Origin of the sequence: Paraburkholderia gardini (assembly GCF_907164545.1) — a bacterium.
Classification (GTDB): Bacteria; Pseudomonadota; Gammaproteobacteria; order Burkholderiales; family Burkholderiaceae; genus Paraburkholderia; species Paraburkholderia gardini.
In genome coordinates this window covers 57,672-113,959 of sequence record NZ_CAJQZB010000012.1, presented here as the reverse complement: position 1 = coordinate 113,959, position 56,288 = coordinate 57,672, and the positions used below count along the sequence as shown (strand labels likewise).

General features: G+C 63.5%; 53 protein-coding genes and 1 riboswitch (2 of these 54 cut by a window edge). Of the genes, 29 read left to right on the top strand and 24 right to left on the bottom strand.

Annotation, left to right across the window (positions count from 1 at the left end):
• The 4 genes from tolR to ydfG form a co-directional block, all read right to left on the bottom strand.
• Positions 1 to 349, bottom strand: partial view of a protein TolR gene (tolR, locus tag LPA37_RS11350; protein ID WP_228974959.1) — the 5' portion only. 101 nt of this gene lie to the left of the window's left edge; the window shows 349 of its 450 coding nt (coding positions 1-349); the start codon lies at positions 347 to 349; its stop codon lies off the left edge, out of view.
• A 10-nt stretch (positions 350 to 359) separates the two neighbouring features.
• Positions 360 to 1,037: a protein TolQ gene (gene tolQ, locus LPA37_RS11345; RefSeq protein ID WP_228974957.1), complete on the bottom strand. Its 678-nt coding sequence runs from the start codon at positions 1,035 to 1,037 to the stop codon at positions 360 to 362.
• Between the two features lie 153 nt (positions 1,038 to 1,190).
• Positions 1,191 to 1,664, bottom strand: coding sequence for a tol-pal system-associated acyl-CoA thioesterase (gene ybgC / locus LPA37_RS11340; protein WP_229012582.1), 474 nt, complete (start codon positions 1,662 to 1,664; stop codon positions 1,191 to 1,193).
• A gap of 57 nt (positions 1,665 to 1,721) precedes the next feature.
• Positions 1,722 to 2,468, bottom strand: a complete 747-nt coding sequence (ydfG, locus tag LPA37_RS11335; protein ID WP_228974954.1) for a bifunctional NADP-dependent 3-hydroxy acid dehydrogenase/3-hydroxypropionate dehydrogenase YdfG — start codon at positions 2,466 to 2,468, stop codon at positions 1,722 to 1,724.
• Between the two features lie 339 nt (positions 2,469 to 2,807).
• Positions 2,808 to 2,908, top strand: a riboswitch (ZMP/ZTP riboswitch).
• Between the two features lie 175 nt (positions 2,909 to 3,083).
• Between ydfG and glyA the strand changes: the two genes are divergently transcribed.
• From glyA to LPA37_RS11300, 7 genes are all read left to right on the top strand, one after another.
• A complete protein-coding gene (gene glyA, locus LPA37_RS11330; RefSeq protein ID WP_228974953.1) occupies positions 3,084 to 4,331 on the top strand; it encodes a serine hydroxymethyltransferase in 1,248 nt (415 codons plus the stop codon).
• A gap of 6 nt (positions 4,332 to 4,337) precedes the next feature.
• Complete coding sequence (gene nrdR / locus LPA37_RS11325; protein ID WP_090532310.1) at positions 4,338 to 4,832, top strand: transcriptional regulator NrdR; 495 nt, start codon at positions 4,338 to 4,340, stop codon at positions 4,830 to 4,832.
• A 157-nt stretch (positions 4,833 to 4,989) separates the two neighbouring features.
• Positions 4,990 to 5,550: a GspH/FimT family pseudopilin gene (locus tag LPA37_RS11320; protein WP_229012581.1), complete on the top strand. Its 561-nt coding sequence runs from the start codon at positions 4,990 to 4,992 to the stop codon at positions 5,548 to 5,550.
• Positions 5,547 to 5,978 carry a type IV pilus modification PilV family protein gene (locus LPA37_RS11315; protein WP_324251703.1) on the top strand — a complete coding sequence of 144 codons (432 nt, stop codon included), beginning with the start codon at positions 5,547 to 5,549 and terminating at the stop codon, positions 5,976 to 5,978. Before LPA37_RS11320 ends, LPA37_RS11315 begins: the two co-directional genes overlap by 4 nt.
• The gene (locus tag LPA37_RS11310; protein ID WP_229012580.1) at positions 5,975 to 6,778 is read left to right on the top strand and encodes a PilW family protein; all 804 of its coding nucleotides are present in this window, start codon (positions 5,975 to 5,977) and stop codon (positions 6,776 to 6,778) included. The genes LPA37_RS11315 and LPA37_RS11310 overlap by 4 nt, the downstream gene beginning before the upstream one ends.
• A complete protein-coding gene (locus tag LPA37_RS11305; protein WP_229012579.1) occupies positions 6,775 to 7,308 on the top strand; it encodes a pilus assembly PilX family protein in 534 nt (177 codons plus the stop codon). The genes LPA37_RS11310 and LPA37_RS11305 overlap by 4 nt, the downstream gene beginning before the upstream one ends.
• 17 nt (positions 7,309 to 7,325) lie before the next feature.
• A complete protein-coding gene (locus tag LPA37_RS11300; RefSeq protein WP_228974939.1) occupies positions 7,326 to 7,754 on the top strand; it encodes a type IV pilin protein in 429 nt (142 codons plus the stop codon).
• 97 nt (positions 7,755 to 7,851) lie between these two features.
• On the opposite strand, the gene LPA37_RS11295 is transcribed toward LPA37_RS11300, so the two are convergent.
• The 3 genes from LPA37_RS11295 to LPA37_RS11285 all read right to left on the bottom strand — a co-directional run bounded on the left by LPA37_RS11295 (position 7,852) and on the right by LPA37_RS11285 (position 9,249).
• Positions 7,852 to 8,340, bottom strand: coding sequence for a DUF3318 domain-containing protein (locus LPA37_RS11295; RefSeq protein WP_228974938.1), 489 nt, complete (start codon positions 8,338 to 8,340; stop codon positions 7,852 to 7,854).
• A 93-nt stretch (positions 8,341 to 8,433) separates the two neighbouring features.
• Positions 8,434 to 8,820: a phage holin family protein gene (locus LPA37_RS11290; protein ID WP_228974936.1), complete on the bottom strand. Its 387-nt coding sequence runs from the start codon at positions 8,818 to 8,820 to the stop codon at positions 8,434 to 8,436.
• A 126-nt stretch (positions 8,821 to 8,946) separates the two neighbouring features.
• Entirely contained in the window at positions 8,947 to 9,249 is a 303-nt protein-coding gene (locus LPA37_RS11285; protein WP_228974935.1) for a DUF883 family protein, read from the bottom strand.
• Positions 9,250 to 9,603: 354 nt separating this feature from the next.
• Between LPA37_RS11285 and LPA37_RS11280 the strand changes: the two genes are divergently transcribed.
• The gene (locus LPA37_RS11280) at positions 9,604 to 10,242 is read left to right on the top strand and encodes a peroxiredoxin (protein ID WP_228974933.1); all 639 of its coding nucleotides are present in this window, start codon (positions 9,604 to 9,606) and stop codon (positions 10,240 to 10,242) included.
• A 116-nt stretch (positions 10,243 to 10,358) separates the two neighbouring features.
• Here the strand turns inward: LPA37_RS11280 and LPA37_RS11275 are convergent, their stop codons facing one another.
• Complete coding sequence (locus LPA37_RS11275) at positions 10,359 to 11,549, bottom strand: acyl-CoA dehydrogenase (RefSeq protein WP_229012578.1); 1,191 nt, start codon at positions 11,547 to 11,549, stop codon at positions 10,359 to 10,361.
• An 84-nt stretch (positions 11,550 to 11,633) separates the two neighbouring features.
• On the opposite strand from LPA37_RS11275, the gene LPA37_RS11270 reads away from it, so the two are divergent.
• On the top strand, positions 11,634 to 12,419 hold the full coding sequence (locus tag LPA37_RS11270) for an IclR family transcriptional regulator (RefSeq protein ID WP_229012577.1): 786 nt from the start codon (positions 11,634 to 11,636) through the stop codon (positions 12,417 to 12,419).
• Positions 12,420 to 12,470: 51 nt separating this feature from the next.
• Here the strand turns inward: LPA37_RS11270 and LPA37_RS11265 are convergent, their stop codons facing one another.
• A complete protein-coding gene (locus LPA37_RS11265) occupies positions 12,471 to 13,286 on the bottom strand; it encodes an EAL domain-containing protein (RefSeq protein WP_228974924.1) in 816 nt (271 codons plus the stop codon).
• Positions 13,287 to 13,498: 212 nt separating this feature from the next.
• Here LPA37_RS11265 and hmgA point away from each other — a divergent pair, with 212 nt between their 5' ends.
• Together hmgA and fahA are read left to right on the top strand one after the other, a co-directional pair.
• Positions 13,499 to 14,821, top strand: a complete 1,323-nt coding sequence (gene hmgA, locus LPA37_RS11260) for a homogentisate 1,2-dioxygenase (protein ID WP_229012576.1) — start codon at positions 13,499 to 13,501, stop codon at positions 14,819 to 14,821.
• Positions 14,818 to 16,128 (top strand): fumarylacetoacetase, encoded by a 1,311-nt coding sequence (gene fahA, locus LPA37_RS11255; protein WP_228974918.1) that lies wholly within the window; start codon positions 14,818 to 14,820, stop codon positions 16,126 to 16,128. The genes hmgA and fahA overlap by 4 nt, the downstream gene beginning before the upstream one ends.
• Positions 16,129 to 16,224: 96 nt before the next feature.
• Here fahA and LPA37_RS11250 read toward each other — a convergent pair whose 3' ends face one another.
• Positions 16,225 to 17,406, bottom strand: coding sequence for an MFS transporter (locus tag LPA37_RS11250; RefSeq protein WP_228974914.1), 1,182 nt, complete (start codon positions 17,404 to 17,406; stop codon positions 16,225 to 16,227).
• A 210-nt stretch (positions 17,407 to 17,616) separates the two neighbouring features.
• Positions 17,617 to 18,411, bottom strand: a complete 795-nt coding sequence (locus tag LPA37_RS11245) for a crotonase/enoyl-CoA hydratase family protein (protein WP_228974912.1) — start codon at positions 18,409 to 18,411, stop codon at positions 17,617 to 17,619.
• A 198-nt stretch (positions 18,412 to 18,609) separates the two neighbouring features.
• Here LPA37_RS11245 and LPA37_RS11240 point away from each other — a divergent pair, with 198 nt between their 5' ends.
• A complete protein-coding gene (locus LPA37_RS11240) occupies positions 18,610 to 19,182 on the top strand; it encodes a plasmid fertility inhibition factor family protein (protein ID WP_229012575.1) in 573 nt (190 codons plus the stop codon).
• Here LPA37_RS11240 and LPA37_RS11235 read toward each other — a convergent pair.
• Complete coding sequence (locus tag LPA37_RS11235; protein WP_228974908.1) at positions 19,179 to 20,183, bottom strand: 2-hydroxyacid dehydrogenase; 1,005 nt, start codon at positions 20,181 to 20,183, stop codon at positions 19,179 to 19,181. The two genes, LPA37_RS11240 and LPA37_RS11235, sit on opposite strands and share 4 nt — an antisense overlap.
• A gap of 701 nt (positions 20,184 to 20,884) precedes the next feature.
• Between LPA37_RS11235 and aspT (LPA37_RS11230) the strand changes: the two genes are divergently transcribed.
• From aspT (LPA37_RS11230) to LPA37_RS11215, 4 genes are all read left to right on the top strand, one after another.
• A complete protein-coding gene (aspT, locus tag LPA37_RS11230; protein ID WP_228974906.1) occupies positions 20,885 to 22,567 on the top strand; it encodes an aspartate-alanine antiporter in 1,683 nt (560 codons plus the stop codon).
• Positions 22,568 to 22,775: 208 nt separating this feature from the next.
• Positions 22,776 to 24,461: an aspartate-alanine antiporter gene (gene aspT / locus LPA37_RS11225; RefSeq protein WP_229012574.1), complete on the top strand. Its 1,686-nt coding sequence runs from the start codon at positions 22,776 to 22,778 to the stop codon at positions 24,459 to 24,461.
• Between the two features lie 165 nt (positions 24,462 to 24,626).
• Positions 24,627 to 26,279, top strand: coding sequence for a bifunctional aspartate transaminase/aspartate 4-decarboxylase (locus LPA37_RS11220; RefSeq protein WP_229012573.1), 1,653 nt, complete (start codon positions 24,627 to 24,629; stop codon positions 26,277 to 26,279).
• Between the two features lie 514 nt (positions 26,280 to 26,793).
• A complete protein-coding gene (locus LPA37_RS11215) occupies positions 26,794 to 28,014 on the top strand; it encodes a pyridoxal-phosphate-dependent aminotransferase family protein (protein ID WP_228974899.1) in 1,221 nt (406 codons plus the stop codon).
• Positions 28,015 to 28,098: 84 nt separating this feature from the next.
• Here the strand turns inward: LPA37_RS11215 and LPA37_RS11210 are convergent, their stop codons facing one another.
• A complete protein-coding gene (locus LPA37_RS11210; RefSeq protein WP_229012572.1) occupies positions 28,099 to 29,310 on the bottom strand; it encodes an MFS transporter in 1,212 nt (403 codons plus the stop codon).
• Positions 29,311 to 29,696: 386 nt separating this feature from the next.
• Here LPA37_RS11210 and xdhA point away from each other — a divergent pair, with 386 nt between their 5' ends.
• From xdhA to xdhC, 3 genes are read left to right on the top strand one after another with little or no spacing between them, the layout of a single operon-like run.
• Positions 29,697 to 31,208, top strand: a complete 1,512-nt coding sequence (xdhA, locus tag LPA37_RS11205) for a xanthine dehydrogenase small subunit (protein ID WP_229012571.1) — start codon at positions 29,697 to 29,699, stop codon at positions 31,206 to 31,208.
• A 25-nt stretch (positions 31,209 to 31,233) separates the two neighbouring features.
• Entirely contained in the window at positions 31,234 to 33,615 is a 2,382-nt protein-coding gene (gene xdhB / locus LPA37_RS11200) for a xanthine dehydrogenase molybdopterin binding subunit (protein WP_229012570.1), read from the top strand.
• A gap of 11 nt (positions 33,616 to 33,626) precedes the next feature.
• Positions 33,627 to 34,256, top strand: a complete 630-nt coding sequence (xdhC, locus tag LPA37_RS11195) for a xanthine dehydrogenase accessory protein XdhC (protein ID WP_228974890.1) — start codon at positions 33,627 to 33,629, stop codon at positions 34,254 to 34,256.
• A gap of 85 nt (positions 34,257 to 34,341) precedes the next feature.
• Here xdhC and LPA37_RS11190 read toward each other — a convergent pair whose 3' ends face one another.
• The 3 genes from LPA37_RS11190 to LPA37_RS11180 form a co-directional block, all read right to left on the bottom strand.
• Positions 34,342 to 35,298: a LysR substrate-binding domain-containing protein gene (locus tag LPA37_RS11190; RefSeq protein WP_228974889.1), complete on the bottom strand. Its 957-nt coding sequence runs from the start codon at positions 35,296 to 35,298 to the stop codon at positions 34,342 to 34,344.
• Positions 35,299 to 35,497: 199 nt separating this feature from the next.
• The gene (locus LPA37_RS11185) at positions 35,498 to 36,145 is read right to left on the bottom strand and encodes a 2-hydroxychromene-2-carboxylate isomerase (RefSeq protein ID WP_228974887.1); all 648 of its coding nucleotides are present in this window, start codon (positions 36,143 to 36,145) and stop codon (positions 35,498 to 35,500) included.
• A gap of 184 nt (positions 36,146 to 36,329) precedes the next feature.
• Positions 36,330 to 37,805, bottom strand: coding sequence for a TAXI family TRAP transporter solute-binding subunit (locus tag LPA37_RS11180; protein WP_229012569.1), 1,476 nt, complete (start codon positions 37,803 to 37,805; stop codon positions 36,330 to 36,332).
• A gap of 544 nt (positions 37,806 to 38,349) precedes the next feature.
• Here LPA37_RS11180 and LPA37_RS11175 point away from each other — a divergent pair.
• Both LPA37_RS11175 and LPA37_RS11170 read left to right on the top strand, forming a co-directional pair.
• Complete coding sequence (locus tag LPA37_RS11175) at positions 38,350 to 38,697, top strand: BON domain-containing protein (RefSeq protein ID WP_228974881.1); 348 nt, start codon at positions 38,350 to 38,352, stop codon at positions 38,695 to 38,697.
• A gap of 100 nt (positions 38,698 to 38,797) precedes the next feature.
• Complete coding sequence (locus tag LPA37_RS11170) at positions 38,798 to 39,046, top strand: hypothetical protein (protein ID WP_228974879.1); 249 nt, start codon at positions 38,798 to 38,800, stop codon at positions 39,044 to 39,046.
• A gap of 43 nt (positions 39,047 to 39,089) precedes the next feature.
• Here LPA37_RS11170 and LPA37_RS11165 read toward each other — a convergent pair whose 3' ends face one another.
• Together LPA37_RS11165 and LPA37_RS11160 are read right to left on the bottom strand one after the other, a co-directional pair.
• Positions 39,090 to 39,878, bottom strand: coding sequence for a sulfite exporter TauE/SafE family protein (locus LPA37_RS11165; protein WP_228974877.1), 789 nt, complete (start codon positions 39,876 to 39,878; stop codon positions 39,090 to 39,092).
• A gap of 291 nt (positions 39,879 to 40,169) precedes the next feature.
• On the bottom strand, positions 40,170 to 40,862 hold the full coding sequence (locus LPA37_RS11160; protein WP_229012568.1) for an NnrU family protein: 693 nt from the start codon (positions 40,860 to 40,862) through the stop codon (positions 40,170 to 40,172).
• 392 nt (positions 40,863 to 41,254) lie between these two features.
• On the opposite strand from LPA37_RS11160, the gene LPA37_RS11155 reads away from it, so the two are divergent.
• Positions 41,255 to 42,712, top strand: a complete 1,458-nt coding sequence (locus LPA37_RS11155; RefSeq protein ID WP_228974873.1) for an NCS1 family nucleobase:cation symporter-1 — start codon at positions 41,255 to 41,257, stop codon at positions 42,710 to 42,712.
• Between the two features lie 42 nt (positions 42,713 to 42,754).
• Here the strand turns inward: LPA37_RS11155 and LPA37_RS11150 are convergent, their stop codons facing one another.
• Positions 42,755 to 43,213: a hypothetical protein gene (locus tag LPA37_RS11150; protein ID WP_228974871.1), complete on the bottom strand. Its 459-nt coding sequence runs from the start codon at positions 43,211 to 43,213 to the stop codon at positions 42,755 to 42,757.
• Between the two features lie 557 nt (positions 43,214 to 43,770).
• Between LPA37_RS11150 and LPA37_RS11145 the strand changes: the two genes are divergently transcribed.
• Complete coding sequence (locus tag LPA37_RS11145) at positions 43,771 to 44,349, top strand: acetate uptake transporter (protein WP_229012567.1); 579 nt, start codon at positions 43,771 to 43,773, stop codon at positions 44,347 to 44,349.
• An 81-nt stretch (positions 44,350 to 44,430) separates the two neighbouring features.
• Positions 44,431 to 46,371, top strand: coding sequence for an acetate--CoA ligase (gene acs, locus LPA37_RS11140; RefSeq protein ID WP_228974869.1), 1,941 nt, complete (start codon positions 44,431 to 44,433; stop codon positions 46,369 to 46,371).
• Positions 46,372 to 46,452: 81 nt separating this feature from the next.
• Here the strand turns inward: acs and LPA37_RS11135 are convergent, their stop codons facing one another.
• The 3 genes from LPA37_RS11135 to LPA37_RS11125 form a co-directional block, all read right to left on the bottom strand.
• Positions 46,453 to 47,670 carry a tellurite resistance/C4-dicarboxylate transporter family protein gene (locus LPA37_RS11135; RefSeq protein ID WP_229012566.1) on the bottom strand — a complete coding sequence of 406 codons (1,218 nt, stop codon included), beginning with the start codon at positions 47,668 to 47,670 and terminating at the stop codon, positions 46,453 to 46,455.
• 64 nt (positions 47,671 to 47,734) lie between these two features.
• A complete protein-coding gene (locus tag LPA37_RS11130; protein ID WP_228974864.1) occupies positions 47,735 to 48,046 on the bottom strand; it encodes a high-potential iron-sulfur protein in 312 nt (103 codons plus the stop codon).
• Positions 48,047 to 48,440: 394 nt separating this feature from the next.
• Entirely contained in the window at positions 48,441 to 49,334 is an 894-nt protein-coding gene (locus LPA37_RS11125) for an SDR family oxidoreductase (RefSeq protein ID WP_229012565.1), read from the bottom strand.
• Positions 49,335 to 49,436: 102 nt separating this feature from the next.
• Between LPA37_RS11125 and LPA37_RS11120 the strand changes: the two genes are divergently transcribed.
• Complete coding sequence (locus LPA37_RS11120; protein ID WP_228974860.1) at positions 49,437 to 50,276, top strand: helix-turn-helix transcriptional regulator; 840 nt, start codon at positions 49,437 to 49,439, stop codon at positions 50,274 to 50,276.
• A 239-nt stretch (positions 50,277 to 50,515) separates the two neighbouring features.
• Here LPA37_RS11120 and LPA37_RS11115 read toward each other — a convergent pair whose 3' ends face one another.
• Positions 50,516 to 50,914 carry an RcnB family protein gene (locus LPA37_RS11115; protein WP_228974858.1) on the bottom strand — a complete coding sequence of 133 codons (399 nt, stop codon included), beginning with the start codon at positions 50,912 to 50,914 and terminating at the stop codon, positions 50,516 to 50,518.
• A gap of 303 nt (positions 50,915 to 51,217) precedes the next feature.
• Here LPA37_RS11115 and rarD point away from each other — a divergent pair, with 303 nt between their 5' ends.
• Entirely contained in the window at positions 51,218 to 52,099 is an 882-nt protein-coding gene (gene rarD / locus LPA37_RS11110; protein ID WP_229012564.1) for an EamA family transporter RarD, read from the top strand.
• A gap of 135 nt (positions 52,100 to 52,234) precedes the next feature.
• On the opposite strand, the gene LPA37_RS11105 is transcribed toward rarD, so the two are convergent.
• Entirely contained in the window at positions 52,235 to 52,375 is a 141-nt protein-coding gene (locus tag LPA37_RS11105; RefSeq protein ID WP_176954112.1) for a hypothetical protein, read from the bottom strand.
• A 321-nt stretch (positions 52,376 to 52,696) separates the two neighbouring features.
• On the opposite strand from LPA37_RS11105, the gene LPA37_RS11100 reads away from it, so the two are divergent.
• From LPA37_RS11100 to LPA37_RS11090, 3 genes are all read left to right on the top strand, one after another.
• Positions 52,697 to 54,076, top strand: a complete 1,380-nt coding sequence (locus tag LPA37_RS11100) for a GH1 family beta-glucosidase (RefSeq protein ID WP_407672512.1) — start codon at positions 52,697 to 52,699, stop codon at positions 54,074 to 54,076.
• A gap of 66 nt (positions 54,077 to 54,142) precedes the next feature.
• Positions 54,143 to 55,393, top strand: coding sequence for an ABC transporter substrate-binding protein (locus LPA37_RS11095; protein WP_228974849.1), 1,251 nt, complete (start codon positions 54,143 to 54,145; stop codon positions 55,391 to 55,393).
• 8 nt (positions 55,394 to 55,401) lie between these two features.
• Positions 55,402 to 56,288, top strand: partial view of a carbohydrate ABC transporter permease gene (locus LPA37_RS11090; protein WP_229012563.1) — the 5' portion only. Its footprint extends 22 nt past the window's final position; only the first 887 of its 909 coding nucleotides appear in the window; it begins with the start codon at positions 55,402 to 55,404; its stop codon lies off the right edge, out of view.

Sequence of the window (56,288 nt, the reverse complement as noted above, 5' to 3'; positions counted from 1 at the left end):
CGATCACGACCGGCTGGTCGGGATGCGTCTGCGCACGGTCGGTGATGAAGCCGTTCAGGTCCGCTCTCGTCATGTCTTCCTGCTGCTGCGTGCCCGCGTCGTCCTTGTACTTGACGCTCATGTTGCCGTCGGCGCGAATGTTGACGATCACGGGCGGTGTCTGCTGCTGCGGCGCGGCGCCGCCGACGGTCGGCAGATTGACGATCGATGGCGCGACGAGCGGCGCGGTCACCATGAAAATCACGAGCAACACAAGCATCACATCGATGTACGGCACGACGTTGATGTCCGCCATCGCGCGGCGCGAACGGCTGCCGCGCATGCTGCTGGAACGGGAGGAACCGGCCATCGTGGACTCCTTAGTGCGCCTGGCGCTGCAGGATGTTCGAGAACTCTTCGATGAAGGTTTCGAAGCGGATCGCGAGGCGGTCGATGTCGTGTGCGTAGCGGTTGTACGCGACCACGGCCGGAATGGCGGCGAAGAGGCCGATGGCGGTGGCCGTCAGCGCTTCGGCGATGCCTGGCGCGACGTTGGCGAGCGTGGCCTGCTGCACGTTCGCGAGACCGCGGAACGCATTCATGATCCCCCACACCGTGCCGAAGAGACCAATATATGGGCTGACCGAGCCAACCGAAGCGAGGAACGCGAGATTCGCTTCGAGCACGTCCATCTCACGCTGGAAGGCTGCCCGCATTGCACGGCGGGCGCCGTCGAGGATCGCCCCCGAATCGTTGAGGCGCTTTTCCTTGCCCTTCAGAAATTCGCGCATGCCCGACTCGAAAATGCGTTCGAGCGCACCAATCGTATGACGGTTGTTCGCGGCGCTTTGATACAGCGCCTGCAGGTCGCCGCCCGACCAGAAATCGCGTTCAAAGCGCTCGGTCTGCACGCGCGCACGGCGAATCGCAAACCACTTGCGGAAGATGAAAGTCCACGACATCAGCGACAGCAGCAGCAATAGCGCCATCACTGCCTGCGCCAGCAGGCTCGCGTTAAGAACGAGGGAAATGATCGACAGATCTTGTGTAGTGTTCATATAGGTTCGCTGTAACGTCCCGGAAGGGGCGTCCGGCTGAAGGGCTTATCGAAGCTTTCCGTCGGGAAACGGAAAACATCAGCTAGGCGCTGGCCGAACCATGCTTTGTGTTGCCTGATCGATACGAGTTCACTGGCACCCAGACAACGGTGCTCAGACCCCCGCGGTTGACACGCTGGCTCCGGCTGGACCGCGCCGCAGCGCGGCAAGCACAGAGGGAGGAATAGCAGTTGGCCTGATCGAGGTGCGCTCGACGCAGCCAACCCGGATGCTCCCCGCAGCAAGCAGCGTTCCTTCTCGCCATGCTTCCTGCGCAAAGTCGACCGATGCCCGGCCAAGCCGCTCGATCCGGCTGACGACGGTGATCATGTCGTCGAGACGGGCCGGTGCGCGATAGTCGAGCGCGGTGCTGCGCACGATGAAGATCGCGCCGGTTTCGTCCGCGAGCCGGGTCTGGTCCACGCCGCACGCGCGCAGCCATTCGGTACGCGCCCGCTCAAATAACTTCAGGTAATTCGCGTAAAAAACAATGCCGCCGGCGTCGGTATCTTCGTAGTACACCCGGATCGGCCAGGTGAAGCCGATTTCCGTGCCGGGCTGACTGGTAGACATATCCATGGCGCGCATTTTACCGGAACGCGCGTCGCTATCCCGATTTTCGGTGCGCGTTCCGCCTGGTATCTGTTAGCCGCGATGGATGCTAAGGCCCGCAAACGTCTGCGCCACGGGCATCAGTTCGATCGTGTTGATGTTGACGTGCGCGGGGCGCGTCGCGATCCAGTAGATCGAATCGGCGATGTCTTCGGCGGTCAGCGGCTGCACGTTCTGATAGATGTTGGCCGCCTTTTCGTCGTCGCCGCGAAAACGCACGTTCGAGAATTCGGTCCCGCCGCACAGGCCCGGCTCGATGTCCGTCACGCGGATCGCGGTGCCGGCCAGATCGGAGCGCAGGTTCAGGCTGAACTGACGCACGAAGGCCTTGGTCGCGCCGTAGACGTTGCCACCCGGATACGGCCACCTGCCCGCGACCGAGCCCAGGTTGAACACATGGCCGCGATTGCGCTCGACCATGCCTGGCAGCAGTGCCCGGGTCACCTGCACGAGGCCCGTGCAGTTTGTGTCGATCATCGTGGTCCAGTCGTCGAGTTCCGCGCGCTGGGCCGGTTCGAGGCCGAGCGCGAGGCCCGCGTTGTTGACGAGCACGTCGACGGCGGCGAATTCCGCCGGCAGCGAGGCGGGTGCGGCTTCGACGGCCGCCCGGTCGCGTACGTCGAGTTCGAACGGAAGAAGCGCGTCGCCGAGTTCGCCGGCGAGTGCGTCGAGGCGGTCCTTGCGGCGCGCGGTGGCGACCACCTTGTGGCCGCCCTTGACGAAGGCCCGGGCGATGGCGGCGCCAAACCCTGCGGACGCCCCTGTGACGAAGACGATCATTGCTGCTCCCTGGTCGGTGGAGAAAAATAAGGTGCCAAGCCTACTTCCAATGCGGCGCTGCGGCAAGGGAAGACCCTGACTGTCTGGGGCGAGTGTCGTGACCGCGGCTGGTGCCCCGGGTTCGCGTGGGTAGCTGGCGGCGATTTTACGAAGCCCGTGCCTCCGGAGCTGATGCCCCTGGCCCCCGGCCCGATGTCATGCTCGAAGCGCTGTGTGGCGCGACTTGCATGACTTGCCCGCCCGGATAGCTTCTGCCCGCAAAACAACGCTGCGAGGTACGCTCCGGCGGGGCCTGTAGCGTGGTTGCCTATTCGATGCGCTTCAAATAAACTAACGCGCTCACCCCTGCGTGACTGGCGATAGAACCCTCGGGGTTCAAGGTGGAACAACCCACCGTGAAGCGCAGGGTGCCGTTTTTGCCGTTCGCCTGGGCAGCCGTGATCCGCGCGCGATATTTTGCGCCGCCGGTGGCTGCCTTGCCTCGCGTGTACGGTACATCTCCATCCGCCACGTCAAGGCTGGCCCAGCCGCCAGCAGCGCCGCATACCCGCTACGCCTTCTGCACACAATTCGGCGCACGATCCGGTCAACCTGAACACATTTAACGGAAACCGTATGTTTGACAGAGCCAAAAGCACCATCGCCAACGTCGATCCCGAACTCTGGAAGGTGATCGAACAGGAAAACCGCCGTCAGGAAGACCATATCGAACTGATCGCGTCCGAAAACTACACGAGCCCCGCCGTGATGGCCGCGCAGGGTTCGCAACTCACGAACAAGTACGCGGAAGGTTATCCGGGCAAGCGCTACTACGGTGGCTGCGAGTACGTCGATATCGCGGAACAGCTGGCGATCGACCGTGTGAAGCAGCTGTTCGGCGCCGAAGCCGCGAACGTGCAGCCGAACTCGGGCTCGCAGGCAAACCAGGGCGTGTTTTTCGCGATGCTGAAGCCGGGCGACACGATCATGGGCATGAGCCTCGCTCACGGCGGTCACCTGACGCACGGCTCGCCGGTCAACATGTCGGGCAAGTGGTTCAACGTCGTGAGCTACGGCCTGAACGAAGCCGAAGACATCGACTACGACGCGGCTGAAAAGCTTGCCCAGGAACACAAGCCGAAGCTGATCATCGCCGGCGCGTCGGCTTTCGCGCTGCGCATCGACTTCGAACGCCTGTCGAAGATCGCGAAGTCGGTGGGTGCGTATTTCATGGTCGACATGGCGCACTACGCGGGTCTGGTGGCCGCGGGCGTGTATCCGAACCCGGTGCCGCACTCCGATTTTGTCACGACGACCACGCACAAGAGCCTGCGCGGCCCGCGCGGCGGTGTGATCCTGATGAAGGCCGAGTTCGAGAAGCAGATCAATTCGGCAATCTTCCCGGGAATTCAGGGCGGACCGCTGATGCACGTGATCGCCGGCAAGGCCGTGGCGTTCAAGGAAGCGCTGTCGCCGGAATTCCGGGAATACCAGCAAAAGGTGGTGGACAACGCACGCGTGCTGGCGGAAACGCTCGTGAAGCGAGGCCTGCGCATCGTGTCGGGCCGCACCGAAAGCCACGTGATGCTGGTCGACCTGCGCGCGAAGAACATCACCGGCAAGGCTGCGGAAGCGGCGCTCGGCGCAGCGCACATCACGGTCAACAAGAACGCCATTCCGAACGATCCGGAAAAGCCGTTCGTCACGAGCGGTGTGCGTCTTGGCTCGCCGGCCATGACGACTCGCGGCTTCGGTGAGAAGGAAGCGGAACTGGTGGGCAACCTGATCGCCGACGTGCTCGACAACCCGGAAGATGCCGCCACGATCGAACGCGTGCGCGCACAGGTCGCCGGGTTGACGAAGCGTTTCCCGGTGTACGGCTAACCAGCCATGCGCTGCCCCTTCTGCCGGCATGACGACACACAGGTGGTTGATTCGCGTGTGTCCGAAGATGGCGCCGCGATTCGCCGGCGCCGGCGCTGCCCGGCCTGCGACAAACGTTTCACGACGTATGAGCGGGTCGAGCTGGCGTTGCCTTCGGTTGTCAAGAAGGATGGCAGCCGCACTGAATTCGATCGCCGCAAGATTGTCGCGAGCATGCAACTGGCGCTGCGCAAGCGCCCGGTTGCCGCCGATGCAATCGATGCGGCGGCTTCGCGTATCGAATACCAGCTGCTTGGCAGCGGTGAGCGCGAAGTTCGCAGCGAGCGCCTGGGCGAACTCGTGATGAACGAGTTGCGCGAGCTCGATACGATCGCCTATGTCCGCTTCGCCTCCGTCTACCGGCGCTTCGAGGACGTCTCCGAATTCGAGGACGTGATCGAGGAATTCCGGCGCATGGCCGCGCCTCCTGCCGCGCCTGGCAAGCCCACCCGCAAGCGCTAGTTCTTCGCGCATCCGCATTTCCTTCCCCTTGAGTCGCTGTCACGCCTGAATTCTGGCGTGTGAATGCGCGCGTCCGCTACCTGGCCATCCGGCCGATTGTAGGCGTTCGAGGTGCCCGGTAAATTGTCTGCATTCTTCGAATCATTCAGGGATGCAGATGAAAATGAACGCCTTTCCGGTTCCACATGGTGATGGATTCACGCTGGTCGAAACGCTTGTTGTTATCGCGCTGCTCACGGTACTTGCCGTACTGGCAACACCGTCGTTTTTTGCGTGGCGCGTGCGTGATCAGGTCGACGCGCGTGCGAAAGCACTCGTTTCGACGCTGGCGTTTGCCCGTGGGGAAGCGCTCAGGCGGAGCGCGCGCGTAACCGTGTGCCGGATCGACAGCGCGCTTCACTGTCTTGCGGCCGGCAAGCCATGTCCGGCCGGCACCGCTGACTGGTCGTGTGGATGGGCGGTGATGTTGGAACGGGCGGGCCGGTCGTCACTGTTGCGCATGCAGCCGGATCTCGCGGCGGTCAGTGTGACGGGAACGTTGACCGATGTGGCGTTCACGCCGCCGGCCGGTCAGGTTATCGGCAGTTTTCGCAGCTTCGAGTTTGCACCGCGTTCGCCTTCGGCGGCCACCCGCGGCGACCGGTGGCGACGCTGTGTGCGAATCGCGGCCGGTGGCCGCGCGCGCGTGATCGAAGGCGCTTGCGGGGCGTCGTCATGAAAATGTGCCGTCATGGAAACTGTTCGGGCAGCACTCTGCTGGAGGTGATGGTGGCTGTGGCCGTGACCGCGGTCACGGCACTTGGGCTGGTCTCTACGCAGCTATGGATGACGCATCACGCCGGCGCGACGACCACGCGCGAGCGCGCGGCATTCGTGGCTGACTCGCTGGTGGAGGCATTTCGGGTATCGCCGGCAACTGGAACGGATTCGGTCGTCTGGAAGACCCGGGTTGCGAGCATGGTGCCAAAGGGCGACACGTCGGTCGTCGCGCAGGCGGGCGGCCTGGCGACGGCACGTGTGACGTGGGCCGCCGTGCGGGAAGCGCGGGACGTCGCGCCGGGCAACCTGGTCGATCCGCCAGATTTTTGCGGGGACGCCGCGTTGCCGGCCGGAACCGCGTGCGTTGCGATTGCGTTTGCGAAATGACGCGTCGCCGATACTTTACGCGCGGTCATACTCTGCTCGAAGTGATGATCGCGACGGTACTCGGACTCGTGATCACCGCTGGTTCCGTAGCGCTCTACCGGTCGCAGCGAGCGGCTTTCGTGAGCGCCAGCGACGCCGCTCACATCGAGGAAACCGGCATCGGCGCGTTGACGCTGCTTGGACAGCAGATCCAGATGGCCGGATTCACGTCCGCCGACGCCGCATCGCCCGCTTCGGCGAATGCGTCTGCTGCGCTCTTTGGCTGTTCCGGCGCGCGGCCCACTGGCCCCGATGACGTCCCGGGCTGCGAGGCGCTGGCGAGCCATTCGGACGGCATCGTTATCCGCTATTCCGGCGACATCGTGTCGACGTGGCCTTCGTCCACCGGCCAGCCCACGGACTGTCTCGGTCAGACCGTCAGTGGCGCTGCCGCGGGCGCACCGGTCGTGAACCGGTTCTACGCGAAGACCAGTGCTTCGACTGGCGAACCGGAACTGTATTGCGAAGGCAACGGCAAGGCGGGCTATGGACAGCCGGTGTTCGAGGGCGTCGAGCGACTGCGCATCCAGTACTGGCTTGCAAACGCGCAGCAACCGTTCGACGCGTCGGCGCTTGCGCCGGACCAGTGGGCCCGGGTCGTGGCAGTCGACCTGTGTGTTCTGGTGCGCGGGGCGTCGCGTGGGCAGCGCGTAGGCTATGTCGATTGCGATGGCGTGTCGGGCACCGGCAGCGACACGCGCGCGAGACAGGCGTTCTGGCGACGGGTCGCGGTTCGCAATGGTCCGGCTGTTCAGTCATGACGCGAGCCATTCCACCGCGGCCCGTAACCGAAGCCACCGGCCTCGGTGGACGCACGCGAGGTGCCGCGTTGCCGGTCGTACTGCTGATTACGTCGATGATGCTGGCGACGTCCGCAGCCTGGTTCGAGACGACGCTCACCGCCGCGCGCAGCACGTCAAACCTGCGGGACTACCTGCAGGCATTTCACGCTGCGGATTCGGCGTTGCTCCTGTGTGCGGACATGGTGAGTCCGGAAGGCGCCGGCGCGATGCCAGCGGTGACAGGCGAACCTGCGGGGTGGAAGCGCGAGGCGGTCTTTGTGGCTGGCGCCATCGTGCCTGTCGCGCAATGGCCCGGATCGGGACGACCGCCCGAGTGTCTTGCCGAAGGCTGGCGATTGACGGGTCGTCCGGAAGCGAAGGCGTATCTGCTGACTGCCCGGGGCTTCGGCGCGGCGCCTGACTCGCAGGTATGGCTGCAGATGCAGATAGTCATCGATGGCGGCAAGACCGAACGACACTGGCGGCGCGTCACCGCCCGACCATTCTGAACGGGATGAAACACGACATGAACTCAAAGGCAGACGCATTCACGTTGCTTGAACTCGTCATCGCCATGGCGATTGCCGCAGTGCTCGCCGTATTCGCCGTGCCGTCCTGGCATGCACAGGTGGCGCGCAGCCACCGCGTCGATGCTGCGTCCGCTTTGTATCGCGCTGCGCAATACCTGGAAACATCGGCGGAGAAGAACGTCGGCGCTTTGCCCGCGGGCCTCGATCAGGCTCCCGCATTCGGCACACCGGTTTACCGTCTGCATGTGTTGAGTGCGGACGATACGAACGGTGGGTATTCGGTAGAAGCGCGACCCGTCGAAAACGGGCCGATGCGCGAAGACGCGTGCGGGACGTTCATCATCGATGCGACCGGTTTGCGGAAAAACCGGAGTGCAGGGGATTCCGCGATGGCAAATGCGAACGAATGCTGGAGCACGCGATGAACGTGAACCAGTCTACGGAAGCATCACCTGGATTGGTGGCTGCCGATGCGACGCCGGCAACGCACAGGTGTCCGCAAGCCCGGCGATATGTCGAAACTCACTCGCGTTCGCGTGACGAATCGGCGCCGGCTGCACCCGCGCCAGAATCTGGGCTGGTCTTCGCACTACCGCCGTCCTGTTTGACCTGCTGCCAGATCCGATACGCTTCCCATGCGGCGAGAGCGAGGCTGCCCCACTTGAGCGCCGGCCTGGCGCCAGCGGCGACCGTCGCACGGAGTGGTTTGGCAAGCAGCAGGGACGCGAGCGAACTGAGCAGCGGATATTGCTTGAGCAGGCCGCCGATGCCGGCTGCGCTGCCTTTCGGCGCGCCCCAGCGCATTCCGCGAAAGCCCGGAACAAAAAACCTGAGCCAGCTGAAATGCGTCACGGCCTGGCGCAGTTCCGCAGTCGCCTGCACAAGTTCCATGCGTTCGACGTCCGCACGCACGAGCAGCAGCTCCTTGCGCAGCGCGCGCAGATGCGGCGCAGCGAGTTCCTTCGAAGGGCGCTTGCTGCGGAACGTGTGGTCTGGGTGCAGTTGGCTCATGTTCGGTCGAAGGCGCCTGAAAGAAGTGAGAAAAGTCGGGAAAATCGGAACAAGGCGCGGAACAAGCCGCGCGGCACATCGGCCGCGCTCGCCTCACTGCTTGCGGAACATCTCGCGGTCTTTTTCGAATTCGTTCAGCGTTGCCTCGAAAACGATGGGCGCATTGTGCAAACCGTTGCGGGCTTTCAACCCGCAAAAGAGCGCGGCCAGCGCATACACCACCGTGATGGCAGCCAGCGACTGCCAGCGGTACGTATCCCAGAACGTGATGGCAACAAGTGCCGTCAGCGCGATGAGCGCCATGGTTGCGAGCATCATGGCCGCCAGACCGAGAAACAGCACGGTGAGCAGGCGATCTTTTTCCTCGGCCAGTTCAATGCCGATCAGTTCGAGCCGCGTCTGCAGGATCGAAAAGAAGGAACTGATGATGCGGCGTACCGGACCGTGGTCAGCGCGCTGCGATTGGGTGTCGATCGTCATAACTTTCGCGCGTTGCGCATGGGGAGGCGGAAGGTGCGCCAGAAAAGGCGGACCGGCCAGGCGAGCGCCGGTCAACCGTGCCGGAAGTGCACCGGACGTGAGCCCGGTGGCTACTGCCGTGACTGCTTATTTGCGATTGATCAACAAGCCGACCAGCACGCCCACGCCCGCGGCAATGCCAATCGATGCCCACGGATGCTCGTGTACGTAATCGTCAGTTGCGCGCGCCGCCTTCTTGCCCTTCTCGACGACCACAACCTGGACATCGGCCGCCTTTTCTCTCGCCTGCTTCAGGCGCGTGAGCGCCGTTTCACGGAGTTCCGAAGCGCGCTCGCCGGTTGCGCTCGCGGCCTGCTTCAGCAGGTCCTCTGCGTCCGCGAGGACGTTTTTGATATCCGACATCAATCTCTCCTTGTTAACTTCCGACATTGACAGCTCCGTTCGTGGCACGTTACGCGTGAATCGTAACTAAAGAAACGACGGCTGGCGAGCGTAGTGCACTGCGTACATGAGCAGGATGCAGGAACTGTTCCCGACATGCGAATTGCCACTTGATAAAAAACAGATAACGTGGCGCACCTGTTCATCTGCGCACCATCCGGGTTTCCGGTTGAGTTGATCTGGCCCGCCAAGTTTCGTCCAATTTGGAGAAAATTACAAAAACTCATAAGGGAGTGACGAGATGTTCGTTCATTGTGCGCGCCACTTCCCGTATGCTTTAATTTTGCCGAGCGCCGCGGCTTTCACCATGTGCGGACCATTCGAACCCATCAAGGAGACATCATGAGTCTACGTCTAGGCGACGTCGCACCGGATTTCGAGCAGGATTCCAGCGTTGGCCGCATCAAGTTCCACGAATGGCTGGGCGACAGCTGGGGCGTGCTGTTTTCACATCCGGCCGACTTCACGCCGGTCTGCACGACCGAACTCGGCCTGACCGCGAACCTCGCCAGCGAGTTCGAAAAGCGCAACGTGAAGACGATCGCGCTGTCGGTCGACAGCGCCGCGTCGCACAAGGAATGGATCAAGGACATCAACGAGACGCAGGCTGCGAACGTCGGTTTCCCGATCCTGGCCGATGGCGACCGCAAGGTGTCCGAGCTTTACGACATGATTCATCCGAACGCGAGCGAAACGGTCACGGTCCGCTCGCTCTTTGTGATCGATCCGAAGAAGAAGGTGCGTCTCACGATCACCTATCCGGCGAGCACGGGCCGCAATTTCGACGAAGTGCTGCGTGTGATCGACTCGCTTCAGCTGACCGACAGCCATTCTGTCGCGACGCCGGGCAACTGGAAGCAGGGCGACGACGTGGTGATCGCGCCGTCGTTGAAGGACGAAGAGGTCCTCAAGCAGAAGTTCCCGAAGGGCTACAAGGCGCTGCGTCCGTATCTGCGCATGACGCCGCAGCCGGACAAATAAGGTAAAACGCGTCGGCGATACTCAAGACTGACGCCTTCGCCAGCAGGAAAAAACCCCGCTTCCGGTTCCGGAAAGCGGGGTTTTTTCTTAAGCAGCCAGCCAGACGGCGGCAAGAATCAGAAAAACGCCTGAATCCCCGTCTGTGCGCGGCCGAGAATCAGCGCGTGAATGTCATGCGTGCCTTCGTACGTGTTGACCACTTCGAGGTTCACGAGGTGGCGCGCGATGCCGAATTCGTCCGAAATGCCGTTGCCGCCGAGCATGTCGCGCGCGAGACGCGCGACGTCGAGCGCCTTGCCGCACGAGTTGCGCTTCATGATCGACGTGATTTCGACGGCGGCCGTGCCTTCGTCTTTCATCCGGCCGAGACGCAGCACGCCTTGCAGGCCGAGCGTGATTTCGGTCTGCATGTCGGCGAGTTTTTTCTGGATCAGCTGGTTCGCGGCGAGCGGCCGGCCGAACTGCTTGCGGTCGAGCACGTACTGGCGCGCGGTATGCCAGCACGATTCAGCGGCGCCGAGCGCCCCCCACGCGATGCCGTAGCGTGCCGAATTCAGGCACGTGAACGGACCGCGCAGCCCCTTCACGTTCGGCATCATGTTTTCTTCGGGGACAAACACTTCGTCCAGCACGATTTCTCCGGTGATCGAGGCACGCAGACCGACCTTGCTGTGGATCGTGGGCGCCGACAAACCTTTCCAGCCCTTCTCGAGGATGAAGCCGCGAATTTCGTCCTTGCCGTCTTCCTCGAGCTTCGCCCAGACGACGAATACGTCGGCGATCGGCGAATTCGTGATCCACATCTTCGAGCCGGACAGCGAGAAACCGCCGTCGACCTTCTTTGCCCGCGTGACCATGCTGCCCGGATCGGAACCATGATTCGGCTCGGTCAGGCCGAAGCAGCCGATCCATTCGCCGGCGGCGAGCTTCGGCAGGTACTTCGATTTCTGCGCGTCGGAGCCGAACTCGAAGATCGGCACCATGACGAGCGACGACTGCACCGACATCATCGACCGGTAGCCCGAATCCACGCGCTCCACCTCGCGCGCGATCAGGCCGTAGCTGACGTAGTTCAGGCCGGGGCCGCCGTACTGCTCGGGAATCGTGGGACCGAGCAGGCCGAGTTCGCCCATCTCGCGGAAGATCCCGATGTCGGTCTTTTCATGGCGGAACGCTTCGAGCACGCGCGGTGCGAGTTTGTCCTGCGAGTACGCCGCAGCGGCGTCGCGCACCATGCGCTCGTCTTCGTTGAGCTGCTGATCGAGGAGCAGCGGGTCTTCCCAATGAAAATGCGCGGCCTCAGCCATGATGTATCTCTCCTGATTTCTACTTGACGCAAGTTCCGCTGTGCGAAACAATGTTTTGCAAATGAGACCTGAGTGTATCACCCGATGAAACCTGCATCTACCCCCTCCGACCCGTTCGACGACCGCAAATTCGTGGTTGCACTCGCGCGCGGCCTTGAACTGCTGCGCGCATTCAGGCTAGGTGAGTCGATGCTTGGAAACCGCGATTTCGTCGAGCGCACGGGTCTGCCGAAGGCCACGGTCAACCGGCTCGCCTATACGCTCACGGTGCTTGGCTATCTGCGTCTCGATGAGTCGCTTGGCAAGTACGCGCTCGATGCGGGTGTGCTGTCGCTTGGATTCGCGCTGTTATCGGGCACCGACACGCTCGAGCTTGCGCGCCCGCACATGCGCACGTTCGCGCGCGAAGTGGGCGCGGCCGTATCGCTCGGTTGCCGCGATGGGCTCGACATGATTTATCTCGACACGATCCGTAGTGAGACCGCGTTGACGCTGGGACTCGCGTCGGGTTCGCGGCTGTCGATGCTGACGAGTTCGATGGGCCGCGCGTATCTCGCCGTCCAGCCGCCCGACGTGCGGGCCACGCTGTTCGTGGAACTCGGGAAGGCGGCGGGCAAGGAGCGCGCCGCGTTGCTGGCGGACGCGCAGCGTGAAATCGACACCTTCATGCGGGAAGGTTGCTGTTATTCGTTTCGCGACTGGCACGACGACGTGAACGCGGTGGCCGTGCCGTTTCGTGAGCCGCGCGACGGAAGGTGGCTGGTGCTGAGTTGCAGCGGACCGGCTTCGTCGATGGGAGAAGCAGTGTTTCGTGAAACGGTGGCGCCGCGTCTGAAGGCGCTCGCACGGCGGCTCGGCGATACGGTCTAGCGCAACGCGGCCGGCCGCAAGCCGCAAACCTTGGCGCAATCCGTGGAAAAATCAGGCCACCCGGTCGTGCGTCTCGAAAAGCGGTCCCTGCACGAACCGCACGTCATATTGCTGCAGCTGATCGAACTGGTGCTCACTGGTGACGTGGTCGAAGATGAGTGGAATCTTCAGTCGTCCCGCGTACCCGACCAGCGGCTTCACGGTCGCTTCCCTGAGCGCCGTGCCGGCGTCCATCTTGATGAAATCGAGCCGCGTGTCCGATACGGCCAGAATCTGGCCGGCGTTCTGCAGATTTCCCGCCACCTTGAAGCCGTAGCGCTGGTAACTCTTCGTGAGATAACCGAGGAAGGTCCGGTGCGCGACCGCTGCCGAAGGCAGCTCGATCACCACGCGCGCCGGATTCAGGCCAAATGAGATGAGCACGCTCGAAAAATGCCTTCCGTGGTCGTATCTCACGCTCTTCAGGAGCCGCTCGTGCACGCGCAAAAACAGCAGCCCGTGGCGTTGCGCACCAAAGAAATTGATCGCATGCAGCGCACGTGACATACGGTCGATCGCGACCAGTTCAGGGTCTTCGTCGATTTCGCCGAACGGATCGAATGGCGCGCCATCGATGCGCTGTGTGATCGCCTGAAAACCCAGCTCATCGCCGAAACGGTCGACGCTCCCGGGCGCTGTCGAAAGCGACTGCGCAAGCGCATGCACGCTGATGTCGAAGATCGGCTCGTAGCGACTGCCGATCACGAGGTTGTCGAGCCGGGCGATCGCATGATCGTGCTGGTCGCCGGTCCCCATCGCCAGGTGTTCGCCGAGGAACGGATGTTCGGTGGCACGGGCGACAAGTTCAGGAATGGTCGGCGGAATCATGAGTTCGCGTGAGTGGCCGTTGACGGCGCATCGAGTAGGGCGGCGCATGGCCGCATCCCTTGATGGTAGCAGCGTGCGCGCTGGGGGCATGAACAAAATGCTCATATCGATATCGTCCCGGCCGCCTCCGGCAAGGGTTTACGTTAATTTCACTATTCGTAATTAGTTTTACCATTCGTAAATTGAGCGTCAGGCATCAACGGAGAATCCGCATGAGCAATTCCACGCGACACGAGATCGAGCCGGGCTACCAGTCCGGCTTCGGCAACGAATTCGCCACCGAAGCGTTGTCCGGTGCGCTGCCGTCCGGCCGCAACTCGCCGCAGCGCGCGCCCTACGGGCTGTACACCGAGCAGCTATCGGGCACGGCGTTCACCGCGCCGCGTGGACATAACCGTCGCTCGTGGCTGTACCGCATCCGGCCGGCGGCCGTGCATCAGCCGTTCACGCTGGTGCCGTCGCACAGTCTGGTCGCGAACTTCGCCGACGTGCCGCCGACGCCGCCCAACCAGCTGCGCTGGGACCCGCTGCCGATGCCGGTGGAGCCGACCGATTTCATCGACGGCTGGGTGACGATGGCCGGCAACGGGGCGGCCGAAAGCATGAGCGGTTGCGCGATCCATGTGTATGCGGCGAACAGCCCGATGAAAGACCGCTACTTCTACACGGCCGATGGCGAACTGCTGATCGTGCCGCAGCAAGGGCGTCTTCACATCGCGACCGAACTCGGGCGCATCGATGTCGAGCCGTTCGAGATCGCGGTGATTCCGCGCGGCGTGCGTTTTTCGGTTTCGTTGCCCGACGGCGCGGCGCGCGGTTACATCTGCGAAAACTTCGGCGCGCAACTGCGTTTGCCGGATCTCGGTCCGATCGGCTCGAACGGGCTCGCGAACCCGCGCGACTTTCTGACGCCGCATGCCGCCTGGGAAGACCGGGAAGGCGCGTTCGAGCTCGTCGCCAAGATGAACGGACATCTGTGGCGCGCGGACATCGGCCATTCGCCGCTCGACGTGGTCGCGTGGCACGGCAACTATGCGCCGTACAAGTACGACCTGCGCCGCTTCAACACGATCGGCTCGGTCAGCTTCGATCACCCGGATCCGTCGATTTTTCTCGTGCTGCAGGCGCAAAGCGATACGCCAGGCGTCGATACGATCGATTTCGTGATTTTCCCGCCGCGCTGGCTCGCCGCCGAAGACACGTTCCGGCCGCCCTGGTTTCACCGCAACGTCGCGAGCGAATTCATGGGTCTCGTGCACGGCGTGTACGACGCGAAGGCCGAGGGCTTCGTGCCGGGCGGCGCGAGCCTGCACAACTGCATGTCTGGACACGGTCCGGATGCGGACACGTTCGAAAAGGCCTCGCACAGCGATACGTCGAAGCCGCACAAGGTCGGCGACACGATGGCCTTCATGTTCGAAACCCGCACGCTTATCAGGCCGACCCGCTTTGCGCTCGAAACCGCGCAGCTTCAGGCGAATTACTTCGAGTGCTGGCAGGGTCTCAGGAAACACTTCAATCCGGAGCAACGATGAACGTATCGGGCGATCTTCAGGCGACGCGTGATGCGTCGCGCAAAAGCTGGGTCGAAGCGGCGAACGCGCCGCAATGCGATTTCCCGATCCAGAACCTGCCGTTTGGCATTTTCAGCGATGCGCGTAACGCAACGCGCCGGGTTGGCGTCGCAATTGGCGATTGCGTCGTCGATCTTTCCGCGCTTGAACATGCCGGCTTGCTGAAACTCTCAGCAGGCGGGAAAGCCGTGTTCGAGCGTGGTTCGCTCAACGATTTCATCGCGCTCGGCCAGGACGCGTGGCGCAGCGCGCGCATCCAGTTGAGCGCGCTGCTCGCGCGCGATACGGCGACGCCCGCGCTGCGCGATGACCCGGCGCTGCGGGCGCGCGTGCTGATACCGCTCGCTGATGCCACGCTGCATCTGCCGGTCGAGATTCCGGGCTATACGGATTTCTACTCGTCGAAGGAACACGCGACGAACGTCGGCTCGATGTTCCGCGATCCGAAGAACGCGCTGCTGCCGAACTGGTCGGAGATGCCGATCGGCTACAACGGACGGGCGTCTTCGGTGGTGGTGAGTGGCACACCGGTGCGGCGTCCGAACGGACAACTGAAGCTGCCCGACGCGGAGCGCCCGGTGTTCGGCGCGTGCCGCAAGCTGGATATCGAACTGGAGACGGGTTTCATCATTGGACGCGGCAACGCACTGGGCGAACCGGTTGCGTGCGAAGACGCCGAATCGCACATTTTCGGCATGGTGCTGCTGAACGACTGGAGCGCGCGCGACATTCAGCAATGGGAATACGTGCCGCTCGGCCCGTTCAATGCCAAGACGTTCGCGACGACGATCTCGCCGTGGATCGTCACGCTCGACGCGCTCGAACCGTTCCGCGTCGCGCAGCCCGTGCAGGAGCCGAAGCCGCTCGACTACCTGCGTCAGGCCGGCGAGCACGCGTTCGATATCGCGCTGGAAGTGACGTTACGCCCGCAAAACGCCCAGCAGCCGACAACGATTTCGCGCACGAACTTCAGGCATATGTACTGGACGATGGCGCAGCAGCTGGCGCATCACACGGTGTCGGGCTGCAACACGCGCGTCGGCGACCTGATGGGCTCGGGCACTATTAGCGGCCCGACCGGAGACGCGTCCGGCAGCCTGCTGGAACTGACCTGGAACGGCCAGAAGCCGCTCGAACTGCACGGCGGCGGCACACGCTCGTTCATCGAGGACGGCGACGAACTGACGCTCGCGGGCTGGTGCCAGGGCGACGGCTATCGCGTCGGTTTTGGCCCGTGTGTGGGCGAAATCCTGCCTGCGCACCGCTGAACGGGGGGGGGGACGCGAACGGCGCGCCGATAGCCTTCATCGGGCCGAACTATTACCGTGGATACAGCCGCTCCGCGCGTGCGGGGTGCGCTGCGATCACGCCGCGCCGGCCGAACCCGGCAGCGCGACACGCTGCGCGCGCTGTTCGAGCCGCACCGACCACAGCGTCAGCGCAAGCGCGCCGCTCACCATCGCGACGCCGACCCACGGCAGCGACGTCAACGGCACACCCGCGCCGATCGCCATGCCGCCGAGCCACGCGCCTGTCGCGTTGCCGAGGTTGAACGCGCCCTGATTGAGCGTCGAAGCGAGATTCGGCGCGGCGCTCGCACGGTCGACGATCAGGATCTGCAGCGGCGGCACGATCGCAAACGCGAGCACGCCCCACACGAAAATCGTGATCATCGCGGGAATGGCCGCGTGCATCGTACCGGCGAATACCGTCAGCACGACGCCGAGCGCGAGCAGAAACGCGATCAGCGAGGGCATCAGACGCCAGTCCGCGAGCTTGCCGCCCAGCGTGCTGCCGACGGTCAGTCCGAGCCCGAACAGCAGCAGTACGAGCGTGACGTTGTGCGGCGTGAAACCGGTGACGTCTTCGAGAATCGGTGTGATGTACGTGAACACGGCGAAGAGGCTCGCCGAAGCTAGCACGCTGATGCCCATCACCATCAGAACCTGCGGATTCTTCAGCACGCTGAATTCGTGAATGAGGCTCGCCTTCTGCATTTCGATTTTCGCGGGCAGGCAGACGGCCAGCGCCGCGGCCGCCAGCACGCCGATGCCGGTGACGGCCCAGAACGTCGCGCGCCAGCCCACCGCCTGGCCGAGCGCCGTGCCGAGCGGCACGCCGAGCACGTTGGCGAGCGTCAAACCGGTGAACATCAGCGCGATGGCCTGCGCGCGGCGGTTCGGCGCCACGAGACCCGCCGCGACCACCGAACCGATGCCGAAGAACGCGCCGTGACAGAACGCGGTGACGATGCGCGCGGCCATCAGGACGCCGTAACCCGGCGCGACCGCGCACAGCAGATTGCCGACGATAAACACACCGATCAGGCTCATGAGCGCTTTCTTGCGCGGCATGTTGGCCACCGCGATGGCGACGATCGGCGCGCCGATCGTCACACCGAGCGCGTACGCCGACACCAGCATGCCCGCAGCCGGAATCGACACGGACAGGTCGCGCGCGACATCGGGCAGCAAGCCCATGATGACGAACTCAGTGGTACCGATTCCAAAAGCGGCGACGGCAAGGGCAAGCAGAGGTAAAGGCATGATGAGGCGCTTCGGCGGGGCAGGCCAGGCGGGCGCGCGGCTTCGGGACGAAAGACGCAGACGGCAGCCAGGGGAAATCAGTAGGTGATTGTACCTAAGCTATTAATCAGCCGCTGTAGACCGGATGGCCTGTTGTTTTTGGCGCAAATGGCCGGCCGGCGCCGCACCGTATCGGGCCGGACGGAATTCCGGCGTGCGATATTCCGGCAGCTAGACGGCGTCGCCGTGTCGCCCGGCGCCGTTGGCGAAGCGGGCCGCACCGGCGATGCCCTGTTCGAAGACGGCCGCATAGCCACCCGCGCCTTCGCGGCGCAATGCTTCCACGAGCGGATCGAGCAGGCTGTTTTCCAGCGCCGAGCGACGGTCGGCGAGGAGGGCGGCCTGCGGCAACGCGGCCAGTTGCGTGGCGAGCGCCTCGGCGCTCGCGCGGGCGGTGCCGTCGGGGACGACGCGATTGGCGAGACCGAAGGCGAGCGCTTCGCGGGCATCGATCGCGCGGCCGGTCAGGATCAGGTCCAGCGCACGCGACAGACCGATCAGGCGCGGCAGCCGGATGGTGCCGCCGTCGATCAGCGGAATGCCGACGCGCCGGCAGAACACGCCGAGCACCGCGCCTTCCTCGACGACGCGCAGATCGCACATCGCGGCCAGCTCCAGGCCGCCCGCGACGGCGTATCCTGAAATGGCTGCGATCACCGGCTTCGTGAACGCCATGCGCGTCGGGCCCATCGGGCCCGGGCCGCTGCCGTCCGGGTGCAGTTCGTTGCGACGGGCCTCGTCGGCGAGCGCGCTCAGGTCGGCACCGGCGCAGAACGAGCCGCCCGCGCCGAACAGCACGGCCGCGTGCCACGCCGGATTCGTCTCGAAGCGCTGGAATGCGGCGCTGAGCGCATCGGCGAGCGGGCGGTCGACGGCATTGCGGCGCCCCGGCCGGTCGAGCACCACGGTGGCGATCGCACCGTCCGCCTCGATGCGGACGTGTTCGCCGAAGGTTTCGGTCGTCATGGCGGTTCTCCGCGGTGCCTGTATCGATGTCTGGAGAAAAAACGAATAACGGTAAAGCGATGCGGCATGGCTATGCGCGACGCGGCGGACAGGGTCGCCGCGCGACTGTCACGCCGTTTTCATCAACACGTCGTAGCGTAAGCCACTTTTTTAACGTGCCGGCTGCGAGAGCGCCGGCGTATCGAGCCCGTACTGTCAGTGTCCATCTCATTGCCCGCATCGCTTGTTGTGCCGTCGCCGGTTGAACCGTTCTGGATCGTCACGCTGGATAACCATGTGCATTACGATTACGTGCGCCTGAAGCGCGTTTTCACCGCCGATGGCGCGCGCCATCAGGTCGTGCTGGTCGACGCGCAGCGGCTCATCACCTGTGCCGATCGCGACGATACCGATTACGTGCTGCGACCCGTCAACGAGTGGCACTCCGGCAAGGTGCGCGGCATCCGCGAATTCCTCGATCCCGCGAATGCGCGCGTGCCCGAGATGCCGTACGTGACGGTGAGCACGCGCCGCGCGCGCGGACTCGCCGGTTTGCTCGGCCTCGAAAAGGAAGGCGTGGTCGCGTTTCGCAACGGCCAGCATCGCGCGCGCTATCTGGCGGCAGCGGGCGGGCGCTGCTTTCCGGTCGAGGTCCACGAGCGCGAAGCCGCGTTGCTGCACCAGATGTGCGGCGCCTCCGAAGAAGCCCGCGCCGCGCTCGAGGCCGTCACGCTGCAAGCCGCGACGGCCGCGACGGCCGCGCTGAACGCCCCGGAGCAGTTGCGCTCCTAGGCGGATTGCGCACCCTGCACGACGTTGCGCGGCTTGCCTTCGATCCATGCCTTCACGTTGCCGAGCGTGGTGTCGGCGATTTCGTTCATCGCCTCGCGCGTGAAGAACGCCTGGTGGGCGGTCACGATCACGTTCGGGAACATCAGAAGTCGCGCGAGCACGTCGTCGAGAAGCGGCAGGTTCGAGTGATCCTCGAAGAAGAGGCCGCCTTCTTCCTCGTAGACGTCGAGTCCGAGATGGCCGAGCTGGCCGCTTTTCAGCGCGCCGACGAGCGCATTGCTTTCCACGAGGCCGCCCCGGCCGGTATTGATCAGCATCGCGCCGAACTTCATCTTCGCGAGCGCGCGGCCGTCGATCAGGTGATATGTCGCGGGCAGGAGCGGACAGTGCAGGCTGACCACGTCCGATTCGCCGAGCAGCGTATCGAGCGGCACGTACCGCGCGCCGAGCGCGAGCAGGTCGTCGGCGGGCGTGCCGGGATCGTACGCGAGCACGCGCATGCCGAAGCCCGCCATGATGCGGCCGAACCCGCGCCCGATCATGCCCGTCCCGATCACGCCGACTGTCTTGCCGTGCAGATCGAAACCAAGCAGCCCCTGCAGCGAGAAATCGCCTTCACGCGTGCGCGCGACGGCGCGCGGCAGACGCCGGTTCAGCGCGAGAATCAGCCCGACAGCGTGCTCCGCGACCGCGTGCGGCGAATAGGCCGGCACGCGCACGACCGGCATGCCGAGCTTCGCCGCCGCGGCCAGATCGACGTGGTTGAAGCCGGCCGAGCGTAGCGCGATGAGCTTCGTGCCACCTGCGTGCAGCGCCTGCAGCACGGCGGCATCGACCGAATCGTTGACGAACGGGCAGACGATTTCGTAACCCTTCGCCAGAATCGCCGTCTCGGCATCGAGGTGCGCTTCCTGGAAATGCACATCGAAGTCGAAAGCCGGCCTCGCCCCGGTGAACGTATCGATGTCGTACTGACGGCTGCTGAAGAGGATCATGCGCATGCAGTGCTCCCTATGCGTCGCGTGAAGCGGGTCCACCCCGGGAAACCCGGCCCACTATACGCCCGGAATTCCGGACAGATCCTTGCGCATCGAATCGGGCCGCGCGAGCGTCGACTGCGGATTCGCTCTGGCGGAAATGTCCCTGCGTGTAATCGATGACGGGCGCGGCAAAGCCGTGCGGAGCTGGCGATACAGCGGGCCTGTGACAGCGGCCGGCTTCTTCGAATTCAGATTTCCCGGTCCGCGGGGAAATTTCATCGCTAAAAAATCATATTGACAGTTTCCGGGAATTACAATATTTAGTTAAAAAAGCAACGACGTTTCGCTTCGTAAAAGAGTCTATATGTTGCTGTGCGGAAACAGAAAATGTTGTCGATTTTATGTAATCCGCAATATATTCAAATCCGGCTCTGCCGGGCGGCTAGCGGTTCTCCGGGTTGATGGACAACTTCACGAGGAAACGATGTCTGCCATTCATTTCATGCAGTCCGCCTGCATCCAGCAAGCGCGCCACGCCGTCATCATGGGCCGCGCGTGTCATTGAAGTGCAATAAACACCAGATCGAAGGCGTTCGTCAAAGTCCTGAATGAGGATGACTGACGTTCGCGGGCGGGGTAGTTGCAATCCGTCTTTAAGCCGGTTTCTTTCAGGATTTTTTAAGGTTTTTTATTAAATAAACCCGTAAACGACGAGAAACCACATGATCGGTGAATTGCTCAAGGCTCAACCCGAGATCGCTTTGTTTGCGAGTCTCGCGCTTGGATACTTCATCGGTTCTTTCAAGGTCGGACCCATCCAGCTGGGCGGTGTGTGCGGCACACTGATCGTGTCGCTGCTGCTCGGCCAGACGGGCGCCCGCATTGCGCCGGATCTGAAAAACATCGCATTCGCGCTATTTATTTTCGCGCTCGGTTTTACCGGCGGCCCGCAGTTCTTCGCCAATATCGGACGGGGCTGGCGATATGGGCTGCTGTCGGTGGTCGAAATCGTCTCGGTGGTCGTGCTGATCATGATCGCGGTCGCGTTGCTCGGGCTCGATCCGGGCACCGCATCGGGCCTGCTCGCGGGCGCCGCGACGGAATCCGCGGTGATCGGCACCGCTTCGGAAGCCATCTCGAAACTGGGCCTCGGCGACGTGGAAACGGCACGTCTGCAGGCCAACATCGTGACCGCGTACAGCGTCAGTTACCTGTTCGGCCTGATCACCATCGTGCTCTTCACCAGTCAGTTCGCGCCGCTGCTACTGCGCGTCAATCTGCGTGAAGAGGCCGAACGCGTGTGGCGCAAGCTCGGCGGCAGCGGCGCGCTCGACGAAGGCCAGCGGCTTGCCGCACCGCCGCTCGTCGGCCGGGCGTTCAAGGTGAGCGGCGCGGCGGGCGTCACGGTCAGCGCGCTGGAACTGCGGTACGGCGGCAACCTGACGGTCGAACAGGTGGAGCGCGGCGGCATCGCGCTGCCGGTCGAGCCGCAGCTGACGCTTGCAGCCGGCGATCTCGCGCTGGTGGCCGGCCGGCGCGCGGCGCTGGTCGAGGCGTCGCCCCACATCGGCGAGGAAGTTGGCGGCGAACAGGTCGGCCCGGCGACGGGCGAGCGCGTCGACGTCGTGCTGACGCTGCGTGAGGCACACGGCCTGACGGTCGCGCAGGTGCGCGAGCGCGCCGGGCCGGAAGAAGGGCGCGGTGTTTATATCGCCGCGGTCACCCGGTTCGAAACGACCGTGCCTGCGTTGCCGAACACCGAGCTGAATCGCGGCGACGTGCTGACGCTGGTCGGCACGAAGAAGGACGTCGCCCGGGGCGCGAAGAAGCTCGGCTATGTCCTCGTGGCGACGCAGAAGACCGACTTCGTCTATCTCGGGCTGGGCGTGCTCGTCGGGATGGCGATCGGGCATCTGGGCGGCCGGATCGGCGGCGTGTCGGTCGCGCTCGGCACGGGCGGCGGATGCTTGCTGTCCGGCTTGCTGTTTGGCTGGATCCGTTCCCACTACCCGTTGATCGGCTCGCTGCCCTCGGCGGCCGCGCAGATTCTCAAGGACTTTGGCCTCGCGACGTTCATCGCCGCGGTTGGACTGTCCGCCGGGCCGGATGCGATACGCCTCGTGCATCAGTACGGGCTCGCGCTGCCGGTTGCCGGCATCCTGATGGTGCTGATTCCTGGCCTGCTTTCGCTGTGGATCGGCCGCGTCTTCCTCAAACTCGAAGCGCCGATGCTGCTGGGCGCGATCGCCGGCCAGCAATGCAGCACGCCTGCGATCAGCGCGCTCGTCGGCGTGACCGGCAATTCGACGCCGGTGATCGGCTACACGATCACCTATGCTTTGTCGAACATCCTGCTGCCTTTGCTTGGGCCGCTCGTCGTCGGGCTGTCGGGCAAGTTCGGCTGAGCCGGCTGGCTTCGGCCTGCCTTCTTTTACCGGGAACCGCGGCAGGTACGGCACAGGGAAAGCTTCACGCAACACGGATCGCGCGACACGCACGTCACAGGCGTCTTCAGACGCCGGCAGCGGGAGAGACGCACACGCGGCCGCCGCCGCGTGGGGCAGCAGACCAGCAACGTCAGGCAGCAACGGGATCAACCAACCTGAGGGCACGATGGACTGGCTACATGACATCTTTCACAAATCGCCTGAAATCGCGTTGTTTCTTTCGCTGGCAGTGGGCTACCTGATCGGTCAGATCCGCTTCGGCAAATTCCAGCTGGGGGGCGTCGGCGGGTCGCTGCTGGCGGCGGTGGTGATCAGCCAGGCCGGCGTCACGATCGATAACGGCGTGAAGTCGGTGATGTTCGCCTTGTTCATCTACGCGGTCGGCTACGACTCCGGCCCCCAGTTCTTCAACTCGCTCAACCGCAAGACGCTGCGTGAGATCGCGATGGCGCTGTTTCTCGCGGTGTCGGCGCTGGCGACCGTCGTCGTATGCGCGAAGCTCTTCGGCCTGAACAAGGGCCTGGCGGCCGGGCTCGCGGGCGGCGCGCTGACGCAGTCGGCGATCATCGGCACGGCCGGCGATGCGATCGCGCGTCTCGGCCTGCCTGCCGATCAGGTGAAGTCGCTGCAATCGGATGTGGCGATTGCCTACGCCGTGACCTACGTATTCGGCTCACTCGGCGCGATCATCGTCTGCGTGAACATCCTGCCGAAGTTCATGGGGCAGAGCCTGCGCGACGCGTCGATCGATGCGGAAAAAGCGCTCGTGGGCGACACGGCCGTGCGTGGGCCGGGTCAGATCACGGCGCTGCCGGAACTGGTTGGACGCGCGTATCGCGTCGGACCGGCCGCGGGCAGGCAGGTCGCCGAACTCGAACTGAGCCAGAACGACACGATCACGATCGAACGCATCCGGCGCGCGGGCAAGACGCTCGAGCCCCGCCCGGATATCGTGCTGCTGAAAGACGACATCGTACTGATCGCCGGACGCCGCGACGGCATGGTCGGCGTCGCGGCGCTGATTGGTCCCGAGACAGGCGATACCGACGGCATCAGCCTTGTGATGCAGACGCGTCAGGGCGTGTTCACGCGCAAGGGCATGAATCACACGACGATCGCCGCCGTGCGCACCACCGTCGATCGCGACATGCGCCATGGCGTGTTCATCGAGAGCGCGACGCGCGCCGGCCAGCCGCTGCCGGTCCTGCCGGAGACGAAGCTCGAACACGGCGACGTCATCACGTTCTACGGTTCGCCGAAGGACACGAAACGCGCTGTCGACGAAGCCGGTTACGAACTGCCCTACAGCAACAAGACCGACTTCATCTATATGGGCGTGGGTCTGGTGCTGGGTCTGCTGATCGGCCTGATCGTCGTGCGGATGGGCGGCATTCCGCTCACGCTCGGTTCGGGCGGCGGGTGCCTGCTGGCCGGGCTGCTGTTCGGCTGGATGCGCGGCAAGCATCCGATGTACGGCGTGATGCCTTCGGCGGCGTCGCGGCTGCTGCAGGACTTCGGGCTTGCTTCGTTCGTGGCGGTGGTCGGTCTGAATTCGGGGTTGCAGGCAGTGGTGACGGTCAGGCAGAGCGGCATCACGATCTTTCTGCTCGGCGTGTTCGTCACGTTGTTCCCGTTGCTGCTGACAATGCTCTTTGGGCGTTACGTGCTTCGCTATAACAATGCCGCGCTTCTTGCCGGCGCGCTGTCCGGATCGCGCAGTGCGAACCCGGCGTTCGGCGGCGTGCTCGACAAGGCGGAAAGCGCGGTACCCACCGTGCCGTTCGCGATCACGTATGCGATTGCGAACGTGTTGCTGACGTTGCTTGGGCCGCTCGTTGTCGGACTTGTCTAGCGGCTTTTCAGCGTGCTGATGGATGCACCGATATCACATCGCGACGAACCTGAACCCGGATGAGACGCATGGCGGCACTCAGCTTCGTCTTCTCTCATGCGCCTGCGGCGCCCGGAACTGGGCACAACCCCGGCGTTTTACATCTGGTCCAACGGAGAACGCATCATGGCAAAAAGTAAAGGCGGTAATGGCGACAAGGCCAGTCTCGCTGCACTCAGCCCGTTCGAGCTGAAGGATGAACTGATCAAGGCCGCCGGCGGCGGCGCGGTCGCGCGCCCGGCCAACGCGGCGATGCTGAACGCAGGCCGCGGCAATCCGAACTTTCTCGCGACGATTCCGCGTCATGGCTTCTGGCAGCTCGGTCTCTTTGCGATGCGCGAATCGGAACGCTCGTTTGCGTATATGCCGGAGGGCGTCGGCGGTTTTCCGAAGCGGGAAGGGCTGACGGAGCGTTTCGAGCTCTTCGTGCGGGAGAACAGGGGCGTGCCGGGCGTTGCGTTTCTGGCCGGCGCCGTGTCGTATGTGCGCGACCAGCTCGGCCTGAGCGCGGGTGACTTCCTGTATGAAATGTGCGAAGGCATTCTCGCGTCGAACTATCCGGTGCCTGACCGGATGCTGAAGCTGTCGGAGATCATCGTCGGACAGTATCTGCGCCGCGAGATGATCGGCGACCATCCGTTCGTCGGCGAATTCGACATCTTCGCGGTGGAAGGCGGCACCGCGGCGATGACGTACATCTTCAACACGATGCGCGAGAATCACCTGATCAAGGCAGGCGACACGATCGCGCTCGGCATGCCGATCTTCACGCCGTACATCGAGATTCCGCGGCTGAACGATTACCAGCTGAACGTGGTGAATCTGAACGCGGCCGTCGAGAACAACTGGCAGTACTCGAAGAAGGAACTCGACAAGCTGCGCGACCCGAAGGTGAAGGCGTTCTTTCTCGTGAATCCGAGCAATCCACCTTCGGTGCGGATCAACGATGAGAGCCTCGAATACATCGCGGATATCGTCAAGGAACGCCCGGACCTGATCCTGCTGACCGACGACGTGTACGGCACATTCGCCGACAACTTCGTTTCGCTGTTTGCGCTGGCGCCGAAGAACACGATTCTGGTGTACTCGTACTCGAAGTATTTTGGCGCGACGGGCTGGCGGCTCGGCACGATCGCGACGCATCGTGACAACGTGCTCGACAGGCTGATCAGCGAGTTGCCGAAAGAGGCGAAGAAGGAACTGCATCACCGCTATGAGTCGATCACGACAGAGCCGGACAAGCTGAAGTTCATCGACCGGCTGGTTGCGGACAGCCGGACAGTGGCGCTGAATCACACAGCCGGACTGTCGACGCCGCAGCAGGTGCAGATGGTTCTGTTCTCGCTCTTCTCGTTGATGGATACGCCAGATGCGTACAAGAACGCACTCAAGCGGCTGATTCGCAGCCGCAAGAAAGCGCTCTTTGAAGAGGTCGGGATTTCGTTCCCGGACGAGGACGAGAATCAGGTCGACTACTACACGATTCTCGATATGGCGTTTCTCGGCGAGCGGGCGTTCGGGAAGGAGTTTGTTGAGTGGCTCTTCAAGAATACCGAGCCGCAGGAACTGTTGTTCCGGCTCGCCGCCGATGCAAGGGTTGTGTTGCTGCCGGGGCTCGGGTTTGGGACCGCCCATCCGTCTGGTCGGGTTTCTCTTGCTAATCTCAATGAGTCCGATTATCGGGCTATTGGTCGCGCTATGCGGAAGCTTATCGAAGAGTATGTTGAGAGGTTTAATTCCGCTACCGGGAAGAAGCTGGATAAGGGTAAGGTTAAGTAGTTTTTTTGGCCTTTCCCTGTATTGGTGGTGGTCTATTGGCGTTGCCCCTGTGCGGGGCGGCACCTACTTTTCTTTGTCCCCCAAGGGGACTTCCTTCGGGGCGCCTTGCCAAAGAAAAGTAGGCAAAAGAAAGGCGCTCCGAAAACTCACCTTTTCCTGGTGTGTCATCCCCGGGGAATGGCAATCCATGAGGTGTCGCCCCCGCACTTCAAACCGCGCTGGTCCGCGCACGATCTGGTCTCCCGCGCAGCATCGCCTCTGGCACAGCAGTCATTCACCGGCCTGGCGCTACGCGCCTTGCCGTGAGGCCGCACGGCCTCGCGGCATAGCGGCCTGGCGGTATGGCCTTTGCCTCCGATGCTCGTCGCCCTTCGCGGATTCACTTAAGGACAGCGCTCTCTCGCAACAAAACCAATGAACCCCTTGCGCAAAGCCCCATAACCGTGAATGATCAAAAATCCGTCGCAGCATTAAACCGCAAGCAGCAAGCATCCGCCGAACGCCAGAGAACAGAATGTCGACCCTCATCCCTTGCCCCACTGTCGAGTCCCTCGACGCAATCCTTCCCGAAGAGCCCCTCCTGATGATGGGCGCCGGCCCAGTCCCGATTCCGGCCGCCGTCGCCAAGGCGAATACGATCGTCATCAATCATCTCGGCGCCACGATGGTCAAGGTCATCGGCCAGGTCAAAACCATGGCCCGTTATGTCTTCCAGACCAACTCGAAATGGGTGCTCGGCGTCGCAGGCCCAGGATCGGCCGCCATGGAAATGGCAATCTCCAATCTCGCGTGGAACGGCACCCGCGTGCTCGCCATCAAGAACGGCTTCTTCAGCGAACGCATGGCGGAAATGGGACGCCGTGTCAGTGCCCACGTGTCCACGCTCGATGTCCCCGACGGCGAAGTCGCCAGCCTCGAACAGGTCGCGGATGCCATTCGTCGTGAACGCCCCGAAATCGTCACGATCGTGCAAGGCGAAACGTCCAACACGATCTGGAATCATCACCTCAAAGACATCGCGGCACTCGCGAAAGCCGCCGGCGCACTCGTCATCGTCGATGCGGTCTGTACGCTCAGCACCATGCCGCTCGAAATGGACGCGTGGGGAATCGATGCGGTCATCACCGGTGGTCAGAAAGGCCTGTCGTCTATTCCCGGTGTGTCGCTGATCGCGTTCTCGGATGCAGCATGGGCCCGCGTCAAGGCGCGTACGCAACCGAACGCGCACTGGTGTCTCGACGCCTCGCTCGCGGAAAACTTCTGGCATAACGCGGGGTATCACTACACGGCCCCCGTCTCCGGTGTGCTCGCGCTTCATGAGGCGCTGCGGCTCGTCTGCGCGGAAACGCTCGAAAAACGCTTCGCCCGTCACCTGAAATGCTCGGTCGCGCTGCAGGAAGGCGTCGCGTCGATGGGCCTCACACTCTATGCGCCGCCGGCGTGCCGCCTGAATTCGGTCGTGGGTATCGAGGTGCCGAAAGGCCTGAGTCCCGGCGATATCTGCGGTCACATCTCGCATCATCATCAGGTCGAAATCTCGGGCTCGTTCGGCCTGCCGATCGTGCGCATCGGACAGATGGGCGAGCAGTGCCGTGAACACAATCTTTTCCGCACGCTGCACGCGCTAGGTCGCACCATGGTCGATCTCGGTGTCGCGATCGATCTGCCAGCCGGTGTCGCCGCACTGGAAAAGTCTCTGTCGAACGGGTCGCGCAGCGCCGCCCGCGCGGCGTAAATGCGAAAACGCCCGTGCTGATTAGTTCAGCACGGGCGTTTTTGTCAGGCGCTCGACTGCAACGCCTGAAGACTCACGGCGGATTCACAGCGCGGCCTGCGTGCCCGACACGCGCGCGTGCCGCAAATACAGCATCATCGAAAGCGCGACCGCCGCAGCCGAAGCAACCGCGGCAAACAGAAACACCGATGCATACCCGAACTCCCCCGCGATATAACCCGCGAGCGGCCCGGTAATCCCCAGCGACAGATCCAGAAATACCGAATATGCGGAAAGCGCCGCACCGCGACTCGCCGGTGGCACGAGCGCGACCGCCTCGACGCCCAGCGCCGGAAACACGAGCGCGAAACCGAAGCCGGTGAGCGCGGCGCCGGCCAGCGCGAAATGCGGTTCGGGCGCAAGCCACAACATCAGCAGCCCGACGCACTCGAATGCGAACGATGCAATCGCCACGCGAAAACCGCCGTACGTGCGGATCGTGTTCGCAAACAGCAGACGCGAACCGACGAACAGCGTGCCGAACACGGTCAGCGAAAGCGCCGCGTTCGGCCAGTGGCGCGCCGCGTAAAAGAGCGTGATGAACGTGGCGATCGAACCAAAACCCGCCGACCCGAGCGCGAGCCCAATGCCGTGCGGCAGCACGCGCGTGAACACGCTGCGGTACGACATGCGTTCGCCGTGCACGACGGGCACCGGCGCGATCGGCCGGGCCAGATAGACGCCGAGCGCCGCCAGCGCGATCACGACAAAACCGAGCGCCTCGAATCCGACCGTATGCACGATCGCCACGCCAAGCGGCGCGCCGATCGCGAGCGCGCCGTATGTCGCAATGCCGTTCCACGAAATCACGCGCGCGTTGTTCGCGGTGCCGATACGCCCGATGCCCCACAAAATCGCACCCGTGCCGCACAGGCTTTCGCCGAAACCCAGCGTGAGGCGGCTGATCACGAGCAACCCCAGGCTGAGCGCCGGCCAGCGGCCGCACAGCACGGCCGCGAGCAGCAGCACGCCGCTCGCACCGCAACCGATCAAGCCGATGGTGACAGTCTTCTTCGGCCCGAGCGTATCGGCCGAGCGGCCGGCGATGGGGCGCGAGGCGAGCGTCGCGAAATACTGCACGCTGATCGCAAGACCCGCGAGGATCGCGCTGTAACCGAGGTTGTCGTGGACGTAACCCGGCAGCACGGCAAGCGGTATGCCGATCGTCAGGTAGCAAAGAAACGTAAAAAAGACGACCGGAATGATCTGGAGCGTGGTCGCAAATTCACTGCGGGATGAGACAGAGTCGGCTGACATGGGGAAAACGAGAATTGAAAACGGCAGAAGGGCGTGATTTTCCCATGGAATGGGACGTTCTGCAGGACTTGCTTAATATTTTCCGCTATTCAAAAACGGTGCCAAATGAGAAAAGATCAGATCAGGTAGCCAGTTTCATCGAAATCCAGCGCTGCGCACCTTCGCCTCTTCGAACGCGACTTGTACGTAAACGGTATTAATCTAAAAAACATGCCAAAACGGACAGTTCAATATACGTCCATGGGGTAAATCCCTGCCCGATTTATCGCAGCAACGATATGCCCCGCATGCGATCGCCGCTATGGGTTGCGACTATTGATGATGTTAGTTTTCGAGACATCAACTGCATGACCGTCCCCACGGACGCAGAGAAACAAGGAAGAGACATGAGCCAGCCGATCCGCTTTTATCACCGCAACGCGATTCGCGAAGTCAGCGACGCGCCCGTCACCCGCACCGTCCTGCAATACCTGCGCGAAGATGCGCACTGCACGGGCACCAAGGAAGGCTGCGCCGAAGGCGACTGCGGTGCGTGCACGGTCGTGATCGGCGAGCGCGACGAAGCGGGCGGCGTCAACTTCAAGTCGGTCAACGCGTGCATCCAGTTCCTGCCGACGCTCGACGGCCGGGCGCTTTTCACCGTCGAGGATCTGCGTCAGCCGGACGGATCGCTGCATCCGGTGCAGCAGGCGATGGTCGACTGTCACGGCTCGCAGTGCGGTTTCTGCACGCCTGGCTTCGTGATGTCGATGTGGTCGCTGTACGAAAAGCACGGTCACGAGCATTCCTGCGCGAACAAAACCGTGCCGTCGCGCACGGATATCAGCAACGCGCTGACGGGCAACCTGTGCCGCTGCACGGGCTATCGTCCGATCGTCGACGCGGCAGTGCAGATGTTCGACGCGCCGCCGCCGAAAGCGCCGGTCGACATCGCGGCGCTCTCTCGCACGCTGGCGACGCTCCAGCGCACCGACACGTTCCACTATGAACACGCCGGCCAGCAGTTCGACGCGCCGCGCACGCTCGAGGCGCTCGCCGCGATCAAAGCCGCGCAACCGGCGACGCGCATTCTCGCGGGCAGCACGGACATCGGCCTGTGGGTCACGAAGCTGATGCGCGATCTCGGCAATATTGTCTACGTCGGGCAGATCGAGGCGCTCCAGCACATCGAAACATCCGCGGACTGGATCAGCATCGGCGCGGGCGTGACGGTCGAGCGCGCGTACGCCGAACTCGCCACGCACTATCCGGAGCTGACGGAAATGTGGAAGCGTTTCGCGTCGCTGCCGATCCGCAACGCGGGCACGCTCGGCGGCAACATCGCGAACGGCTCGCCGATCGGCGACTCGATGCCGGGCCTGATCGCACTCGGCGCGCGCGTCGTGCTGCGCGGCAATGACGTCGAGCGTGAATTGCCGCTCGAAGACCTGTACCTCGCGTATCAGAAGAAGGACATGGCGGAGCACGAGTTCGTCGTCGGCCTGAAGGTGCCGGCGCGCACCGGCCGCCGCGCGAACCTGCAATTCCGCACGTACAAGATTTCGAAGCGCTTCGACTCGGATATTTCCGCCGTGTGCGCGGCATTCTCGTTCATCGCCGATGGCGAGACCGTGCGCGAGCCGCGCATCGCGTTCGGCGGCATGGCCGCGACGCCGAAGCGCGCGACGCATGCCGAAGCGGTCCTGAACGACGCCGTCTGGCACGAAGCGACCGCGCAGGGCGCGATGCTCGCGCTCGGCAAAGACTACGCGCCGCTCTCGGACATGCGTGCCACCGACGGCTACCGTCTCGAAGCGGCGAAAAACACGCTGTATCGCTTCTGGCTGGAAACGCGTCCGCACGATCCGCTGCCGAAAGAAGCGCTGGACGTCCGCGCAGTTGAAGCCGCAGGCGCGTAAAGAACAGGAAACGGAGAACATACAAATGAACCAGCAAGCTGAACCGTTCCTGAAAGACGCCCAGGCGCGCGAGGATCTCGCCGATCTCACGCAGGTCCACGTATCGCGTCCGCACGAATCCGCGCATCTGCACGTGAGCGGCCGCGCCACTTATACCGATGACATTCCGGTCGTCGCCGGCACGCTGCACGCGGCGCTCGGTCTGTCGGCGAAGGCGCACGCGAAAATCGTGTCGATGTCGTTCGACGCGGTGCGCGCGACGCCCGGCGTCGTCGCGGTCTTCACCGCCGACGACATTCCCGGCACGAACGATTGCGGCCCGATCATCCACGACGATCCGGTGCTCGCGGATGGCGTCGTGCAATACGTCGGCCAGCCGATGTTCATCGTCGTCGCCACGTCGCACGAAACTGCGCGGCTCGCGGCGCGTCGCGCGCAGGTCGTCTACGAGGAACTGCCCGCGATCCTGACGGCGCAGCAGGCGCGCGCCGCGCAGTCGTACGTGCTGCCGCCGATGAAGCTCGCGCGCGGCGACGCCGGCGGCAAGATCGCGCGCGCGCCGCATCGCGAAGCGGGCGAGATGACGCTCGGCGGCCAGGAGCAGTTCTATCTGGAAGGCCAGATCTCGTACGCGGTGCCGAAGGACGACGACGGCATGCATGTGTGGTGCTCGACGCAGCACCCGAGCGAAATGCAGCATCTGGTTGCACATGTGCTCGGCGTGCATTCGCACAACGTGCTGATCGAATGCCGGCGGATGGGCGGCGGCTTCGGCGGCAAGGAATCGCAATCGGGTCTCTTCGCGTGCTGCGCGGCGCTCGCCGCGTGGAAGCTGCTGTGTCCGGTGAAGCTGCGTCCGGACCGCGACGACGACATGATGGTCACCGGCAAGCGCCACGATTTCCACTACACGTACGAAGTGGGCTACGACGACGCGGGCGTGATCGACGGCGTCTCGGTCGACATGACGTCGCGCTGCGGTTTCTCCGCCGACCTGTCCGGCCCGGTGATGACGCGCGCGGTGTGCCACTTCGACAACGCGTACTGGCTGCCGGACGTTTCGATCGCGGGGCAGTGCGGCAAGACGAACACGCAGTCGAACACGGCGTTCCGCGGTTTTGGCGGCCCGCAAGGCGCGTTCGCGATCGAGTACATCATCGACGACGTCGCGCGCTCGACGGGCCTCGATTCGCTCGACGTGCGCCGCCGCAACCTGTACGGCAAGACCGAACGCAACCTGACGCCGTACGGCCAGACGGTCGAAGACAACGTCATCCACGAACTCATCGACGAGCTCGAGGCAACGAGCGACTATCGCGCGCGCCGCGGATCGATCCGCGCGTTCAACGCGAACAACACGATCCTGAAGAAGGGGCTGGCGCTCACGCCGGTGAAATTCGGCATCGCGTTCAACGTGACGCACTTCAACCAGGCTGGCGCACTCGTCCACATCTATACCGACGGTTCGGTGCTCGTGAATCACGGCGGCACGGAAATGGGCCAGGGCCTCAACACGAAGGTCGCGCAGGTCGTCGCGCACGAACTCGGCATTCCGTTCGAACGCGTGCGCGTGACGGCGACCGATACGAGCAAGGTGGCGAATACGTCGGCGACGGCGGCTTCCACGGGTTCCGACCTGAACGGCAAGGCCGCGCAGGACGCCGCGCGTCAGCTGCGCGAGCGCCTCGCCGTGTTCGCCGCGGAGAAGTTCGGCGCGGGCGAGGTGAGCGCCGCGAACGTGCGGTTCGCGAACGACAGCGTGCTCGTCGGCGGGACGGTCGTGCCGTTCGAAGAGGTGATCTCGAAGGCGTATCTGGCCCGCGTGCAGTTGTGGTCCGACGGTTTCTACGCGACGCCGAAGCTCTACTGGGATCAGGCGAAGCTGCAGGGCAGGCCGTTCTATTACTACTCGTATGGCGCGGCGGTGTCGGAAGTCGTGATCGATACGTTGACGGGCGAAATGCGTGTGCTGCGCGCCGATGCGCTGCACGACGTGGGCGCATCGCTCAATCCGGCGCTCGACGTCGGGCAGGTCGAGGGCGGCTTTATCCAGGGCATGGGCTGGCTCACCACCGAGGAACTGTGGTGGAACGCGGGCGGCAAGCTGATGACGCACGCGCCTTCCACGTACAAGATCCCGACCGTGAACGATACGCCGCCGGACTTCCGCGTGAACCTGTTCAAGAACCGCAACGCGGAGGACAGCATTCATCGCTCGAAGGCGGTCGGCGAGCCGCCGCTCCTGCTGCCGTTCTCGGTGTTCTTCGCGATCCGCGACGCGGTGGCGAGCGTCGGCGACTACAAGGTCAATCCGCCGCTCAACGCACCCGCGACGAGCGAGGAGATTCTCAAGGCCATCAACGCTGTACGCGCTGCCGGTGCGGCGGGCGCGGACCGGCGCGGCTAACGGGAGGAGCAATGCATATGTTCGCGACGAATCCCGGCGTTCCGCTTCAGACCGGCAGGCGCCGCGCCGTTGCGGCGTCGCGACCCGCGCTGCCGCCGATGCACATCGTGCTGTTCGGCGCGGGCCACGTCGGTCATGCGCTGGTTTCGCTGCTGGGCAACCTGCCGTGTGTCGTGCAGTGGGTCGACGAGCGCGACGAACTTTTCCCCGACGAAGTCCCGGCCAACGTGCAGGTCGAAGCGACCGATACGCCCGATGCAATCGTCGATCATGCGCCCGCCGGTGCGTACTTTCTCGTGATGACACACAACCACGCGCTGGATTTTGCGCTGGCGGCGCGCATCATGCGAAGGCACGATTTCGCGTACTTTGGAATGATCGGATCGAAGACGAAGCGCGTGAAGTTCGAGCGCCGGTTGATCGAGCGCGGCGTCGGCCCGGAACGGCTCATCGAGATGACCTGCCCGATCGGCGTGCCGGGCATCGTCGACAAGGCGCCGCCCTCGATCGCGATCGCAGTGGCGGCGGAGCTGTTCAAGGTGCGCTCGCAGGAAGCGGCGATGGCAGTTGTTTGCGAAACGTCGCACGCCGCTTCGCGTGAAACCAGGCGCGTTTCGTTGCCGCAGCTAGAGAAGGTCTGAACTTCGAGCGGCGTGTGCGTTTGGCCCATGCCGCTCACGCTAATCGCACATCGCGCCGTTCACCCGCCGGCGGTATCCGTTGTGCTCACTGAGCGCGTTTTCTTCCCCCTCCCGCACCCCGCGCGACCAGCCCATCCGACACCTGCGCCATCAAGCCGCGCAACCAGCCGATATCGCTTGGCCGGTCCGGCTGCGGATGCCACATCTGATAGCACTTGATCCTCGGAAACGGAATCGGCGCCTCGACGACCGCGAGCGGCAGCATGTGCGCGTAGTGCATCGCGAAGCGGCGCGTCGTCGTGAAGATCAGATCGGATTGCAGCAGCACCTGCGGCACGAGGCCGAAGTAGGGCAGCGTCGCGACAATGCGCCGGTGCGCGCCGGCCTTCGCGAGACCCACGTCGATCGCGCCGGCGTTGCCGCCGGTGTACGGCGTCGGCGCGAGATGCGCGGCTTCCAGGTAGGCATCGCGCGTGAGCGGCGCGTTCGCGAGCGGATGATCCGCGCGCATCATGCACACGACGGTGTCGGAAAACAGGTCGCTTTTCTCGAAGCGCGCATCCGGCTTCGCCCAGTTGCCGATCACGAGATCGAGTTCACCCGCGTCGAGTGCGGCGCTGTGATCGAGCGTCGGATACAGCGAATCGATTTCCAGACGCGCATGCGGCGCCGCCTCGCGGAACTGCGCGATGACGGTCGGCATGAAGAAATCGTTCAGATAATCGGGCGCCGCGACGCGAAACGTGCGGCGCGAGCGCGCCGGATCGAAGTCGCCGTGCGGCGTCGCGACGAAGTCGACTTCGCGCAGCACGCGCTGCGCCGATGCCAGCAGCGACTCGCCGTATTCGGTCGGCACCATGCCGGACTTGCCGCGCACGAGGATCGGGTCGTTCAGCGTTTCGCGCAGCTTGCGCAGCGCGGTGCTGATCGCCGGCTGGGTCTGGTTCAGGCGCAGCGCGGCCTGCGTGACGCTGCGCTCGACGAGCAGCGTACGCAGTACGCGAACGAGCCAGATATCGAGGGAAGCAGTGGTTTCGTCCATGCGCGGGCAGGCGTATCAGGCCGTATCGGTACGACAGGGCCGACACGGCGGTTGCAGGGGATTCGCCGGGCAACTCGCTGCGGCAGGACCGCGCCGGTTACCTTGCGTAGCCCGTAACCTTAGTCCTTTGTGGCGCGCCGGCCATAGCGCGCGCGGTATGGCCGGCATCACGGCGCCCAGCCACGCAGCTGTCCACACCTCAGATGGCGTGCGTCAGCCCTGACGGCAGCGAGCTGATCCGTTTCACTTCCTTCGAATCCAGCCAGTTTGGCGTGCGCGCGCAGTACAGCACCATCGGCAACGCGTCTTCGCCCCAGAACAGCTGCTTGTTCATCCAGAAGGTGGGAACGCCGAACACGCCGAGCTTCGTCGCTTCGGTCGTATTGCGGCGAAGCTGTTCCTTCGTTGCCTCGCGTTCGATCATCGCCGGGCCGTCCGGCAACCCGACGCGCTCGCACAGCGCGGCGAAGCCTGCCTCGGTAGACGGATCGCGGCCGTCGCGCCAGATGAAGCGGAACATCTCCCGTACGCAGACGAAGTCGGCCTGGGCGGCCGTCGCGAGAAGCAGCGCCTTCGTCGGGTCGAACGGATGCGCGGGCGGCATCCGGAACGGAATGCCCAGCTGTTCGGCCCTGAAGAGCGCATGCCGGTAGATGAACGTGCGTTTTTCAGGCGCCGTCCCGGGCGCGCGCTGTCCCCAGTGCCGGTACAGTTCGAGCAGCGCGACAGGCGTCAGCACGAACGGCATGTCCGGCCATTTATCGTGCTGTTCGAGCAGGAGATAGGTGAACGGCGAGACAAAGTCGTAAAACCACAGCGGTTGCGTGGGGTCGATGGCATGCGTCATGTTTGTCTCCCGGATTCAGGCGCCGATCCTGCGCGCCCGTCAATTTTGTCTTGATCTTACGCAAACGCGGCCGCGGATGCAGCCTGCCTGCGTCGAACGGTTGTTCAGCGGACACTGAAAGTGCGGTTCCCGTCCGGATTTCGTCCGGCCGGGTTTCCGTGCGCCGTGGCGGCCGTTGTAGCGGTCATGTGGCCTGCGTCGGCGTCGAGGGCGGAGGTGCGGTGGAGTCGTCATCGTGCGCAGCGTCGCGGCTGGCATCGTGCGCAGCGGCGGCGGGCTCTTCGGCAGACTCTTCAGCGGGCGTCTCGTGCGGATGCTCGAGCCGGCTACGCACGAAGCCGATATGCTCGCGCAGCACGTAGAACTGGTCCGCATAGGCGAGCGGCATCTTGAGACCGTTCACGGCGTCTTCGATCGCGTCGAGCCGCGCGATCAATGCCCTTTTGTCCTTTGGCGACGTTTCGCCCAACGATTCGCGTTCGATCGCGATCAGCGTGCCGTACCAGCGGTAGATGCGCGACTTCACGCGCCACGCGTACAGCGAAGGCACCAGCCGCAGACCCGGAATCAGCACCACGATGATCGGCACCAGCAGCACGATCAGCCGGTCGGCGAGGCTCGCGAGCCAGAACGGCAGCGAGCGGTACAGAAAGCTCTTGCCCGACTTGTAGTAGCGCGCGGCGTCGTCGCTGATCGGGAAGTCGTACGCACGCGGCGCCGGAAATTCGCCGGCGCGTTGCAGGATATTCGCCTTGCCGTGCACTTCGCGCGCGGCTTCGATCAGCAGGTCCGAGAGCGCCGGGTGCAGCGAATCGCGCGCGATGAGTTCGGTGGTCGGCGCGACCGTATGGATATCGAGCGCCGGCAGGTTGCGGCCGAGGTCGAAGGAGCCCATCGGGAACGTGATTGCCGTCAGATACGGAAAGCGCCGCGTGTAGGCATTGGTCTGCGTGAAGTCGAAGAACTGCACGTTGGGCGTACGGGTCAGTTTTGCCATCGTCGGCGGCTGCGCGGAGTCGCCAGTGAGAAACGCCGCGTCGACCTTGCCGTCGATCAGCGCCTGCGCCGCGTCGTCGCCGGACAGCGCGAGCAGTTTCGTGGTGCCGCCCGGCGCGATGCCGTTCGCCTTCAGCAGCGCGAGCGCGAGTTCGCGCGTGCCGCTGCCCTCCGCGCCGACGGCGATCCGCAGACCCTTGAATTCCGAGAGCCGTCGCACGAACGGTCCGTGATAGAAGATCGCGACCGGCACGTACGAGACGCTGCCGAGCGACATCAGGCCGCTGGTCGCCGAAGGCGGCGCGATGCCGTCCTGCACGAAGCCGACATCCACCTTCGAGGCCGGATCGGACAGGCGCTTGAGGTTGTCGAGCGCGCCTTCCGACGAAAGCACGTTCAGCGTGATGTGATTGCGCGCGAGGATTGTCTTGTACTTCTGCGCGGCGTTCCAGAACGAACTGCCTTCGGGGCCGGCGCTGATGGTGAGCGTATTGGGCGGTGCGGGCTGGATCAGGCGCACGGCGAGGTAGATCGCGACGGCGCTGATCAGCAGGATCGGGCCGAACGTGACGGCCAGGTCGCGCCAGGAGATCGCGACGAAGCGGGCAACGAGGCGGGGCGCCTTGCGGTCGGTGGGGCCGGGACGGCCTCTGGAAAACTTCATCGGTCGACGGGGCAGCAGGGCAGACGGACAGTGAATAAACACGCCGCGCAATGCAGGCAGGCGGCGTACGCTCGCGCCGATGGTACATGAGATTGACGGCCCGACCACCGCGGGGGCGACCTGGACGCCGGACAAACGCGTAACAAATCGTGAATCGCATGAGCCGCATGAACCGCACGTGGCCGGAGCCCGACCCGGACGCGAACGGCACACGCACGACAGACACCGCGCTACCCCGGTAAAACCCTTTGCGCTTCTGGCGCGGCTAGATTAAATTGTATTTCGCCGCAGCCAGTCAACGCCTGCGTCGCGCCATCCGGCCGTTCAGAAGAGAACCGGGAGCGCACGTCATGCTGCCGCGGTCTGGTCAACGCTCCGCCTGCCGGCTCGCGTCGCCATCGCCTCTCCTGCCTCTCGCACCGCGTGTCGAAGCCAAAGCCGGCCGTCGCCTGTCGCGTCCCGTGACGCCGCGCGACCCGGCCGCGCGTAGTCGTAACGAAGCAGTGAGTCAATGCGGTCCAACCGAAGTAAAAAAGGAGAAGTCATGAAACCGGTCGATTTTCTGAAGGCGCTGGGTGGTGTCGTCTGTGTCGTGGTGGCGTGTAACGCATACGCCCAGTCGAGTGACGCGATGGCGGCAAGCGGCACGATGGCCCCGCCGTCCGCGCAATCCGCGAAAAAGGTGAACCGCTCGCTGGGCCTCGCCGTGCGCAAGGCGCTCGCCAAAAGCTCCATCAACGTGTCGAGCATCGCCGTGCGTGCGCGTAGCGGCGCGGTGACGCTGACCGGCTCGGTGCCGGATGCGAGTCAGATCGAGAAGGCCGGTACCGTGGCGAAGGGCGTTGCCGGCGTGACGTCGGTCACCAACAAGCTGTCGGTGCAGGCACAGTAAGCGCATGTTGTGCCGTGTCGCCGGAGTGACTCCGTGCGCCTGACAACAGAATGACTTCCTGGCAGCGCATACTGTGGGAACGGGCTTCCGGAGAGGCGACATGGCACATCAGGACGACAGCGACCTGCCGACCGGCGAACAGGCGGCGTTCGAACTCGCGTGCGAGCGGTATGGTTTTTCGACGCGCCAGTTCGAGATCACGAACTTTGTCGACGATACGAGCGGCGCGCATGGCCGCTTCGTGACCGTGCGGCGTTATGGCGGCCGTGCACAGTCGTATCACGCCGACAGCGTCGGCCAGTGGGTGAAGGAATTCGAGGCCGATCTGACCTGCCGGTTCTTCAAATAGCGATCGCGCGCCGGGCCGGCTTGAGCGTCCGCGCGCCCGGTGTTCAGCTCATCACCAGTTTCGCGCCGACGAACGTCAGCGTGGCGGCCAGCAGGTTGCGCAGTAGCGCATCGGGCGCGCGCGACGACAGAAAACTGCCGATCGCAATGCCCGGCAGCGACCCCACCAGCAGCGACGCCAGCAGCGACCAGTCGATCGACCCCAATAGCCAGTGCCCGGCGCCCGCGAGGAGCGTGAGCGGCACCGCGTGTGCAATGTCCGAGCCGACGATGCGGGTGGTCGGCAGCGCCGGATAAAGCAGCAGCAGCACGGTCACGCCGATCGCGCCGGCGCCTACCGACGTCAGCGAGACCAGCGTGCCGAGGATCGCACCGGTCAGCACCGTCAGCCAGAATGTGCGCAGCGGCGCCTCGGGCCGTTCGCGGCGCGTGGCGAGGCGGGCAAGCTGCGGGCGGAACACGAGCGCCACTGCTGTAATCAGCAGCGCCACACCCAGCACGACCTGGATCAGCGTGCTGGTGTGCTGGCTGTCCATGCCGTAGCGATGCAGCAGGATCAGCGTCACGGTCGCGGCGGGTACGCTGCCGGCCGCGAGCCGCAGCGTCACGCGCCAGTCGATCGAGCCCTTCAGGCCGTGAACGAGCGTGCCGGTCGCCTTGGTCGCGGCGGCGTAGAGCAGGTCGGTGCCCACGGCGGTTGCCGGATGAACCCCGAACAGCAGCACGAGGATCGGCGTCATCAGGGAGCCGCCGCCGACGCCGGTGAGCCCGACCAGAAAGCCGACGCCGAGGCCGGACAGCGAATACAGCAGGTTGATATGAGGTAGTGACATCGAGGTCGTGGCTTCGCTGACCGTGGGCGGTCTGAAAAAAGGCGGATCGCCGCGAGGGCGAAATACCGTGTGGATGTCCGCGAACGGGCGGCGTCGAGAATCCGCTATTGTCGCAAAACCAGCGGCCTTGCGTACGGCGCATGTGTCTTCGACGGAATGCCGGCCGGATCCGCGTGGCGAAAGTGCCGGATATCGGGATTCAGCGGTCGATGCGCGCAATGCGCCGGATGACGGCGGCTTTGACAGACAGCCGCCGTTGTGGAAAAGAAATGTCAGGCGGTCATCCAGACACTACAGCCAGCGCCAGATGCCCGCGGCCCATCCGGCGGCCGGGATATGAGCCCAGGTCGCCGCGAGCCAGACGACGAGGCCGCCCAAAAGCGCGTGCCAGCCGAATCCGCCCAGCCGCGCACGGCCAGCGGCGATCGCCGCGAACGGCAGGTAGCTCGTCTTCGATTCCCATGCGGGCCAGAGATCGGGCTGGAGCCGCTCTTTCTTCCGGTCCTGCAATGCGGCGCCGACGAGCGCGAGGACGACGATAGCCGCCGCGACCACGATGTTCTTCGTCACCGGAAACACCGCGATGTGGCATAGCCCCCAAAGTGCGAACGACCACATCATCGGGTGGCGCGTCACCGCGTACACGCCGCGCGCCGTTTCCGGGAACGCGCCGGGCCGGCCGCCGGTGGGCAGCGCCGGGTTGCGGACCAGCGAGCCCATCAGGAGGATCGACGCGATCAGCATCACCGCAGTCGCGAGCGCCCAGAGCCCGTTTCCTGCCGGCCACAGCGGTGCCGTCAGGGGCGCGCTCCGGTAGGCCAGGACCAGCCAGCCGAACGTCACGATCGCCACCAGCGAATAGACGCCCTGGAATCCCGCTTCGCCGATTGCACGGACCAGACGCCCGCGCAGCGGATGGGACAGGAGAAAGTGGCTGCCCACGAAGGCGACTGTCGCCACTGCAACTGCATTGATGCTTTCCATTGGCCCGGCTCCTCAAGTCATGTCGTCGGCTGACGGTATGCGCTCATTGTCGACGGCGTGGTGCAGGAATTTCTACTGTCCGTTGTCCTTCAGGCTGTGTTCATCCAGCCGCGTAACGACCTGTTGCAGTTTTTTTGCTCGGGCAATAATAACTTCGTACGACGGTCACGTGGACGACAACGACGAACTTGCGACGGCGTCCATCGTGCGCGGGAATGGGCGGCTGGCTTGCGCTGGCGCGCATTCCGGTCAGGGTTTACCCATTCGGGACGACGCGGCAACGCACCTGCATACAGTTCCTGCATGCCAGCTGGCTTCAGACGCGGGGGCATCTCCACCCAGGAGTGTCCGGCGGTGTTTCCTCAGTTCCACGAACTCACAGGAGATGACAGATGGAAATCCGCAATCCTTCCCCCGGCCTCTACAACGAAGATCTCGCGCCCGCCAGGCAGCGCAACTGGGGCGCCTTCAGTATCTTCAACGTCTGGACCTCGGACGTGCACAGCCTCTGGGGCTATTACCTCGCCGCCAGCCTGTTCCTGCTGTGCGGCAGCTTTATCAATTTCGTGCTGGCGATCGGGCTCAGCTCGCTGGTGATCTTCGCGCTCATGAACCTGATCGGCTACGCCGGCGAGAAGACCGGCGTGCCGTATCCAGTGCTGGCGCGCGCCTCCTTTGGCGTGTGGGGCGCCAACCTCGCAGCCCTGGTGCGCGCCGTGGTCGCCTGTTTCTGGTACGGCGCGCAGACGGCAGCCGCTTCGGGTGCGATGGTTGCGCTGCTGATTCGCAGCGACAGCCTGATGGCGTTCCACAAGGGCCCACAGCTGCTCGGCCACTCACGGCTGGAGGTGATCTGCTACGTGATCATCTGGGCGCTGCAGCTGCTCATCATCCAGAAGGGCATGGAGACGGTGCGCAAATTCCAGGACTGGGCCGGTCCGGCGGTGTGGATCGCGATGCTGATTCTCGCGATCGGCCTGTGCGTCAAGGCCGGCGGCTTCTCGTTCACCCATGGCATTCCGATGAACGTGCTGCTCGACAAGACCCGGGACGTCGGCGTCAGCGGCGAGCCAGGCTCGTTCTGGGCGCTGATGGCAGTGGGCGCGACCTGGATTACCTACTTCGCGGCGCTATATCTGAACTTTTGCGACTTCTCGCGCTACGCCAAAAATCGCGATGCGGTGAAGAAAGGCAATCTGTGGGGCCTGCCGGTCAACCTGATCGCGTTCTCGCTGGTCGCTGGCGTCACCACCATCGCTGCCTTCAAGGTGTACGGCGAAGTGCTGCTCCATCCGGAACAGATCTCGGCCAGGTTCGACAGCTGGGTGCTGGCACTCATCGCGGCGCTGACTTTCGCAGTCGCCACGCTGGGCATCAACGTGGTGGCCAATTTCGTCTCGGCTGCGTTCGACATCTCCAATACGTTCCCCAAGCTGATCAGCTTCAAAAAGGGCGGCTACATCGCCGCGGCCATCGCGCTGGTGCTCTATCCGTTCGCGCCGTGGGAAGGCAACGCCGCGCACTTCGTCAACGCGATCGGCTCCACGATGGGCCCGTTACTGGGGATCATTCTGGTGGACTACTACCTGGTGGCGAGAGGCAACATCAACGTCGCGGCGCTCTACCAGGAGCACGGCGAGTACCGCTACGAAGGCGGCTGGAACATCAACGCGCTGGTTTCCGCGGCTATCGGCAGCGTCTTTTCGACTTTCCTGCCTGATTTCACCAATCTGCTGCCGGTCTGGTGGAATACCTATGGGTGGTTTTTCGGTGTGGCGATCGGCGGCGGCATGTACCTGATCATGGCGACGCTGCGGCCGCGTTCGGCGGTCGCGCCGACGCGCGCTTGAGGTCGAGGGTTTTCCTGCCGGTTTGAATTCTTACGGCCTCACTTACGAAGTTTCGGCGGGAGCGAGCTTCACAAGCAGTCTGGCGGCTTCGTTGCCATGGGACAAGGCGCGCAGTGCAAGGGAGAGCGCCAGCTGCGCGTCGTGGGCGACTGCGCTGCGGTCCTGATCGAAGAGCTTGACGGCGTGGCGCATATGCTGCGCCGCCTGCTCGTGAAGCTCCGCTGCCATTGCGTGATGTTTTGCCACGGTTTCGCTGTTTGCGGCTGAGCCGGTCGATGCAGGTGTTACCGGCGGCGCGCTGGCGCTGTGCGCACCGGCATCGTGTGCCTGGTCGATCGCGTGCAACGTGTGGCCATGGGCCATCATCGCCGGTTGTGCGGCGTGGGCATGGTCTTGACCGGGCTCGAAATGCCGCGATGCCGCGCGGTGATACCGCGCGGCCTGCTCGTGATGTGACGCCGCGGCTTCAAGATGTATTTTCTTGCTGTGCTTCGTGCTCATACCGGCTCCTGCAAGACAGTAAGACCGATTCCGATGACGACCGATTCGAAGACGCGGTGGCGGACCGGAAACCACTGGCCTCGAATTTACACGCACTTGCGCGCTCGATGACGTTTTCAGATTACCCGTTGACCCCGAGTCCTGCGAACCTGGCTTGCGTCTCCTCATACAAATCTGTCCGCGCGGTGAACCGCCGCCTGATGCCCCACGACCTGACCCGCAATACAGTCGCGAACCAGGAAATCCGGCCGGGACGCTCGCATGAGCAGGTCATGCGAAGTTTATGTCACAACGTGATATAAATACTATAATGAACATGAGCCTCATCGTTGTTATCACGGGAAGCAACGCGGGACGCAATGGCGCCGTGGTTGTGCCTGGCTTGCGGGTGGATTTCCGGTGAACAGCCGGAATCAGCCTGCGAACGGGGGCATCGAAGCAGATACCGTGTCGTGACCGCGCGTGCGATTGAGTACATCGGCGACCGGGGTGCCCGTAGCGCCGCCGCGGATGGCTCGACATATGGCAATCGGAAACAATGACCACGGAGGCAAATGATGGGTGGCAAACTTTCCAATCCGGCGCCGCTCGGACTCGCCGGGTTTGCATTCACGACGTGGATGCTCAGCATGGTCAACGCAGGCTGGTTCAATGCCGACGCATTGGGCCTGGTGCTGGCACTGGCGTTCGCTTTCGGCGGCACGGCGCAGATGATCGCGGGCGTGCTCGAATTTCCGCGCGGCAATACGCTCGGGATGGTGGCATTCCTCAGTTATGGCGCGTTCTGGTGGTCCTTCGCCCTGTTTGTCGCGTTCCTCGGCACGAAGGTGCCCGAAGCGTTCGTGGGCTGGTATCTGCTGGTGTGGGGCGTGTTTACGTTTTATATGTGGATTGGCTCCATGCACACCAGTACGTCCGTGCAGGTCGTGTTCCTTGCCCTCTGGATCACCTATCTCCTGCTGGCGATCGGAGCGTGGACGGAGTCCGTTCTCGCCACGCATCTGGGCGGCTATACGGGGCTGATTACGGCCTTGCTGGCGTTCTACGCGTCGGCTGCGATGGTCATCAATGAAAGCTTCGGGCGTGTCGTGCTCCCCACACACCCCTACGTGGAACCCCATCCACAAGTAGCGTAGCGGTTCGGCGCCGGCGGGGCAGCGTGCCCACGGGCGCCTCCGCCGCCGGCATGGCAGCGCAACGTCCTGAAGGAGGAAGCCATGTCTGAGCATCAAATCTTTCCTGTGCCGGCGGACTGGGCAAAGAATGCATGGGCCGACAAGGCCCGTTACGAGGCGATGTACCGGCATTCGACAGAAGACCCGGAGGGTTTTTGGGGCGAGCAGGGCAAACGTCTCGACTGGATCAGGCCGTACACACAGGTGAAAGATGTTTCATTTGCCAGCGACGACCTGCACATCCGATGGTTCCATGACGGTACGCTGAACGCCTGCAGCAATTGCCTCGATCGCCATCTGCGGACGCGCGGCGATCAGGCGGCCATCATCTGGGAAGGCGACGATCCCACTGTCAGCCGGACCCTTACCTATCGCGAACTGCATACGGAAGTCTGCAAGTTCTCCAACGTGCTGAAATCGCTCCGCGTCAAGCGGGGCGACCGTGTGACCATCTACATGCCGATGATCCCCGAGGCGGCCGTTGCGATGCTCGCGTGCGCGCGCATCGGCGCAATTCACTCCGTGGTGTTCGGCGGTTTCTCCCCCGAGGCGCTTGCAAACCGTCTCAAGGACTGTGCTTCCACCATTCTCATCACGGCCGACGAGGGCGTGCGAGGCGGCAACGCGATATCGATGAAGGGAAATGCCGACGCGGCGATGGCGAAATGCCCCGAGGTCGACACGTGCGTGGTGGTCAGGCGTACGGGCGGCAAGATCGAATGGCGTGAAGGCCGCGATCACTGGTATGAGGATCTGATGAGTCGGAGCTCAGCGGATTGCCCGCCAGAGGAAATGAATGCAGAGGATCCGCTGTATATCCTCTACACCTCGGGCTCCACGGGCAAACCCAAAGGCGTCGTGCACACCACCGGTGGCTATCTGACATACGCCGCACTGACGCACCAGTACGTTCTCGACTATCACGATGGCGATGTCTACTGGTGTACCGCCGACGTCGGCTGGGTGACGGGACACAGCTATATCGTCTACGGCCCGCTTGCCAATGGCGCGACCACGGTGATGTTCGAAGGTGTCCCGAACTATCCGGACAGCTCACGATTCTGGCAGGTGTGCGACAAGCATCAGGTGCAAATCATCTACACGGCACCCACCGCGATCCGCGCGTTGATGCGCGACGGAGACGCGCCGGTCAGGAAGACCTCGCGCAAGTCGCTGCGTCTGCTGGGCACGGTCGGCGAGCCGATCAATCCGGCATCGTGGTTGTGGTATTACGAAGTCGTCGGCGAGAAACGGTGCCCCGTGATCGACACCTGGTGGCAAACGGAAACCGGCGGCATTCTGATCGCGCCGCTGCCTGGCGCGATGACGCTCAAACCCGGAGCGGCCACGCGGCCTTTCTTCGGCATACAGCCCGCGCTCGTCGGCGAGAAGGGCGAGGTGATCGAGGGCGCGGGTACCGGCAGCCTGTGCATGCTCGATTCCTGGCCCGGCCAGATGCGTTACGTGTACGGCGACCCGAACCGGATGCGGGAGCAGTACTTCAGCCAGTTCGAAGGCAAGTACTACACCGGCGACGGTTGCTATCGCGATGCAGACGGCGACTACTGGATCACCGGACGGATCGACGACGTCGTCAACGTCTCGGGGCACAGGCTGGGTACCGCCGAAGTGGAAAGCGCGCTGGTGACGCATCCCGACGTTGCCGAGGCGGCAGTGGTCGGCTACCCCCATGCGCTCAAGGGGCAGGGCATCTACGCCTATGTGACGCTCAAGGTCGGCGTCGAGCCGGCGGAGGTGTTGCGCGACGCGCTGGTGGCACTCGTGCGCAAGGAAATCGGCCCGATCGCCAGCCCTGACTTCATTCAGTGGGCACCCGTGCTGCCGAAGACACGCTCAGGCAAGATCATGCGTCGCATCCTGCGGAAGATCGCCGATGGCGATTACGACAATCTGGGCGATGTCTCCACGCTGGCGGATCCACGTGTCGTCAAGGAACTGATCGATCACCGGATAGCGCATTGAAGCGGGGAAAATCAACCAAAGCCCCGGACCCACAGGACGACGCGACCGGTTGTGACAGTGTGACGGTCCCGATACGGTCCGTCATTTTCCGTTGACCGATCTGAGCGCCGAGCGCAGCAGTCCGATCGCGGCCAGAATCCACGTCGCGAAGGCGATCAGCACGGTGATCCGGGCCACGTTGACGAGAAATGGAAGGTGGGCGGCGTCGGCATAAGCGTAGGTGGCGGCAGAGTACATGCCCAGTGGAAAGACGACGGACCATTCGGCAACCGTGTAGCGAACCGGATCGCCGATGATGACATGCTTCTCGATGAAGAGGGCCGCGAGCAGGGGAATCCAGAATGTCGCCATGGCCCAGCACCCGGTAGTCAGTATCTGCAGCACGAGCTGGCCGTCGCCCGGCCAACCCGCCGGATTGTGCGTCGCCAGAATGAGACGGCTGCCGGCGAACGTGGTAATGGCCATCGCGCCCATGTTGATCCACCACGGCTCCGTGAGGTCCGCTGCCCTCATGGGCACGAAGCACCATCGATAGAAAATCAGCGTGATCAGCATCATGTACAGAATGCCGCCGAGCAGCCACGCCGCGAGCGCCAGCAGGTCGAGCGGCACGGAGGCGCCGTGGATCGGTGAGACGGCCGTCGCGAGGACCGCAATGGACTCGGTGGCGACGACCAGCAGCAGCCACGTTCCGTTGAGTCCGGCGTGCAGGCCGGGCTTCCTTTGCCCGATGGTCATTGCGGCGAGGAACGTATACGCGACGACGAGCCAGAGCCCGGCCGCGAGACCCAGCAGCCACGGCAACGCTTGTGGCAGGACGTGACAGATCGACAACTGGCTGCCGAGCACCGCGGTCGCCGCGACGAGCGTGAGAAACCCGGGCCCGCGGCCGTGATCGACGATATCGGCATGCACCGCGCGCGGATAGCGCAGAAGCCGGCATAGCGTAATCGCAAGCAGGACGGGCCAGGCCACGGCATTGATGCCGAGAAGGATCCATCCTGCGACGTCGTAGCCGGTGAGATGCGCCGCGATCGAGACGACGCCCGTCGCCATGACCATCGCGAAGGCCGTTGGTGGAAATTCCCGCAGCCAGGATTGACCAGGATCGAACGTCGACATTCGTTGCTCCCTGACGCCTGCGCGCACCTCGACTCTTCGCTGGTATTCGATATGGCTCGGGGCCGGATTGACCCCGGGGACAAACGGGAGGAAAACATCCGGACACCGATCGGCCCGCGGCGATGCCTGATGGGCATCGACACGCACTGCCGGCGGAGTTACCGTTCCGGCCGACACGGATTACTCATCCACTCATGCAACCCGATTCGACTGCATGTGGCCCGGCATCGGTGCGCCGGATTCAGGCCTTTTTCACGTAAGCGTTACACCATCCCTTTGCATAAACCAGCTTGCCGCCGTAGGTTGGACAGGGGCCTGTCATCGAGCCCGGTTTGCCCTGATACAGCTGGCAATTGGCGCAGGTCTGCCCAGTCTGATAGCGGGGGAATTTAGTCTTGTCCACTTTCGCGGCATCTGCCTTGTAGCCAAGTGCCTGTGCGGTCGGATCGTTCTCGGCAAGCAACGGGGCGTCGGCTCGCGACTCAGTGGAAAGAACCGTCGTTGATGCGACGGATGCGGCAAGGATCATGAAACGCCGGCGGGAGAAGGCCATGACATGGGCTCCTGTAGAAAATGGAGCCGACGGGTGCAAGGTGTGTCACCCTTTGTCCGGTCACGGTGACTGGATCCTGTCGGTCCATGAACGACCGGGCAGCATACGCCATACCCACCGATGAAATAACTGGATTGCTGGCGCTTCGCGTGCCTTGAAATCAGTATGTTTTGTGATTTCGCTGGCATTGGCTGGATAGTGCCAATGCCATGATAATTGTATCACGATGTGATGTATATCTGTGCGTGGGACGGGCGACCAGGGGGCATGTTTCACGCCAGGGCGTGACGCGCCAACGCACCATGCTTGACCCGTTCAAGCGCAACCTGATTCAGATAGCTGGCTAGCTGCTGCATTTACCCTTCATGCCCGCCACCTCTCTCGCTGTCGAACATCACGAATGCACGTAGTAGCCGGGCTGGTCGATGTCGGTGAGCAGGTCCGGCCCGACTGGCCGCCAGCCCAGCAGTTCCTGCGTCCGCTGGCTGGAGGCGGGAATGTCCACTGTCGCGAACAGCGCGAACCAGCCGAAGTGCTCGTTCGCTTCTTCCAGGTGCTGGCTAACGACCGGCAGGTTCAGGCGGCGGCCGATCACGCCGGCGATCTCCCTGAACGGCACGCCTTCGTCGGCTATCGCGTGGTACCGCGCACCGGCGTGACCCTTTTCAAGAACGAGCCGGTAGAGATGGGCCGCATCGAGACGGTGTACTGCGGGCCAGCGGTTGAGTCCGTCACCTGCATAGGCCGAAACGCCTTTCTCGCGTGCGATGGCGATGAGCCCTGGAACAAAGCCGTGGTCGCCGTCGCCGTGCACCGATGGGGCAAGGCGTACCGTGGAGGCGCGCACGCCGCGTGCCGTCAGCGAGACCGCTATCTCTTCGACAGAGCGCGGAAACGTGGCGTTGGGAGCGCGTACAGTTGCCTCGTCCGCGATGCGGCCCGGTGCCAGGAGCGCCACTCCGGAGGTGAGGATGAGCGGCCGGTCGGAGCCTTCGAGCGCGGCGCCGAGCGCCTCGATGGCGCGCCGTTCCGTCTCGCAGTTCCCGGCGAATTTCGAGAAGTCGTGGTTGAAGGCCATATGAATCACGCCGTCCGCCGCGAGCGCGCCGCGCTGCAGGCTGTCGAGATCCTCGAGCGAACCGCGATGCACGTCGGCCCCTGCCGCGACAAGCGACGCAGCCCCTCTATCGGAGCGCGCGAGACCGAGCACCTTGTGCCCCGCATCGATCAATTCCCTGACGACTGCGGAGCCGACGAAGCCGGTTGCGCCGGTCACAAAAACTTTCATGGACATTCTCCCGAACCAAAGTAGACGGGAGTGATTCTTGGCGCGTACGCTATCGGGGTAAAGTAGTGACGTTATACGGGTATAGCGGTTAACAGGATACGAATGCCGGCTGCAAACGACAAACTGCTTGGAACCTACCTGAAGGACCGCCGCACGAAACTCGATCCGGCGACCTTCGGCTTTACGTTGACCCGTCGGCGCACGCCAGGGCTGCGGCGTGAAGAAGTCGCCCAGCGCGCCAACGTCAGCGCGACCTGGTACACCTGGCTGGAGCAGGGCCGGGGTGGTGCCCCATCGGCCGACGTACTCGAGCGCATCGCGCGGGCGTTGCTGCTGACAGACGTCGAGCGCGAGCACCTGTTTCTGCTTGGCCTCGGCCGCCCGCCGGAGGTCCGATACCAGGCAAGCGAAGGGGTTACGCCGCGACTGCAACGCGTACTCGACGCACTGGAACCCAGTCCCGCCCTGATCAAGACTGCCACCTGGGACGTGGTCGCCTGGAACCGCGCCGCCACCGCGGCGCTCATCGACTACGGCGTGCTCGCGCCGGAGCAGCGCAACGTCTTGCGCCTCGTCTTCTGCGACCCGCGCGTACGCGCCGCGCAGTTCGATTGGGAGAGCGCGGCCCGGTTCGTGGTGGGGGCGTTCCGGGCGGATGCCGCACGTGCCGGGGCCACGGGCCAGGTGGCCGCGCTGGTGGACGAACTGTGCCGGCTGAGCCCGGAATTCGAGGTGATGTGGCGCGACCATGACGTCCGCGCTCACGGTGAGGGAGTCAAGCACCTGCGGCATCCGGTTGCCGGTACGATCGCGTTCGAATATTCAGCTTTCGCCGTCGACGGCCGGCCCGATCTCAGTCTGGTGGTCTACAACCCGGCAACGCCAGCCGACGTGGAACGGGTGAGGTCGCTGATCGAATCCCGGTCCGCAACGTTTCGGTGATTCGTGCATGGCGTCCGCGTTTTCGCCGGGAAAATGTAAAACGACGCGAACATCAATATCGGCTGAAAGCCTGGGACTGTCGCTGGCCGGGGAAATCTGTCAACGGCAGGCGCCGCATACGCCGGTTCGCGACACAGCAAGCAGGATGGTGGCCCGTAACGACGGGCCACCTTGCTTTCAATCCGCAGAATGAAAGGTTGCTTCCTCGTAAGGAAAGCGGTCGATTCCGGTTGGGTCGACTAGTGCCCGGACAGCAGGACGTTTGCAATGACACCCGTCGCGATGGCGGCGAGTACATAGTCTCCGTTCACGCCGACCCACTGATACCCGCGCGGCGGTGCCTGCAGGCCGTGCTCGTGCCAGTTGTCGACAACGTAATTACGCTCGCGGTACTCTGCCGGGAGTCGCTCACCCTTGTGCCAGTCGTTGTGGGGAACAGGACCGCCCGGCCCTCCCATGGCCGCCTCGCGCGGGGCAGGCGCGTGACCATGTCCATGCCCATGCTGGTCGTGACCCTGATTGGGTTTGCCGTGCGAAGGCTGGCCGCCGTGATTGTTCTCGTGTTGCTGCGCAAAAACGGCAACGGGCGCGCCGAGTAGCGAAATGATCAAAAGAGGTGCGACGATTATCGACTTCATGACTTTGCCTTTAGGAGAATGGCCCGATAACAGTTTGGCGTTTGAAAGGTGTGTCTGTCGTGAAGCGCCGGCTGCGTGTCGATTGTCTGGCCGCGCGACGTGGTTCGTTCATCGACGTTCGCAACATCTGCGCTGGCAAATAATGTCATAAGAACGCGTGTTCGCCAAAACCATGCGTGATTGCCTCAATACCCGTGTGCCGGGTTACCGGAAGCGGCATTTCCCGTCCGGACGCCCGTCGTCCGGATATTCGTCGACAAGCGGAGTCCTCAGCTTCGCAGTTCATCAGCAAGTCCGATAAAAATGAATCCCGGCGTCGCCTGCGCATTTCTCGCTTTCACGTTGTGGGGCCTGTTTCCGCTCTACTTCAAGTCGTTGCATCAGATCGCCGCGCTCGAAATGCTCGCGCACCGGATGGTGTGGTCGATGCTGTTTCTCTTCATCGTGCTGACCCTGCGCATGCACTGGCGCTGGCTTGGACCGGTGCTGCGCGACCGGCGTCTGCTTGCGCGCTTCGCGGCGAGCGCGGTGCTGCTGTCGTCGAACTGGGGCATCTATATCTGGGCCGTCAACGCCGACCATATCGTCGAGGCGAGTCTGGGGTACTTCATCAATCCGCTGATCAACGTGCTGTTCGGGCTCGTGTTTCTCAACGAGCGCCTGCGACGCATGCAGTGGTTCGCGGTCGCGATCGCGACCGCCGGCGTCGTATGGCTTACCTGGGAGAACGGGCATTTGCCGTGGATCAGTCTTGTGCTCGCGGTGAGCTTCGCGGGTTACGGGTTGCTGCGCAAGACCGCGAAGCTCGGCGCGCTCGAAGGGCTGACGCTTGAAACCGTGCTGCTCTTTCCGGTCGCGGTGCTGTATCTGGCGTGGCTGGCCGCGCGTGGCGACAACGCTTTTGTCAGCGCCTCGTGGGGCGTTCAGGTGCTGCTTGCGATGGCGGGGCCGATCACCGCGATTCCGCTGTTGCTGTTCGCGGCCGGCGCGCGACGGATTCCCTATTCGATGCTCGGCCCGATCCAGTATGTGACGCCGACACTGCAACTGCTGATCGGCGTGGCGATCTATCGCGAGCCGTTTAGCGGCACGCAGTTGATCGGCTATGGAGCGATCTGGATCGCGCTGGCGGTGTATTCGCTCGAAGGCGTGTGGCGTGCGAGGTTTCCGGCGCGCGTAACGTAGCGTTCACGCTGGCATGCGCTGTCTGCGTGACGATTCGCGGAAGGGAAACGATGCGCTAAAAGCAGGGAGTGCGGTGCGAACGTCGAGCGAGGTTCGCGAAACCCGGACGGCGCAGCCGCCCGGTCATGCGATGAATCAGCGCTTTTTCTGCGCTTCGGCGACGTGGGGCGCTACCTTGATCGGTGTCGAGCCGAAAGGTGTCGAAGCCGGTGCGGTCTTTTTCGCCTGTTTGGGTTTTTTGACTTCGCGATTGCTGCGTAGTTGACCTTTTGCCATGACGCTACTCCCGTTGCGTGTATCGCTGACCAGATGGTTCTAGCGTCTCGTGAGTGTGCGCTGTTTCAGCGTTGCTGTCGCGCAGCATTTTTGCGGCCATGAAGACATTGTCCGGTGAAGCGCGGTTTGCTCAAACGCACCTTCCGAAAATGTTCTGGCGAATCCTGGCTAAAGGTGACGCCCTATGCATCGGGCGCGTCCTAAAGGCAAACCCTGATTGCTGCGATGAATTAAGCGCTGCTATGGTTTGCACGTTTGTGGAAGCGCTTCCACTTCGCGCCCCGCAACGATCTGTCCAAACGAATGCGTGCAGGAGAATCCGTGGCAAACGACATATCCGCTCTCGCTGACGACGTGTTTTCGCCGCCGTCCGATTCCGCGCTCTGGCGCAAGGATTTCCTGCTGGGCGCGGCGACTGCCGCGTACCAGATCGAAGGCGCCGCACAGGAAGACGGCCGCTTGCCGTCGATCTGGGACACGTTCTCGGCGCTTCCCGGCAAGGTGCTGGCGGGCGACACGGGCGCCGTCGCCTGTGATCACTACAACCGTTGGGAAAGCGATCTCGACATGCTGTCGGCGCTGAACGTCGATGCGTACCGGCTGTCGATTGCGTGGCCGCGCGTCATGGACGAAACCGGCCGCCCTAACCGGAAAGGTCTCGATTTCTACAGGCGCCTGCTGGGACGCCTGAAGGAGAAGGGCCTCAAGACGTTCGTCACGCTGTATCACTGGGACTTGCCACAGCATCTGGAAGATCGCGGCGGCTGGCTCAATCGCGACGTGGCGTACCGCTTTGCCGATTACGCCGATCTGATGAGCCGTGAACTCGCGGGCCAGGTCGATGCATGGATGACGCTAAACGAGCCGTGGTGCTCGGCGTTTCTCGGCTATGGCAACGGCCATCACGCACCGGGTCTGGCGAACGGCCGCTTTGCGACCCAGGCGATGCATCATCTGCTGCTCGCGCACGGCATGGCGATTCCGGTGCTGCGTGCGAACGATCCGGTTTCGCAAAAGGGTATCGTTGCCAACATCGGGCGCGGCACGCCGAACTCCGGCAGTGCGGCCGACCGGCGCGCCGCGCATCTCTTCGAGGTGCAGCACAACGCATGGATTCTCGATCCGCTGCTCAAGGGGGTTTACCCGGAAGATCTGTTCGAACTGTGGCCGGGCACCGATCCGCTCGTGTTGCAGGGCGACATGAAGACGATCGCCGCGCCGCTCGATTTTCTCGGCATCAACTATTACTTTCGCACGAACGTGAAGAGCGATGGCGCGCACGGCTTTACGGAAGTGCCGCTGGAAGGCGTCGAGCGCACGCAGATGGGCTGGGAGGTCTATCCGGACGGCCTGCGCGATCTGCTGACCGGCTTTAACGAAACCTACGCCGCGCTGCCGCCCATTTACATTACGGAAAACGGCATGGCGTCGGACGACAATGTGATCGATGGCCGCGTCGACGACGCCCAGCGTATTGCGTTTCTCAAGCGCCACCTTGCCGCTGTCGATGAAGTGATCAAAAAAGGTGTGGATATTCGTGGCTACTTCGTGTGGTCGCTGATGGACAACTTCGAATGGGCGTTCGGCTATGAGCGCCGCTTTGGCATCGTGCATGTCGACTACGATACGCAAAAGCGCACCTTCAAGCGCAGTGCGGAACTGATCGCGAAGTTTTTGAAGGAGCGCGCCGCACGCGCTTGAGCGGGTTATATCCGGTTGTCCCTGTATCGGTCTGGAAACACGGGCGCAAAGCCTGGAGGAGACGGAATGAACAGTAGAAGAAAGGTACTCGCCTGCATCGTCGCGACCATTGCGATGGGCGGTTTTGCAACGCAGGCCGTACAGGCCGCCGAGCCGCTCAAGGCCAACGTGATTCACTGGTGGACGTCGGGAGGCGAATCGGCCGCGATCCGCCAGTTCGCCGATGCGTATAACAAGGCAGGCGGGCAATGGATCGATAACGCGGTAGCCGGCGCCGATCAGGCGCGCTCCACGGCGATCAACCGCATCGTCGGTGGCGATCCACCGACGGCGGCCCAGTTCAACACGTCGAAGCAGTTTCATGACCTGATCGATCAGGGTCTCCTGAACAACGTCGACACCGTGGCCGCGAAGGAAAACTGGAACGCGATCTTTCCGGAGTCGATCCTGAACAGCATCAAGGTCAACGGGCATTTCTACGCGGCGCCCGTCGACATTCACATGCAGGACTGGTTCTTCTATTCGAAGCCGGCCTTCCAGAAGGCGGGTATTGCCGGTGAGCCGAAGACCTTTGACGAGTTCCTTGGCGACCTCGACAAACTCAAGGCGGCTGGCGTGATTCCGCTCGCGCTCGGCGGTCAGCCGTGGCAGGAAAAAATCACGTTCGACGCCGTGCTTGCGGATGTCGGCGGCACGGATCTGTATCTGAAGGTGTATCGCGATCGCGACCAGAACGCAGTCAATTCGGCTGCGTTCAAAAACGTGATGACCACGTTCAAGCGTCTGCATAACTACGTCGATCCGGGCTCGCCGGGCCGCAACTGGAACGATGCAACCGCGCTCGTGATTTCGGGCAAGGCCGGCGTGCAGATCATGGGCGACTGGGCGAAGGGCGAATTCTCGGCGGCGAAGCAGGTGCCGGGGAAAGACTTCGGCTGCTTCCCGGGTTTTGGTCCGAAGTCGCCGTACATGGTGGCCGGCGACGTGTTCGTCTTCCCGAAGACCGACAACGCGACGGCGATCAAGGCGCAGAACCTGCTCGCCACGGTGATGACATCGCCGCAGGCGCAGGTTGCGTTCAGCGCGAAGAAAGGCTCGATTCCGATTCGTCCCGATGTCGATCAGACGTCGCTCGACATGTGCGCGAAAGAGGGCATTGCGATCATGAAGGACAAATCGCGCCAGCTGCCGAATCCGGAAATGCTGATACCGCCTGACGTGCAAGGCGCGCTGACGGACGTCGTTACGAACTTCTGGAACAAGAACCAGTCGGTCGACGATGCGCAAAAGGCGTTTGCCGGCGCGCTCAAGAGCTGACGGCCGCGATGGCCGCGCTGACATTGCAACCCCGCTTGCGACGCAGGCGGTTCCCGCTGGCTGCCTGGGTCGCGATGATACCGATGGTGCTCACGGTTGCATTCGCGTACCTGGGCACGATGCTGTGGACCGCGCGTGTTTCGCTCAGCAATTCGCGCACGTTTCCTTCGGGTGACTTCGCGGGCGTGACGCAGTACGTGCGGCTCTTTCACAACGACCGCTGGCTGTTGTCGCTGCAGAACATCGTGATCTATGGCGCGTGTTTTATCGTCGCGTGCATGGTGATCGGTCTGCTGCTCGCGATCTTCATCGACCAGCGGGTTGTTGCGGAAGGCGCGCTGCGCACGGTGTTTCTGTATCCGTATGCGATGTCGTTTGTCGCGACCGGGCTGGTGTGGCAGTGGATCCTGAATCCGCAGCTCGGGATTCAACAAGTCCTGCACAAGCTTGGTTTCGTGCATGCCCGCTTCGACTGGATCGTCGACCAGGACTATGTGATCTATACGCTCGTCATCGCGACCGTATGGCAGGCGTCCGGCCTCGTGATGGCGCTCCTGCTGGCGGGCCTGCGCGGCATCGATGACGAAATCTGGAAAGCCGCGCGCATCGACGGCATTCCGCGCTGGCGTGTCTATGCAAGCATCGTCGTGCCGATGCTCGGGCCGTCGGTTTCAACTGCGTTCGTCCTGCTGTTCGTGATGGTCGTGAAACTCTACGATGCGGTGGTCGCGATGACACAGGGCGGTCCCGGCACGGCCAGCGAAGTGCCCGCGAAATTCATCATGGACTACCTGTTCGGACGTGCGAATATCGGGCTCGCTTCGGCGGCCTCGATCGTGCTGCTCACGACAGTGCTCGCGATTCTCGCGCCGTTCTTCTATGTGCGTAGCCGCGC

Bases quoted from the DNA above. Each gene is read 5' to 3' on its own strand.
- xdhC (WP_228974890.1), top strand. From the start codon at position 33,627: ATGCATATGTTCGCGACGAATCCCGGCGTTCCGCTTCAGACCGGCAGG.
- LPA37_RS11275 (WP_229012578.1), bottom strand. From the start codon at position 11,549: ATGGCTGAGGCCGCGCATTTTCATTGGGAAGACCCGCTGCTCCTCGAT.
- LPA37_RS11095 (WP_228974849.1), top strand. From the start codon at position 54,143: ATGAACAGTAGAAGAAAGGTACTCGCCTGCATCGTCGCGACCATTGCG.
- LPA37_RS11160 (WP_229012568.1), bottom strand. From the start codon at position 40,862: ATGGAAAGCATCAATGCAGTTGCAGTGGCGACAGTCGCCTTCGTGGGC.
- acs (WP_228974869.1), top strand. From the start codon at position 44,431: ATGTCTGAGCATCAAATCTTTCCTGTGCCGGCGGACTGGGCAAAGAAT.
- LPA37_RS11125 (WP_229012565.1), bottom strand. From the start codon at position 49,334: ATGAAAGTTTTTGTGACCGGCGCAACCGGCTTCGTCGGCTCCGCAGTC.
- LPA37_RS11130 (WP_228974864.1), bottom strand. From the start codon at position 48,046: ATGGCCTTCTCCCGCCGGCGTTTCATGATCCTTGCCGCATCCGTCGCA.
- LPA37_RS11155 (WP_228974873.1), top strand. From the start codon at position 41,255: ATGGAAATCCGCAATCCTTCCCCCGGCCTCTACAACGAAGATCTCGCG.
- aspT (WP_229012574.1), top strand. From the start codon at position 22,776: ATGGACTGGCTACATGACATCTTTCACAAATCGCCTGAAATCGCGTTG.
- LPA37_RS11105 (WP_176954112.1), bottom strand. From the start codon at position 52,375: ATGGCAAAAGGTCAACTACGCAGCAATCGCGAAGTCAAAAAACCCAAA.
- LPA37_RS11215 (WP_228974899.1), top strand. From the start codon at position 26,794: ATGTCGACCCTCATCCCTTGCCCCACTGTCGAGTCCCTCGACGCAATC.
- fahA (WP_228974918.1), top strand. From the start codon at position 14,818: ATGAACGTATCGGGCGATCTTCAGGCGACGCGTGATGCGTCGCGCAAA.
- LPA37_RS11265 (WP_228974924.1), bottom strand. From the start codon at position 13,286: ATGATTCCGCCGACCATTCCTGAACTTGTCGCCCGTGCCACCGAACAT.
- LPA37_RS11270 (WP_229012577.1), top strand. From the start codon at position 11,634: ATGAAACCTGCATCTACCCCCTCCGACCCGTTCGACGACCGCAAATTC.
- LPA37_RS11220 (WP_229012573.1), top strand. From the start codon at position 24,627: ATGGCAAAAAGTAAAGGCGGTAATGGCGACAAGGCCAGTCTCGCTGCA.
- LPA37_RS11305 (WP_229012579.1), top strand. From the start codon at position 6,775: ATGACGCGAGCCATTCCACCGCGGCCCGTAACCGAAGCCACCGGCCTC.
- LPA37_RS11185 (WP_228974887.1), bottom strand. From the start codon at position 36,145: ATGACGCATGCCATCGACCCCACGCAACCGCTGTGGTTTTACGACTTT.
- nrdR (WP_090532310.1), top strand. From the start codon at position 4,338: ATGCGCTGCCCCTTCTGCCGGCATGACGACACACAGGTGGTTGATTCG.
- LPA37_RS11290 (WP_228974936.1), bottom strand. From the start codon at position 8,820: ATGACGATCGACACCCAATCGCAGCGCGCTGACCACGGTCCGGTACGC.
- LPA37_RS11170 (WP_228974879.1), top strand. From the start codon at position 38,798: ATGGCACATCAGGACGACAGCGACCTGCCGACCGGCGAACAGGCGGCG.
- LPA37_RS11295 (WP_228974938.1), bottom strand. From the start codon at position 8,340: ATGAGCCAACTGCACCCAGACCACACGTTCCGCAGCAAGCGCCCTTCG.
- LPA37_RS11320 (WP_229012581.1), top strand. From the start codon at position 4,990: ATGAAAATGAACGCCTTTCCGGTTCCACATGGTGATGGATTCACGCTG.
- ydfG (WP_228974954.1), bottom strand. From the start codon at position 2,468: ATGATCGTCTTCGTCACAGGGGCGTCCGCAGGGTTTGGCGCCGCCATC.
- tolQ (WP_228974957.1), bottom strand. From the start codon at position 1,037: ATGAACACTACACAAGATCTGTCGATCATTTCCCTCGTTCTTAACGCG.
- LPA37_RS11250 (WP_228974914.1), bottom strand. From the start codon at position 17,406: ATGCCTTTACCTCTGCTTGCCCTTGCCGTCGCCGCTTTTGGAATCGGT.
- LPA37_RS11315 (WP_324251703.1), top strand. From the start codon at position 5,547: ATGAAAATGTGCCGTCATGGAAACTGTTCGGGCAGCACTCTGCTGGAG.
- rarD (WP_229012564.1), top strand. From the start codon at position 51,218: ATGAATCCCGGCGTCGCCTGCGCATTTCTCGCTTTCACGTTGTGGGGC.
- LPA37_RS11285 (WP_228974935.1), bottom strand. From the start codon at position 9,249: ATGTCGGAAGTTAACAAGGAGAGATTGATGTCGGATATCAAAAACGTC.
- LPA37_RS11280 (WP_228974933.1), top strand. From the start codon at position 9,604: ATGAGTCTACGTCTAGGCGACGTCGCACCGGATTTCGAGCAGGATTCC.
- LPA37_RS11150 (WP_228974871.1), bottom strand. From the start codon at position 43,213: ATGAGCACGAAGCACAGCAAGAAAATACATCTTGAAGCCGCGGCGTCA.
- LPA37_RS11145 (WP_229012567.1), top strand. From the start codon at position 43,771: ATGGGTGGCAAACTTTCCAATCCGGCGCCGCTCGGACTCGCCGGGTTT.
- LPA37_RS11245 (WP_228974912.1), bottom strand. From the start codon at position 18,411: ATGACGACCGAAACCTTCGGCGAACACGTCCGCATCGAGGCGGACGGT.
- LPA37_RS11310 (WP_229012580.1), top strand. From the start codon at position 5,975: ATGACGCGTCGCCGATACTTTACGCGCGGTCATACTCTGCTCGAAGTG.
- LPA37_RS11235 (WP_228974908.1), bottom strand. From the start codon at position 20,183: ATGCGCATGATCCTCTTCAGCAGCCGTCAGTACGACATCGATACGTTC.
- glyA (WP_228974953.1), top strand. From the start codon at position 3,084: ATGTTTGACAGAGCCAAAAGCACCATCGCCAACGTCGATCCCGAACTC.
- ybgC (WP_229012582.1), bottom strand. From the start codon at position 1,664: ATGCGCGCCATGGATATGTCTACCAGTCAGCCCGGCACGGAAATCGGC.
- LPA37_RS11180 (WP_229012569.1), bottom strand. From the start codon at position 37,805: ATGAAGTTTTCCAGAGGCCGTCCCGGCCCCACCGACCGCAAGGCGCCC.
- LPA37_RS11300 (WP_228974939.1), top strand. From the start codon at position 7,326: ATGAACTCAAAGGCAGACGCATTCACGTTGCTTGAACTCGTCATCGCC.
- LPA37_RS11190 (WP_228974889.1), bottom strand. From the start codon at position 35,298: ATGGACGAAACCACTGCTTCCCTCGATATCTGGCTCGTTCGCGTACTG.
- hmgA (WP_229012576.1), top strand. From the start codon at position 13,499: ATGAGCAATTCCACGCGACACGAGATCGAGCCGGGCTACCAGTCCGGC.
- LPA37_RS11210 (WP_229012572.1), bottom strand. From the start codon at position 29,310: ATGTCAGCCGACTCTGTCTCATCCCGCAGTGAATTTGCGACCACGCTC.
- LPA37_RS11175 (WP_228974881.1), top strand. From the start codon at position 38,350: ATGAAACCGGTCGATTTTCTGAAGGCGCTGGGTGGTGTCGTCTGTGTC.
- xdhB (WP_229012570.1), top strand. From the start codon at position 31,234: ATGAACCAGCAAGCTGAACCGTTCCTGAAAGACGCCCAGGCGCGCGAG.
- xdhA (WP_229012571.1), top strand. From the start codon at position 29,697: ATGAGCCAGCCGATCCGCTTTTATCACCGCAACGCGATTCGCGAAGTC.
- LPA37_RS11120 (WP_228974860.1), top strand. From the start codon at position 49,437: ATGCCGGCTGCAAACGACAAACTGCTTGGAACCTACCTGAAGGACCGC.
- aspT (WP_228974906.1), top strand. From the start codon at position 20,885: ATGATCGGTGAATTGCTCAAGGCTCAACCCGAGATCGCTTTGTTTGCG.
- LPA37_RS11115 (WP_228974858.1), bottom strand. From the start codon at position 50,914: ATGAAGTCGATAATCGTCGCACCTCTTTTGATCATTTCGCTACTCGGC.
- LPA37_RS11165 (WP_228974877.1), bottom strand. From the start codon at position 39,878: ATGTCACTACCTCATATCAACCTGCTGTATTCGCTGTCCGGCCTCGGC.